Here is a 57671-nt window from a genome sequence, read left to right as displayed (position 1 = left end):
TAATATTAATATTGAAATAAAAAATTTATTAGTTACTAAGTAAGTTAATACTTTACCAAAGTCTTCAAGAGTTGTGCTTTTAAAAGTATAAATATTAGTGGTCCAAAGTATAATCAAAAATCCAAAAAATAATATAAACCCTGTAATTCTATGCATTATAGAGAGTACAGACGTAATTTGAGGTTTATAAATTGTTAAATGAGGTGATAACGGCTTATCTTTTTTTATCATTAATATTTAATAATGCAATTTATATTCTATAACCACATGATAGTGTTATTTTTTGTTAATTCAAGCATTTTTGCCTTTTTTAATTAAGCTTATTAAAAAAATTGAATGACTATGTACTAAAACAACAAGATTAATAAATTATGCTGTAACAGGATTAGATTTACTTTTTGGAAAAAATAGAAAATACTTAATATATAATAGCTAATTCTTATGCCTAATCAAAGAATTGAAAAATATCGCATGCAAAAAGAATTACTGAAAATATCTTATATTAACAAAATTGGTAATAAATAAATTATGTGCAGGATTATTTGTTATAAAGGCGCAAATTCTATTTTAATCAGTGAATTAATTGAAAAACCAGAAAACTCATTAATTAATCAAAGCATTGCTGCAAAGCTAGGTGAACACGGCACTAATGCTGATGGATTTGGCATAGCATGGTATGATCAACAAATAGATGATACACCAGGAATATTTAAATCAATAAGGCCTGCATGGAACGATACTAATCTAAAACATTTATCTAATAAAATACTATCAAATTGTTTTTTAGGACATGTTAGAGCTTCTACAGTAGGAGATGTAACAATCAATAATTGTCATCCTTTTTCTTATAACAAATATTCTTTCATACATAATGGAACTATTCATAATTTTGAAAAAATACGTCGCTCACTATTAAATACTATAAATTCAAAACTTTTTACACAAATTAAAGCTCAAACAGATTCTGAGCATTTATTTTACTTGATTATGCATTTCCTAATTAATAATGAGAATCAAAATTTAGAAATAGCAATGTTAAATGCCTTTAACTGGATAAATGAAAAACAACTTAATAATGATAGCAAATGTTTCTCCAAACTTAATATTATTATAACAGATGGAAATCAAATTGTTGCGACAAGATTTGCTTCAAAAAATAATGAACCTATATCACTCTATTACAATATTAATAAAGATAATAGCATTACTATCGCTTCAGAACCACTTTCAAATACACAAATACCAGAGTGGAATTTATTACCTCCAAATTCTTATTTAATAAATAAAAAAGATTCTTTAAATTTTAAAATAAAATATTTTGACTAACTTTTATGTAATAGCAAATTATAAAATAGTTAAATTACATATAAACTAGAATTAATATTATTATATAAACATAAGCTATCTAAAGTAACAAATAACCTCTTATAATTACTCAATAATATAATAAGGGTTATGAGATACATTGAATCTTAATAAAACTTAATGTCTCTAATTATAAGCCCAATATATTATGAATTTATACACACAATTATAAATAGTACTTTTATACTTTACAATTTCATGATAAGCTCTTATAGGTCCTAGTATACGCATGGTATCGCTTGATTAACACAATATCCATGTATAAAATTATACTGTGAAGGTTAACGTTTATGGATACAGAAAAAAATAATTTTATACTCCAACAAATTCCTGCAAATCGCAAATTAGTTGAAAAATTATATTCACATGGAAAAATTACAAAAAAAACTCGAGAATATGCACTTAATCTGCTATATCCTCATGATCAGTGGATATTATGGATATCACGCTTACTGCTCACTATTGGATCAGCGTTGATACTTTCGGGCATCATCTATTTCGTTGCTTTCAATTGGTCAAAAATAACCCCATCAATAAAGATATATTCGATTCAATTTGGCATTATTAGCTGTTTAATTGGAGCCTATTTTTACTCTTTACAACATATTAATGGGAAAATTTTACTGCTTTTTGGAAGTATATTAATTGGTGCATTTATGGTAACATTCTCGCAAATTTACCAGACTGGAGCAAACTCTTACCAACTGTTTATGATGTGGTCACTGCTTACATTCGGCTGGACATTAATATCAAACTTTGCAGCACAGTGGATCTTCTGGTTAATAATTACTAATATCTTTTTTGTGTTATGGTGGGAACAAGCTGCACAACCTACCAGGGAAATTGAATTTATGATCTTTACCTATATGGCCTTATTAAACGGAATCGCTTTAGCACTGCGCGAATATTGTATTATAACAAAGACTTGTAAATGGCTTGAAGCTAAGTGGATACGCTTGGTACTTACCATAGTTGTTTTACTAATAATGTTGATCCCTATTGTTATTTGGATAATATATCCTAGTATAGCTACGAAATCTATTATATTTAGCAGTATTATAGGCTTTGTTGGACATGGAATAGCATATTATTTCTATCGCTATAAATTGCCTGATATGTGGTCACTAACCGCTACTATAATTTCCAGTTGTTTTATCATCGAATGTTACATCTGTAAAACATTAGTTGCAAAACCCCTTTGGGAATCGTATGCATTTACATATATGATCATGGGGATATTGACATTAGGGATATTTACCGCCTTAATTACTTATCTCCGAAATGTATTAAAAAAGCTGAAGTTCGACCATGCCTAAATATACAATAAAATATAATGCAGCAGAATTGCTTCAGCAGCTTAGAAGCAAAGGCCTAGCTATTAATAATGAGCTTTCTAATTTTATTATATATCAACATAAAAAGAAAGAACTTCCACTTTACTTAATGATCTTGATTGGTATTGGAACATTTATTGCATCACTCTGCTTTATTGGCTTTCTAGAAGTTGTGAATATTATCAATATTTTTAGCTATAACAAAAGTTCGATTATTTTGGGACTGGCTTTCATTACCAGTGCAATAGGATTACAAAGAGCTGCTGGCCAAGATAATACGGTCAAACATAATTTTTTAATACAATCTTCCTTTATTTGTATGTTAATTGGCAAGATATTATTTGTAGTAGGTATAAGCCAAGTACTAAACTATAAATGGAGCATCACATTAGGATTACTGATTATTACCAGTATTACTTATAATATTTACCAAATGTCAATAGATAGATTCCTATCGTTATTTACCATGCTATCTTCTATTTTAATAAATATTATATGGGATTATATATGGGGTTATAATACCAACTACTTAACAAAATTGATACTAAACGCTTGCTTTTTAATACAATTCACTATTACTGCTATTCTACTAACACACGATAAAATTAAACAAGATTATATTCCACTGTCTTATGCATTTACTTTATCACTTTGTATGATCATTTTATTTATAAACTCACAGACACTATTAGGTTATATCAGTAATAAAAAAATGATTGATCCAACCTTTATCAACATTGTTTTGAGTATTGGATTGATTGCTTTATTCATCCAGACCGCAGGTGGTATAGAAAAACTTAAAACCACTCCATTAATATTAGCTTCTGTAGGTGTGGTACTTTTGGGATACATTTCAGCTACAGGCATATTATTAACGATTGGGATTATGGTTCTTGGATATGCTAAACATGAAAATCTGCTGATTATCATAAGCGCTTTATTCATGCCAATTTTTATATTTTTGCACTATTATAATCTTGATATCTCTTTACTACAAAAATCAGTAATTCTTATCATAAGTGGTGCAGTGCTACTGACTGGAAGATTTTACCTTAAGTATAAAATTTGAGATTAATGAGGTATGCCATGCGTATTAAAATAATGATTATATTGTTAGTGATGATCCTAACTGCACTAAACTATAGCATTTACGAAAAAGAGCTTATCAAGGATCATGGTCAAACAATCTTACTAGAATTAGCTCCTGTTGATCCCCGTTCCCTAGTACAAGGAGACTATATGCGCTTAAGTTACACTATAGAACGCAATGCACTAGCTAAACAACTAGCAGACCACCATAAGCGTGGATATATAGTAATTTCCCCAGATAATCATACCGTGGCACACTTCATACGCTTTCATGAAAAAGAGGATTTAGCAGCAAATGAAAAACTACTCCACTTTTATAAAAAATATAACAGGATAAGAATTACACCTAATTCTTTCTTATTTCAAGAAGGCCATGCAAAATATTACGAAAATGCCAAATATGGAGTATTTAAATTCGATAATTCAGGCAATTATCTGCTTATAGGATTAGCTGATAAAAATAGAAAAACAATAATAGCTCCATGAACCATAAAAAATATAAACTTTATTAAATAAACTGAAAGGCAATTGAATAAATTTTAAAAATGATAAGAAAGCAAAGCTTATAAGGTTTATACTTATTCTCTCTTGAATGTAGTAACAATTTATTAATATTATTAAAACCTAATCCATCATATCAATAAATTTCATCTGTACAGTCATTATAACACTATTATCGTTAATAATAACTTTGATACTTCAACACTTCAGGCGTCTCCAGCTCTAATATCTTATTATTGTAATATACTCCATCACCAAAAATGACTCCCGTAACATGAATAATTGTTTACTCTAATAATTTTGGAACTGTAGCAATATATTCATTGAATTATTCATAATTTTGTTCATAATGTTTTCATTGATAAACTCATTCAAGTGCAATGAAAAATTTTAATGCAGATTTAAATGTAATACTAGAAGCAATTAAAAAAGCATCAGTTAAAATTAGTAAAGATTTTTATGAAATTGAAAAATTACAAATTTCTAAAAAAGGAGTTGCAAATTTTGTAACAAACACCGATTTAGCAGCTGAAAAAACATTAATATACCATTTACAAAAAAGTAGACCAGAATACAGCTTTTTAACCGAAGAATGTGGAAAGATAGATAGTTTACAAAACACAAATTCTGATCAAGCAGAATATAAATGGATAATTGACCCAATTGACGGTACATTTAACTTCATGCATGGCATACCATTTTTCTGTATATCTATAGCCCTTGCTAAAATTACTAAAGAAGAATCTTCTATTATTTTAGGAGTAATACATAACCCCATTAATAATGAAACATTTTGGGGTGCAAAAAGACTAGGAGCATTTTTGATAGATAGTTTAGGAATTCAAAGAAAAATTAAAGTAGCTGGACACAATGATTATGAAAGAGTTATTTGTGCAACCCATGATAATTCAAATTCAAGCGATAAATTAAGGCAATACCAAGATTACGTTCATTCAAAACATAGTAAAGCTAGAATTTTGGGAGCCTCTGCATTAGAATTAGCGTATTTAGCTGATGGAAGAATTAATCTATTAATTCAAGGTAAGTTAAACATTTGGGACTATGCAGCAGGATTAATTATTGTGAGAGAAGCAGGTGGAGTTGTTAAAGATCTCAATAAAAAAGACTTAACTCTTACCTTAGTAAATGGAATAATTGCAGGAAACGAAAAGTTAGTAAATGAAATTGAAAACAATTGCTAATTTAAATTTTAACCAATTCATGAATCATGCCTTATCTCAGGCTGAAATAGCATTTAAAAATAATGAAGTGCCAGTTGGCTCAATTCTCACTCATAATAATAAAATTATATCTAGTAATTACAATAAGGTTAAATCTAATGTAGATCCAACTGCGCATGCAGAAATTTTATGTATAAGAGAAACTGCAAAGAAATTAAAAATAACAAATCTAAGTGATTGTGAATTATATACTACACTTGAACCATGTGCTATGTGCGCACAAGCAATTGCATTTAGCAAAATAAAGTGTTTATATTTTGGTGCTTATGATAAAAAATTTGGTGCTATTGAAAATGGTGTAAGATTGTTTCATTCAAAAACACATAATCATACTCCTGAAATATATGGTGGCATTATGGAACAAAAAGCTGTAGATTTAATGCAAAAGTTTTTTATAAGAGCACGACAAAAATAATTAATGCCGATTTAAAAATGATAAATACAAAAACATTTAAACTTAATAACCTAACTGAAAACTCAAAAAATGATGTTGAAGAAAAAGTATTTGTAGAATTAAATATTCCTAAATTTAAGGTTAAACATAATTCAGCAAAATCATATATATTCCATTTCAACAATAAAATTGAAAAAATCCAAGCTGATACTGCATATGAAGCAATTAATAAATATAATTTAAAAAACTTTAACAAAGTAGCTTATATACGCAAAGACTCCGATACAAAAAGCATCTTTGCTAAAGATGAAATAACAAATAATAACTCTATATGACTGTAATTACTAGATTTGCCCCAAGCCCAACAGGATTTTTACATGTTGGAAATTTAAGAACTGCCCTTATTACATGGCTATATGCAAAATCAAATAATGGAAAATTCTTATTAAGAATTGATGATACTGATATTAAAAGATCAAAAAATGAATATATTAGCTCTATTAAGGAAGATTTAAAGTGGGTAGGAATTGATTGGGATGTTTGCTTTCAGCAATCTGATAGAATAGCTAAATATGAAAATGCAAAAAATAACTTAATAAAAGCAGGTAGATTATACCCTTGTTATGAAACTGAGGAAGAACTCGCTTTAAAAAAGAAAAGCTTATTAAGTCGAAATTTACCTCCAATTTATGATAGAGCATCATTAAAATTAACAGCTGATCAAAAAACAGATTTAGAATCCAAAGGAATAAAACCTTATTGGAGATTTTTATTAAATAATGAAAATATATCTTGGGACGATAAGGTTAGAGGAAATTTGCATTTCGATCCAAAAAATTTAAGCGATCCAGTATTAATAAGAACAGATGGAACTCTAACTTATAGTTTAGCATCTGTTGTAGACGATATAGAGTACAGAATTACAGATATTATTAGAGGAGAAGATCATATCTCAAATAGTGCCATACATATACAAATATTTAAAGCTTTATCTTCAGAGCCACCTAACTTTAGTCATATTTCATTAATGACTACAAAAGATAAGAAATTATCTAAAAGAGAGGGTGATTTTAGCATTAAAGAATTAAGAAAAAATGGAATTTTATCATCTACTATTGCAACTTTTTTCGCTAAAATTGGAAGCTCTGAAAATATTAAAATAGGAAAGAATACTAAAAAGCTAATAAATGAGTTCTCCTTTAAAAAATTAAGCAAATCTACAGTGCAATATGACTATAATGAATTAGTAGCTTTTAATATAAAAGTAATACATTCACTAACTTTTGATGAGATTAAAAATTACTTAAATTCAGTAAATTTAAATGATATTGATGAGGAGTTCTGGCTGTCTATAAGACCTAATATTACTGCACTTCAAGATATTGAATTTTGGCATAAAATTTGTAAAAAAGACATCAAAACAAAAATTGTAAATACAGAACTCATTAGTTTAGCAATAAAACTACTACCTAATACAAAATTTGACTCCAATACTTGGAGCATATGGATAAATAATATAAAAAAACACACAAAATTAAGAGGCAAAGAGTTATTTATGCCTATTAGGTTAGCATTAACAGGTAAAGAAACTGGTCCTGAATTGAGAGATTTACTACCACTTATTGGTAGAAATTTAATAATTCGTAGACTTAATGATCTTAATAATGAATAATTATTGTAAAAAAAATATATTAATATATATTATTGATGAAGAAAATGGATAAAGTAACATTAAATTATGTCATACATGAACAAAAATGGTGATCAAATATTAATATCAAGCGCACAAGTTAGAGCAGCTAGGGGATTGTTGAACTGGACTCAATCAGAATTAGCAAATAGGTGCAATCTTACAAAAGCTACAATTGCTAATATTGAAAATGAAAAACACCATTTAACAAGCAAGACAGCAAATAAAATTCACAATGCATTTACAAACGCAAAAATTGAATTTTTAGTTAATGACGGCTTAAGGAACAAAGTAGATATAATTAAAACACTAGATGGAAAAGATGGGCTTTTATATCTTTTAAATGATATTTACGAATCAGTTAAAGAAGTTGGCGGTTGCATAAAAGTTAGTGGCATTGAAAAAAACTCTATTAATAAATTAATAGAAGAAGAATATATATCTATGCATGAAAATCGCATGGAAAAAGTAAATAACCTAAGTTATAAAATTCTTACAAGTAATAAAGATAGTAATATAGATGATAAAAAATATAAAGAATACAGGCAAATACCTGCTGAATATTTTTTTCCGTTACCAATATTTATTTATGATAGAAAAGTAGCTTTTGTTATATTTGATCCACTCAGAGTCTTATTAATTGAAAATTTTCATATTTTTTTAGTAAATTCTAATCAGTTTGATATGATTTGGGACAATTTAAGTAAAGATATATAATTACATTCTTTTTTATCAAATATATTTTTCATTATGATAATTTATTTTACAAGATGACTTTAGCTTGAATTATTATTTTGATTATAGTCCATGTACTTGCTTTGCAAATTATAAATCTCTAATTATTATTGAGCTTCTATATATTTTATTAAATTAATTCTAGCTTCAGGAAATCTTATATAATTTGGTGTAAATATAAATTTTTCAAAAAAATAACCCACTAAATTTAATGCAGTCATTATGTCTTGTTTACAAGCTTCTATATTACTGTTTATTAAAAATTTTGGTAATTTAAATAATTGATCTTGATATTTTGCACCAACCTCAGCTGTTACAGCGTTACCAGTTCTAGGAGATACATATTTTAAATTACTACTAGAATTTGTGATAGCGCATCGACTCCAATCTAAACCATAACCACAATAATTTAATAATTTTTTTTCAAAATTGATATATGCTTTATACACTTCATTAAGTATATCATTAGTACAAATTATCTTTAATAATAAATGTAATTCTCGAAATGCTAATTTATTCACTTCTCTATCTTTTAGCATTACTTTTATCATTGATATTGTTGAATTCAATATCGATATCTTATTTTTATCAAATATTATATCTGAAAACACACAATCTAAAATTTCAATTTTTAAGTATCCTAACTGATCGTTTAATCTAGCTTTCCAATGAAAAAATATAATACTCCCTGGAATATTCTCATTTTTCTTTTTGCTTACTCTAATTAATCCAGAGATAATACCATTATTTTCCGAAAAACATTTTACAATCAAAAATTTTTCCTGAAAGTGCTTAACTGATAATATTACGCCTTTATCTCTAATCTCTATCATATTTGTATTTTTTTAGTATTTCTTAGTTATCACTTTATGGGATTTTTTTTGATATGAGTTAAATAATAACGTCTCTGTTATAAACTTATCTTTTGATTTATAAACACCTTTTACTAGATATCCATCTGTCACTCCTGTTGCAGAAAATATAACATCATTTTTTACTAAATCATCTACTTCATAAACTTTTTCCATATCTTTAATCCCCATCTTATTAGCTCTTGAGATCTGCTCTTTACTCTTAAATACCAGTTTTCCTTGTATTTTTCCTCCAATACATTTTAATGCAGAAGCTGCAAGAACTCCTTCTGGAGCACCACCACTACCAACATATATATCAACATCACTATCGGAACTTGCAGCTGCTATAACAGCTGAAATATCACCATCGGCTATTAACCTTACTTTTGCCCCTATACTCCTTATTTCATCAAGTAGTATTTGATGCCTATCTCTTTCAAGCATCATGACAACTATATCTTTAACATCACAATTTTTATATTCTGCTAAATTACTAATATTTTTTCTGATACTTTTATTTATATCAATAATATCATTTGGAAAATTTTTTCCTATAGCTATTTTCTCCATATACAAATCAGGAGCATATAAAAAAGAATCTTTAGAACTAATTGCAATTACTGCCATAGACCCAAATCCTGCCTTAGCACATATTGTAGTACCTTCAAGAGGGTCAACTGCAATATCAATATCTTCACCTCCTTTACCTAATTTCTCTCCAATATATAACATAGGAGCTTTATCTCTTTCTCCTTCACCTATGGCAATTCTTGCATTCATTGGTAACTTATTTAATTCTTTCCTCATAATATCTACAGCTGCTCTATCTGCAGCAATGTTATCTCCTTTACCGATCCACTCGTAACATGCAATTGCTGTATTTTCCGTAATATTTTGAATAAGGTATAACCATTTATTATCCATAATTTTCTATGCAAAAACAAAAATTGTGCTAATATCCAATCAATATATGACAAAATAATGATAAGTGCAAAATATAATGACAACAAAAAAGCATAAAATATCAGCTTCAATACTTGCTGCAGACTTTTCTATTTTAAAAGAAGAAGTAAAAAATATATCAACTTCTGGAGCTGATTCAATTCATTTAGATATTATGGATGGTCATTTTGTACCAAATTTAACCTTTGGACCTGATATTGTAAAATGCATTAAAAAAGAAAGTTCAATACCACTAAAAACGCATTTGATGATAAAAAACCCTGAAAAATATATTGATGCATATATCGAAGCAGGAAGTGATGCCATTATTTTTCATCAAGAAACCGTTACACATATAGATAGGTTCATAGATTATATTAAATCAAAAAACGTAAAAGCAGGAATTTCAATTGTACCTTCTACACATGAATCTACTTTAAAATATATATGTGATAAACTTGATGAGATATTAATAATGACTGTTAATCCAGGTTTTGGCGGACAAAAATTTTTAAATAGTCAGTTAGAGAAGATTAAGAATATTAGTATTATGACAAGCAATATAGCAAATATTGATATTGGAGTAGATGGTGGCATTAATCCTACTACATTAACTGAATGTGTAAAAAATGGTACTAATTTAGCAATAGCTGGAAGTTATATCTTTAAAAGCACTAACTATAAAGAGAGAGTTATTAAATTAAAAAATTGCTTCAATTAAATTAACCTGAGCTATAAAAATTGTAAATTAATATTAAATCTTATAATCAATCATCATAAGATCAAACAACTTAGTCATTACATCTTTCTTTTGTCTTCAAGGGCCAACAATTTCGCAATTGTCCTCACGAGCCACGTGAGTATTATGATTATCCAGCAACCCTACTTATCTGATTTATTTATAGATTGCCACCAATACCTTTTCACATCCTCACAATAACAACTAGATGCACTGTTCAATATGCAAAATCTCATGTTTATCTAATAATTTAAGCAACTGAGACTTCTTTAAGCTTTTTACAATAAATATTGTAATCTGACAAAACAATATATAAAGAATTAACTAGCTTTTCTACCATCTCCTCAGTATGGAATGGATTTGCAGTTATCCTTAATCTTTCCTCACCTTTAGGTACTGTTGGAAAGTTAATACCTTGAACATATATTGAATGATCCTTTAATAAATTTGTGTATACATCGTTACATAATTTAGCATTATTAATCATAATCGAAATAATATGCGTTTGATTTTCTAAAAAACTAATACCTTTATTTATAAGTTTATTCTTCAATATAGATACTATATTTTTTAATTTCTCTCTTTCAGCATTTGATTTTCTAAGATGTTTTATACTAGCAAATATAGCATTTGCTATTGCAGGAGGAAGTGATGTAGTAAAAATAAATCCTGGAGAATAGCTCCTAATACTATCAACAATTTCATATTTTGAAGCAATATACCCACCTATCACACCATAAGCCTTTGCAAATGTACCTTGAATAATATCAACTTTATCTTGAAACCCTAATTCTTCACATATCCCTGCACCTTCTTTTCCATATATACCAACTGAATGAACTTCATCAACATAAGTTAATGCATTATATTTTTCAGCCAATTCACATAACTTACCAACAGGAGCTACATCACCTGACATAGAATAAACAGCTTCAAACACTATCAATTTAGGACAGTCATAAGGATATTTTTTTAGCATATTCTCTAAATCATCCATATCATTATGCTTAAAAATTACTTTCTCAAGCTTGCTCTCTTTAATACCATAAATAATAGAGGCATGATTATCTTCATCTGAAAATATAACACAATTTGGAATAATTTTAGAAATAGTGGATAATGTAGCTTGATTAGCTATATAACCAGAAGTGAAAACAAGAGCTGATTCCTTATTATGTAGATTACTAATCTCGTTTTCAACTTTAATTACAGAATCACTAGTCCCGGATATATTTCTAGTGCCACCAGATCCAACTCCAAATTCATAAGCACCTTTAGCTAAAGCATCTATAACTATTTCATTTTTACTCATTGAAAGATAATCATTGCTACACCAAATATCAATGTCTCTATTATGCTTTAAACTAAAAGCCTTAACCTTATTAGCAGGATTACCCTTTAATTCAGTAAAAACCCTATACCTTCCTTCACTCTTAATTTTTGAAAGAGCTGAAAGAAAGTATTTTTCCATTTTATAAAAAAGTTAAATTTTTATATGCTTTTTTTTTCTGCCACCTTATTTGACTTATTTGATTTAGCTAATTTAAGGCCAAGCCCTGCTAAAATAGCAGCATATCCAAAGCATAAATAACAAATACTTGAAGTCTCCTCCCCATGATGATGGTGAATACCAAAACCTGAAGCAATACCAATAGAACCTAATAATAAAATAGTTGGAGAAAAATCAAAATTTTTACCAGTTATTTTTTTATTAATTTTCCCACCAATTATTAAACCAAAAATAATAATCAATGGAGCAACGTGTAAGAAGTTAATTAGCTTTTCTATCATAATTTAATTACGTTTAAATGTTATCATTCATATGATTAATATATAATTTATACTTTATAATCAAGCAAAATCTAATTTAAAATTAATTAAATTAATCATTTGCAATAATCTCAGTAAGTGTTAATCCAACTTTTTCATCAATAAGGACTATTTCACCTTTGGCAACTAATTTATCATTGACAAACAAATCAACTGGATCACCAGGTTTTTTATCTAATTCAATCTTATCACCTTTATTTAATTTCAATAAATCACTTACCTTAAAATCCGTTTGTCCTAAAACAACTTTCAACCTCATAGGCACATCATAAATAGCCTTAAGATTTAAGTTGATTCCATTTTTATTCTTAATATTATCTGTTTCTGTAGACATAGTACCTTACCAATATAATTAATTATAAATTATTTTTAAAAATTTCTTCTAAATCTTCTTTAACTTTTTTCGTATCCTTCTTTATCACCCCATTACCCCAATCAATCTTGCAATCATTAATACTTATTGAATTATCTTTAATTAATTTTATTTTTATCATTGAATCTTTATGTATACTATTTAAATAATCCTCAATTTGAATAAAATTATCTGGATTAATCATTATTTTAATTTCACTTATATGAGATAATAATGGTAAATTATTGCTTAAAAATTCTAAAATTGCTTCATTTGGAAATTTTTTGTTTAGTTTTCCTACTAACTTTTCTGCAATTATATAACTTAGTTCAACACAATCATTTGCTAGATTTTCATATTTACTTTCAATCGTCTCATTTATATTAGCTAAATTGGTATCAATTTTTTCTAATATACTATAAGTATTATCTTCCTTTACTTTATCTAAAAGTTTTTTTTGAGCAACTTCGCACTCTGACCACCCCTTATTAAAAGAATCAAGTTTTAAAATTTCAATCTTTTCTTTTGTATAATGATCTTGTTCTACAACAATTTCTTTTTTTGCCAATATATCACTAGTTACTTTTAAATCTTTACCAGTATATTCATCCTTGATATTTTTCTTTGTTGCATTTTCTTCTATACTAATATCATCATTAAAATTATAAAACGTAAATTTTTTTACCTCAAGCTCCTTCATATTAATTTGATTCATTTACAATATCTTTTAAAGTTACTTGTCCTTTATTAATTAATTCCCTTAAAACTACTAAAGTATTTTTTTGAGATAATTCAGCTTCTTCAAATTTAACATTACTAGAACTTTCAATTTCTTCTATTAGAATTTTAGCAGCTCTTGCCGACATATTATTAAAAAAACAATTTTTTATATCATCATCTGCAAATTTTAATGCTTTAGGTAAAATTGATTTATCACAATACCTAATAAGCATCTGCATACCACTTGAATCAACCCTTTTAATATCATCAAAAATAAGCATATGCTTTCTCACCAAACGAGCTTTATTTTCATCATATTTTTCCAAAAGATTAAAAAATGTATTCTCGTTCTTTTTATCAAAATTATTAAAAATATCTGCAACCACTTGGTTATTATCAATTTCCCTAGATGAATCTGATATTTCAATTAAATCTTTACGCAAAGTATTTTCCAAATTCACTACTACATTTTTACTCACTTCTTCAAGATTTAAAATCCTTTTAATTACTTCAAAAGAAAAATTATCAGAAAATTTAGTTATAATACTAGATGCTTTTTGAGATGGAAGCTTAGATAAGATAAATGCAACAGTTTGTGGATATTCATTTTTTAAATATTCAACTAATGATTTATCATTCATATTTGATAGTGATTCCCAAACTTGATTCATAGGACTATCAATATTTCTCATGATATATTCTACTTTTTCTTCGTCAAATACTTTATATAAAAATCTCTTTAATTTTGGTAAATGGCCGCCTAATAAGCTTGCACCACTTATTTTATCAGCAAAACAAGATAATATATCCAAAACTATTTCAGTGTCCATTTCTTTTAAATTTGCTATTTCATTTGATATCTTATAAACATCATCATCTGATAATTGCTTTAATATTTTTGCAGCATTATCTTCACTTAAAGTTAAAAGCAATACAGCTGCACTTATAATGTTCTCTTGATTTAAATTGTTTACTTCCATAATAAAACTAATTATTGATATTTATAAAATTTTTTGATCATTATTGATCCATTTCTTTAGTATTTCTGTTGCTTCCTCAGGGTAATTCTCAACCAACTCATTTATTTTATCTAAGATTTGTTTATGTTTCATTCCTACAGGTATTTTTTTACCTCCAGATTCTGAATAATCATTAAGAGCAGAAGATGAAAAATCTTTATTATCCATGTTATCCTCACCAGAATATTTATTATTAGTTCCAAATTTTTTAAAATCAAAAAATTTGTTGATTTCTCCAAATCCACTTTTATTAGCTTCTAAAATCTTTGCTAAAATTGGTCTAAATATTAACAATATAACAAGAATAACGATAACACCAATCATTCCCATTTGGATTAAATTTTTTAAATTATCATCTAGCCAATTAGCTTTCTGAATATCTTTTTCAAAATTATTATCTATAAATTTTAAATTAACAATTTCTATTGTATCACCTCTATTTTGATCATAACCTATAGCAGATTTCACTAAAGCCCCTAATTGTTCTAGTTCTTCATCACTCCTCTTTTCATAAACATTACTTTTAGATTTTTCATCATAAACATAATAACCATCAATTAAAATCCCCACAGATAGTTTTTCAACTCTACCTTCATCTATAATTTTGTTTGTTACAGTTTTAGATATTTCATAATTTGTAATATCATCTAATTTACTTTTTTTCTTAAGTATTGAATTAGAGTTATTTAATTGCTGATTTGAATTTGGAATATTATTTGCAACAGAAATACCATCACCATCATTTTCATCATCTTCTTTTTCTTCACTAACTTTTTTTGATCTGATCACCTGACCATCAGGATCAAATACTTCAGATACCATAACTTGTCTATTAGTGTTGATTTTAGCCGCAACATTTACTTTAACTTTCCCAATACCAACACGACTTTCTAGTAAATTTTCTATTTTTGATTTAAGCTTTTTCTCTACTAAATTTTGATATTCAAATGATTTAAATTCAGAATTATTATCATTAAATAATCCATTATCTTCAGAACCTGGTGCTTTTAAAGAACTACCTATACTATCAATTATACTTATATTATCAGAAGATAGATCAGGTACGGCCTTTTCCACTAAATTAGTAATTGCTTTAATTTCATTTTTTGAAATAGATTCACCTACTTTTAATTTTAACATAATAGATGCTGATGGCGTAACACTTGATTTAGAAAACAACTCTTTCTTTGGTAAAACCAAATGCACTCTTGAATTTTCTACTTGTGACAAACTGTTTATAGTTCTAGATAACTCACCTTCAAGCGCCCTTAAAGCATTTACATTATTTAAAAACTGTGAGCTACTAAGGCCGTTTTCTTTATCAAAAATTTCATATCCAACTAAATTTCCTGATGTTATTAGACCTTTTTGAGCAAAATACATTCTTAATGACAAAACCTTATCAGCTGGCACTAAAATTTGAGAATTTTTTGCACCAACTTGATAATTAATACCCATACTTTGAAGCTTTAAAGTAACAATATTTTGATCTTGCTGTGTTAAATCATTATATAAAGGGCCGTATATTGGCTTAGATAAACTAACAACAAAGTATACTAAAGCAACCAATACAGCTAAAGTTGATAAAGAGAATAAAACTATTTTATAAATTCCAAGTTTTTTTAAAAAATCCATTTAACACACGCCCCACTACCGTCAAAAATCTAAAGAAAAAACCTACACCTTAGATTCTACAATTACAACTAAAATATGTTAGCAATTTTAAATCTATAAATCCAGAAATTTTTTGTATCATTTTGGATTTATACCTTAGCATAACATCAATTATAGCCTAATATTAAAATTTATTGTATATATAAGTTCTTATAGTAACATTTAATTCAAAGCTTTGCTTAAAAAAGAATATAGGTTTAAAAACTTTTTTAAAAAAATTTTAAATCATAGTTTTTTTCTGTTATCTGTAACAAAAATAATTCAACTCTATTTATTAATTGTATTTATCACTTCAAAAATAAAATTAAATATAGATGATGAATCAATTAAGATCTTGAAGTCAAATAAAGTTTGTTTTTTAAGCTTATGGCATGGAAGAATTTTAATTTTTCCTAAAATTATGAAAAAATTTGGAAAATTTAAAGTATTAACTTCCTTACATAAGGATGGAAAATATGTTGATCAATTTGTAAAGCTTTATAATCATGATATTATAAGAGGATCCAGCTTCAAAGGAAGTTTATCTGCAACAAAAGATATAATAAAATCTATACAACAAAATGAACGAATAGTAATCACACCTGATGGACCTAGAGGCCCTAGGTATAAAGTTAATAGTGCTCTTACAAATTTAGCAATAAAATTTAATATACCTATTATTTGTTTATCATTTGCTGCAACAAGATCTAAAACTCTTAAAAGCTGGGATAATTTTACAATCCCTTTACCTTTTACTAAAATTTTAGTAAATATATCTAAACCATATAAATTTAATAATACACAAAACAATGAATTAGAAAAAATAATGATAAAACAACTAAATGACTTAGATCATCAAGTATCTTTAAAAAACAAAAATGTATAGAACAATATATAACATTATTTCATTAATTGCATCTCCTGTAATTATTTTTTATATGTTTATTAGGTTGATTAGAGGAAAGGAAAACACCACAAGTTTATCTCAAAAACTTACTATTAAATTTGCTAATTATCCAAAAAACAAACAAATAATTTGGTTTCATGCGGCAAGCGTAGGAGAAACTAATATGGCTATTGCACTTATTAAAATTATTTCAGATAAGAGACCTGATTTACATATATTGATGACTACTGCAACACTTACATCTGCTAAAATTTTTAAATTAGAAAAATTGAATAATACAACTCATCAATTTTTACCAATTGATTTAAATTTTATTGTTAAACGATTTATTAACTATTGGAATCCTAAAATTGTAATATTTATTGAATCAGAATTATGGCCAAATTTAATTGATCAAATTAATACAAAAGATATTCCCATACTCCTATTTAATGGTCGATTATCAGATTCCTCATTTGCTATGTGGAGTAAGTATAAAAACTTCACAAGCTCAATATTAAGAAAATTCTCTGTAATATATACAGCAAGTCAATTAGATTATAATAGATTTATAACTTTTACAAAAGATAATGTTGAATATATCGGACATTTCAAGTACTCATCTCCATCTTTATCTTATTCAGATACTTATGTAAAAGAATTAAAATCTAAACTTAAAAACAAAAATGTTTTTGTTGCAGTCAGCACTCATGATGGAGAAGAGAAAATTATCGTTAAAATTCACAAAGAACTTAAAGAAAATATTTCCAATATATTTACTATTATTATTCCCCGCCATCCATCAAGAATAGAAGAAGTAATTTCTTTATCTGAAAATTATAAATTAGATTATATAACTGATATTAAAGATTTTAAGGATGAAAATGATCTTTTATTAATTTCAGCATTTGGAATATTAGGCAACTTTTTTGAAGCCCATGATATAATATTTGTTGGCGGATCTTTTGCTAACATTGGTGGACATAATATTTTAGAACCTGCAAAACAAAATTGTGCAATTATTGTAGGACCTTATACATCAAATTTTAAAGATCTAATAGATGAATTTGTTAAGCATAAAGCAATCATTACTACACAAACTACTCAGCAACTTAAAAATGAATTACAAAAATTATTCAATGATTCTAAATATAAAGAACAACTTATCAAAAATTCAACAAAAATAATCAACAAACAAAAAGATGTTTTTAAAGTTGCACTTAACACTATTTATGAATATCTAAAATAATACTATAATTTTAATCAACATAAAAAGCATTTTAGATTAATTTTTTATATACTGAATAATTTCAAATTCACTTAATTCATTTAGATATTCTTGTAATTTTACCATTCCTATACATGGCCTTGCACCAAATTCACTTAATTCACCTGATAATATTTTTTTAGCTAATATAACTGAAGGTACACATGGAATTTGTATTCCAGAATCATTTTTTGCTATAAGAAACCATTTACGCTCATATACTTGATTAAATTTATCTTTACCTTTTATAATCATATGCATGCCTCCATTATCAGTACCAAAAATGTTAAAAAAATTACTTAATTTTAACAAAAAATCAGCATATTTTTCTAAATTTATTGATAATCCCACTCTTTTTAACCAACTCAATGCCCAGGCACTTAGATGTAAAAAACTACTTTCAATACCAGCAGAAAATTTAATTACTTTTATACCATATTGTTTAGGAAATATATCCAGATCTGGAACATCACAATTTGCCATCCAACGCTTACCTAATTCTGGATATTTTTGCCTGTAAATATCTTGCCAACCATATACTAATTTATTACTGTTGAAAGATGATTTTAATGGCTTTCCAAGATAAGTTAAAATACTTGTTAATGTACTACGACCCCGTGGAGTTCTTTGACCTGGTGTTATTCCGTAAATTAAAGAATCAATTTGAGAAAATTTATTTTTAAATTTTTCTACAACTGTAGATGATAAGCAAGGAACAGTACTAGCACCACTTATAACTATTGTATTAGCTTGTTTTGCTAATTTGTCTAATTCAATAATTCTGCATACAAAATCACGTCCATCAGCAATATCTATATAATGCACTCCTTGTTTAATACAACTCTTTGCAATTGAATAATCAGCTTTTTGAAATGGTCCACAAGTATTTATAACTATTTTTGGCTTTATTATCTTAAGATAGCAATCAAAGCTTGTATTTACATCAAATATTGCTTCCTTCACATTTAATTCTGCTGCAACTTTTTTTGCTTTCTCTTCATTCCTACCAGCAATAGTAATATCTATTCCAGCCCTTACTAATTGTTCAGTAATTATCTTTCCAAAATTACCATAGCCACCAAGAATAAGAATTTTATTCATATTATTTTAAATTTACCATTATAGTCTAAAATCTTTCCAAAACATGAATGAATAATTACTAATGATAATTTAAAATTATTTTCATCAATTGCCCTTTCTTCTGCGTATACTTTACCAATTAATAAACTAAGTGGTATAGGAATAAATTTGCCAAATATATGCCAAACATAACATTTATGCTTTATCTTAACTTTATTTCCATCAAAAATATAATAATAACTCAATCCTATACCAAACCTCACAATTTCAACTATAATATTATCTTTGCTTGCTGTAAATTTTGAACAAAATATATATGGATTATGTTTTGAAAAATTAAAATGTCTTTCTAAAATATAACTCTTTGAATATTCTTTACTTTTTGCATAAACCTTCGTTGGAATATTAGTTCCTTCATAAGGCACAAATACTTTAAATAGTTTTAACAAAGGTACTAATATTTTAAAAAATTTAGAAAATCTAATATTCATATTACCGTCAAACACAAGTATATCTTTTGAATACTGCCTATTAGAATAACGTTTTTTTAATACTACTGGCATATTATTATATGAACCTTTAAAAATTACTTTATATATAGGCTCACTATCATGTTTTATTTTCTTAACGCCAATTATTATTAATAAACAAAGACGAACAAACTTTAAAATAGGATAAATTAATTTCAATAACACTTTTGATTTAAATAATTTGCTGTTTATTTTATTAAATAAGTCAGATTGACTGCTAAACATCGCTAATATACACATTCCATCTTCACCATAATAAAATTGTTCTCGATATTTTACTATCAAACCTTCATTTAAATTATATCCTTGTTTTTTAGCTTCTAAAATTAATGGCTGACTAATTCTAGCATTTATAATAACAAGTTCACCAATAGATTTACGAATTTTTAGCATTTGTGCTATATTTTTACAAATAGGACATTCTCCATCATAAATTAAGTATACCACTTCCTGATTATACTTTACCATGTATGATGCTTTATATTTTATAAATACACTTAAACTAAAACTACCCTATTTACAAATAAAAACAAAATTTTTGTTTCATTTTGATTTGCACTCTAGTCATTGCGAATAAATTGTATATTTGTGTAGCAATCCAAAAATACATCAAAAAAACGTAAGCAATATCACTGGATCACCACACCACTTCCGTAGCTCGTGATGACTGTCGAGAAAAACGTTAATTCATAATTTCAAGATTTGCTATAAATTTATACCTTTTTATCTGCTGTTCAGGTCAACCTATTACTTATTAACCTAAATTATACTAAATAAATGTTACAATTACGTTAAGATTTTTATCTAGTTACTAGTATGAATTTCAATTTTGTAATTACTAATAATTTTAAATAAAATTTCTAGATAAAAAGTTATTTATCTAAAAATTTATTAATTAGTTTGCTAACATCTTCAATGTTACTATTAGCATTAACTGAAATATATCTTGGATTTGTTTTATAAAAATCCATTAATGGTTTTGTTTGATTATTATATTCTTCTAATCTTTTCTTTATTGCATCTTCTTTATCATCTTCTCTAGTATAAAATTTCTTACTACCACATTTGTCACAAACTCCTTTAACACTTGTTGGATTTGTAATTAAATTATATGATTGATTACAATTAGAGCAAAAAACCCTAGCTGATAATCTTTTAAAAATTTCTTTTTCTTCAAGTTTTAAAGATATTATATACGGCATGTCTATTTTATTCTTAACACATACACCATTAAGATTTTCAGCCTGCTTTATAGTTCTTGGAAATCCATCTAAAATATAAGCCTTATTTGAGCTTTTATTAGATAAAAGTTCTTTTTCAACTAAGTCACACACTATATCATCTGAAACTAAGCCACCCTGATTGATTATTTCTTGAACCCTAAGACCTATTTCTGATTTATTATCAATAGCCTTTCTTAAAATCTCACCTGTTGAAAGTTGAGATAAATTATATTTCTTGGATAATAATTTTGCCTGAGTCCCCTTGCCTACACCAGGTGGCCCCAATAAAATTATTATCATTACCTTCTCCTCATCATATTAGCTTTTTTCATTAAGTGCGCATACTTATTACTTAATAGATGTGATTGAATTTGCGAACTTAAATCTAATACAACACTGATAACAATCAAAATACTTGTACCTCCTAAATAAAAAGGCATACTAAACTGATGCGTTAAAACTTCAGGTACTGCACATACTACTGCAATATATGAAGCTCCAATCACTGTAATTCTTGTTAATATATACTGAAAATATTCTTTAGTTTGATTCCCAGGTCTTCTACCAATAATCACTGCGCCGTTCTTTCTTAAATTTTCAGCAGTTTCTTCTGGATTAAATACAATCGTGCTATAAAAAAAGCAGAAAAACATTATAAATAGTATATATAAAATTAAGTATAACGGTTTACCTTGAGATAAATAACTTTCGACAAATTTACGCCACCCTGTTACTTCTCCACCAATACTAAAACCTGCAATTGTTGCAGGAAATAATAACAAAGCATTAGCAAAAATTGGAGGTATAACACCAGAAACGTTTATCTTAATAGGAAGATGCGTAGAATCTCCTGCATATATTTTCTTTCCAACTTGCTTTCTAGGATATTGAACTAGCAACTTTCTTTGTGACTTTTCCATAAATACAACAAAAACAATTATTGCAACAATTGCAATAAAGCATAATATTATAAATTGAGTAGAAACAACATTATTTTTACCCATTTCTAATAATGAAAATACTGCTGGTAACAAACCAGATACTATTCCAGAAAAAATAATCACAGAACTTCCGTTGCCTATCCCCTTCATATTAATTTGATCAGCAAACCAAATAACTACAATAGTACCTCCCATTAAAGTAAACATTGTAACAATTCTAAAATAAATACCAGGATCACTTATTAATGAAATACCTTTATAATTTAAAGATTCTATACCTACAGCTATTCCATAACCTTGAAATAATGCTAAAACAACCGACAAATATTTTGAATATTGGTTTATTTTCTGTCTACCAACTTCACCAGATTTTTTTAACTCACTAAATTCTTTTGATAAAACTGTCATCAATTGCATAATTATTGAAGCAGTAATATAAGGCATAATATTTAATGTAAAAATAGACATTCTTCCTAATGCACCACCTGTTAAAACATTAAACATACCTAATATACCTTTAGCTTGCTCCTTAACAATATTATCCAATATAGATAAGTTGACTCCTGGTAAAGGTATATAAGTTCCTAATCTATAGATTATTAAAATAAATATAACAAAAAAAATCTTTTTACCTAAGTCTCCTTTGCCAGATAATGGATTGCCAAAATTTTGGCTTTGATTTTTTTTCATTTTCAAATATGAATAATTAAATTACTTTAACAGCTGAACCATTTTTAGAAGCGTTTTCAATCATTTTTTTAGAAGCTGAGTTAACTTCTATATTAAATTTATGTTCAAAAACACCCTTACCAAGTAATTTTAATTTTTCTTTTTTAGAATTAAATATCCCCAATTTCTCGATATCTTCTAGCTTTATATCTTTTTTTAACTTCTTCTTTTTAATCAAGTAGTTAATTTGATATAAGTTAATTATTTTAAAACTCTCTTTATTAATAGATGTAAAACCTCTCTTTGGTAATCTTCTATAAAGAGGCATTTGACCTCCTTCAAAACCAGCTAAAGCTACTCCACTTCTTGCTGTTTGACCTTTTCCACCTCTGCCACATGTTTTACCTTTACCAGATGCGATACCCCTTCCTAAGCATTTTTTAGATTTTCTAGAACCTTTATTACCTTTTAACTTATTTAACATAGCTTATACCATTATTAAGTTGTTTCTCTTTGGCTTGCAATCTCTGCCAATTTTTTACCTCTTTTATCTGCGATCATTTTTGGGGTGTTAATATTTCTTAATCCCATAATAGCAGCTTTAACAACATTATGAGGATTATTGGAGCCAACTGATTTTGCTACAATATCCTTAATTCCTAAAACTTCAAAAAGAGGCCTTGTTGGACCACCTGCAATAACTCCTGTACCAGCAGGTGCTGCTCTCATCACTACCTTACCTGAACAAAATTTACCAACAATATCATGATGTAATGTTCTACCTTCCCTTAAAGGTATTTTAAACATATTTTTTCTAGCTTCATCTGAAGCCTTTCTTTTAGCATCCATAACCTCATCAGCTTTACCAAGACCATAACCAACTTTGCCTTTTTTATCACCAACCACAACTATAACAGAAAAACTAAATTTTCTTCCTCCTTTTGTAACTTTAGTACATCTATTTACTTTAACAAGTTTTTCTACAATTTCTATATTATTATTAACCATATTTATAAGCCATTAAAAATTTAAACCGTTTTTTCTTGCGCTTTCAGCAAACGCCTTTGCTTTTCCATGATATTGAAGACCACCTCTATCAAAGTATACATCCTTTATATTTTTATCTACGAGTAATTTAGCTATTTTTTGCCCTAATAATTCAGCTGCCTTGATATTATTTTTATTTTTTAAATCTTTAAAATCCTTACAATGTGTAGCTAAAGAAGTAATGGTAACTTTTTTGTCTTCATCAACAATTTGACCATAAATGTATTTATTTGATTTATAAAAACATAACCTAAGCCTATTAGATTTTGTTTTTTTAACCTTGAACCTTGTTCTATCTTTTCTTCTATTGTATTTTAACCTTTTGCTTAACATTTTTATTTTACCATTTTATTTTTTCTTACCTTCTTTTCTTAGAATAATTTCATCTTCATATTTTATACCCTTACCTTTATATGGCTCAGGCTTTCTTAAACTTCTTATATCTGCACAAACTTGACCAACAAGTTGTTTATCACAACCACTAACTTCAATTATGTTTTTTATGCACTTTATACTAACTCCCTGAGGAATTGGATATATTATATCATGGCTATATCCTAATGTTAATATTAATAAATCTGAATCAATATTAACTTTATAACCAACTCCGTTAATTTCTAATTTCTTAACAAAACCTTCATTAACACCTATAACCATATTATTAATTAGTGATCTAGAAAGTCCCCATAATGATTTAGATTTTTTAGAAATCTCTTTAGGAAAAATACTTATATGTTTTTCATTTAACTCAACATTAATTGAATCAAATATATGCATTCCAAGTTCCCCTAGAGGACCTTTAATATTTAAATAATTTTTATCAAATACCACAGTAACTTTATCAGGTATATTAATTTGTTGCTTTCCTATTTTTGACATAATTTTTATTTAAAATATATTGCATAAAACTTCACCACCAGCTTTAATATCTTTAGCGTCACTATCAGTAATTATACCTTTTGACGTTGATAATATTACCATTCCTAATCCACCATAAAGTTTATTTATTTCTTTATATGATTTAAAAATTCTCTTACCCGGTTTAGAAACTACATTAAATTCTTTAATAACTGGAGTATCATTTTTACCTTCATATTTCAAATATACCTTGATCATAGACACTCCTTTCCTTTGCTCAATTTTTTCTATGCTATCAATATAACCAGCTTTATTTAATAAATTTAATACCATATGTATTAACTTTGAAAAATATACAATGGCATATGATTTTTTAACTAATTGAGCATTTTTAATTCTTGCTATTGTATCTGAAAGTAAATGATTTTGCGACATATATCTCCTCTATTATGACCAACTGGATTTTGTAACACCTGGAAGCTTACATTCAGATGCTAATTTTCTAAACCAAATTCTTGATAATTTAAACTTATTATAAACGCCTCTACCTCTACCACTCAATAAGCATCTATTTCTTATCCTTGTTTTAGAACTATTTCTTGGCAAATTAGAAAGAGAAATTTGAGCTTCAAATCTTTCCTCTAATGTTTTTGTCTTATCATTTCGAATTGATTTAAGCTCTTCTCTTTTCTTTTCATTTTTTTTAAATAAATTCTGTCTTTTTAAATTTCTCTGTACAATACTTACTTTAGCCATATGGTTATATATTTATTTTTAGTTATAAAACGGTAAATTAAAAGTTTTCAATAAAAATTTAGCTTCTTCATTACTATTCGTCGAAGTTACTATTACTATATTCATTCCTCTAATTTTATCAATTTTATTATAATCTATTTCAGGAAAAACTATTTGCTCTTTAATACCTAGACAAAAATTCCCATTTCCATCAAATTGTTTAAAACTTAGTCCTTTAAAATCTCGAACACGTGGTAATGCAATGTTAATTAACCTATCTAGAAATTCATACATCATTGTTTTTCTAAGAGTAACTTTACACCCTATTTTCATACCTTGCCTTAATTTAAATCCTGCAATAGATTTTTTTGCTTTAGTAACCACTGGCTTTTGACCAGAAATCACCATTAATTCTTCATAAATTTTATCTATAATTTTTGAATCATTAACAGCATCCTTAACTGAAATATTAATTGAAATCTTTTTTAGCTTTGGCACTTGCATATCATTTTTAAAATCAAAATGCTTTTTTAGCTGAGGGGTAGAAACTGTATTGTAATGTTTTTCTAATCTTGAACTAACCATAATTAAACTTTTTTATTATCTATCAACTCACCAGATTTTTTATAATATCTAGTATTATTACCATTTTTTATTTTTTTAAAACCTATCTTTGTCACTGAATTTGTTTTTGGATCAATATGCATAATATTAGATATATGAATAGGCATCTCTTTTTGTACAATACCACCTTCTGGATTTAATTTATTAGGCTTGGTATGCCTTTTTACTAAATTTACTCCACCCAATATCACTTTATTATCCTTTGGAAAATAACTTATTATCTCAGCAACTTTACCTTTATCTTTGCCACAGATAACTTTCACCTTATCATTTTTTTTAAACTTGTTTGCCATATTATGTTACCTCTGGAGCTAATGAAATGATTTTCAAATAATTTCTCTCTCTTAATTCTCTAGGTATTATACCAAATATCCTAGTACCAACTAATTCTCCTTGCTTATCTAATAGAACAGCAGCATTATCAAAAAATCTTATAACTACTGCATCCTTTCTTCTTCTTTCTTTTCTAGTTCTCACAACAACTGCATGGAACACTTCACCTTCTTTAACTTTATCAGAAACTGCTGCTTTTTTTATAGAAACTACTATCTTATCACCGATATCTGCAGACATTTTTTTACTACCACCAAGAACTTTGATACACTCAACTTCTTTAGCACCAGTATTATCAGCAACGTTTAATCTTGTACCCATCTGTATCATAATAACCTCAATTTACTTAGATAAAATATGCCATTTTTTTAACTTAGATATAGGTTTACTTTCAATAATTTTAACTTTATCACCTATATTTAAAGAATTATTTTCATCATGAGCTAAATATTTTTTACTTCTCTTGATTATTTTTTTATATTTTTTATGCAATATTTTTCTTTCAACTAAAACAGTAACAGTCTTATCTGCTTTATTGCTTAATACGATACCATCTAATATTTTTTTTGACATAATCTTTATTATTTTTTCACTTTATTTTGATCAACAACTTTATTTTGATCAACATTATTTAATGCAGTAAAAATCCTAGCTATATTTTTTTTAACCTCTCTTATTCTAGAAGTATTACTTAATTCTCCTAAAACTTTTTGAAATCTAAGATTAAAGTATTCCTTTTTATACTTAAGTAATTCACTTTGTAAAGCTTTATTATCTAAATTTTTAACTTCCTGGTATTTCATTTAGATCACCTCTTCAATATTTTTAATTATTTTTGTTTTTATGGGCAACTTAGCAGCTGCTCTAGAAAAAGCACCTATAGCTTGCTCTGCCGTAACAGAATCTAATTCAAATAAAATTCTGCCAGGCTTTACCCTACACGCCCAAAATTCAGGTGAACCTTTTCCTCTTCCCATCCTAACATCAGCAGGTTTTTTACTAACAGGAACATCTGGAAATATTCTGATCCATAATTTTCCAGCTCTTCTTAAATGCCTATTAATAGCCTTTCTAGCAGATTCAATTTGCTTTTCTTGAATCCTCTCAGGCTGCAAAGCTTTTAATGCAAATTTACCAAAAGCAATTTTAAAACCACCTTTTGCTTTACCATGTATTCTACCTTTAAAAGCTTTTCTAAACTTTGTTTTCTTTGGACGTAGTATCATTTTTTTCTATAATATTTTTTTTAAAATTATCCAACTTATCACCTTTATAGACCCATACCTTTACTCCTATAAGTCCATATATAGTATGAGCTTCAGCCATATCATACTTTACTATAGCTCTAAGCGTATGAAGGGGAACTCTTCCTTCTTTATACCACTCAGTTCTAGCTATCTCTGCACCACCTAAACGGCCAGAAACACTAATCTTTATACCTTTTGCACCCATCTTCATAGCGTTAGAAATAGCTCTTTTAACAGCCTTTCTAAAAGAAACTCTTTTCTCAAGTTGCTCTGCAACAGTCTTAGCTACAAGTAAAGGGTCTGTTTCAGCTTTTCTAACTTCAGTTATATTTATAACAACTTCATTTAAAGTAATTTTTGATATAAATTCTTTTATTTTTGCTATATCAGCTCCTTTTTTCCCTATTACTACACCAGGCCTTGAAGAATAAATATTTATAATAATTTTATTTGCGGGGCGCTCTACACAAACTCTACTTACACCAGCATAATTTAGTTTATCAAAAATCAACTTTCTAATCTTTATATCTTCATGCAACTTTTTTGCATAATTTTTAGTGCAATACCATGATGAATCCCAAGTAGAAACAATTCCCAATCTAAAACTATTTGGATTTACTTTTTGTCCCATATTAACCTCTCTCCTCAACAATTATAGTGACTCTACTAAAAGGCTTATTAATCCTATTAATTCTACCTCTAGCTCTCACCATCGAACGCTTTAAAGTTAATGATTTACCAATTTTAACTTCTTTAACATATAATTTATCAATATCCATACCAAAATTATTTTGTGAATTTGCAATAGCTGATTTAAGTATATTTTGCAAATTTTTAGAAGCTTTTCTTTTACAAAATTCAAGCTGCAACATTGCATCATTAACATTTTCTTTTCTAATTAAATCAGCAATAATATTTAATTTCTGAACACTTGACTTAACTAATCTGTCTGTAGCTTTTACCTGCATAAACCTATATAAATTTAATTATTTTACTTTCTATTATTTCCATGGCCACTAAATTTTCTAGTTGGAGCAAATTCACCAAGTTTTTTTCCAACCATTTTTTCATTAACTAACACAGAAATAAAACTTTTTCCATTATGAACTGAAAATGTTAAACCAACAAAATTTGGAAGAATAGTTGACTTTCTTGACCATGTTTTAATGGTCGCAAATTTACCACCTGAAATGACATCGTTAACTTTTTTTAATAACTTTGGCTCAACAAATGGACCTTTCCAAACTGACCTATTACTCATAATTTAATTCTTATTTTTTGTTATTTATTTTTATGTCTACTCTTTACTATATATTTATCTGTTCGTTTATTATTTCTAGTTTTATATCCTTTTGTAGGCTTACCCCAAGCTGTAACAGGATGTCTACCTCCAGAAGTTTTACCTTCACCACCTCCATGAGGATGATCCACTGGATTCTTAGCTACACCTCTAACTTTAGGTCTAAAACCAAGCCATCTTTTTCTACCAGCTTTGCCTAATTTAATATTTTTATTATCAGCATTAGACACAACACCTATTGTTGCCTTACACTCGCTTTCAACAACCCTCACTTCTCCTGAACGAAGCTTTAAAGATATTTTACCAGAATCTTTACTAACTATCGTTGCAAACGATCCTGCAGACCTAGCTAATTGAGCTCCTTTCTTTGGCTTCAACTCCACATTATGAACTAAAATTCCTATTGGAATATTCTTCAAGGGAAGGCAATTACCTACTTCTATATCAGCATTGCTAGATGAAACAACCTTACTTCCAATTTTTAAATTTTCAGGAGCTATTATATAAGAAAATTCACCATCTTCATATTTTAATAATGCTATGTGAGCAGATCTATTAGGATCATATTCCAATCTCTCGACCACAGCATGTAGCTCTTTATCTCTTTTAAAATCAATGATTCTATACTTTTTCTTTACACCTTTAGATTTACCAAATACCGTAGTTCTCCCTAAATTATTTCTACCACCTTTACTATGCTTTCCTTTAACCAATTTTTTTATAGGCTCACCTTTCCAAAGCTTAGATTTATCAACTAATATTAGTTGCCTTTGAGATGGAGTGACAGGATTGTAATTAATTAAAGCCATATTTTAAATACCCTTTGCAAATTCAATTTTCTTCTTATCCTTAGTAGTTATAATAGCTTTTTTATAACTTGATCTTTTACCTTTTCTACCTTTAAAAATCTTAGCTTTACCATCCATATTGATTACATTAACCTTTGCAACTTTAACATTAAAAATCTGCTCTACAGCTTTCTTAACCTGTAACTTGTTACTTTTAGAATTTACTATAAACACATATTTACCTAAATTCTCGAAACTATTACTTTTTTCAGTCAACAACGGTCTTTTTATAATGTCATACCAATCTACTTTATTCACTTGAACCTCGCTAAAATAGTATTAAAAGCTTCTTCAGAAAAACAAATCTTATCATGCTTAACAACATCTAAAACATTTATTCCTATAGAATTTAACACATTAAATTTATGATTATTTCTAATAGACTTTATAAAATTATCATCAAAACTATTATCTATAAACAATACTTTTTTTGATGACATTTCATTTCCATACACCTTAGAAAAATCTTTAAATTTACCAGTGTTCATTTTTAAATGCTCACGTATGATAATAGATTTATCTTTATATTTCAATGCTAAAGCATTTAAAAGCGCTATTTTTTTAACTTTTTTATTAACTTTAGTTTTATATACTTTATTTTTACTTGGTCCAAATATTATACCACCACCTACAAATTGAGCACCTCTAATACTTCCATGCCTAGCTCTACCAGTACCTTTTTGTTTGTAAATTTTCCTTGTTGAACCTTTGACTTCAGATATCTCTTTAGTATGACTTGTAGCAGCTCTCCTATAAGACTGCTGCCATAAAATTAATTGATGTATTAAATCATACCTGATATTTTCAATATCAAATATATTTACATCTACCTTTTTCAACGCCTTATTCTCTAAATCTATTATTTCTAAATACATATTTTACCTCAAATTTAACGTGGCACTGCTTTTTTAATTGCATCCTTAACATAGAGATAACCATTATTGCAACCTGGTACCGCTCCCTTAACTATCAAGAGATTCAACTCACTATCAATATCAATAACTTTGATATTTTGTGTAGTAACCTTTTTATTACCCATCTGTCCAGCCATTTTTTTTCCCTTAAAAACTCTTCCCGGATCTTGACATTGTCCTGTAGAACCAGCAGATCTATGACTAATTGAAACTCCATGAGTAGCTTCCAATCCTTTAAAATTATGCCTCTTCATTGTACCTGCATATCCTTTTCCTATAGATATACCTGTAATATCAACATATTGATCTTTTTTAAAATGATTTACATTAATTTTATCGCCAACTTTTAATAAATTATTTTCATGAACAATAAATTCTTTTAATCTCTTTTTTGGACTAACCTTTGCTTTTTCAAAAGATCCCTTAATACTTTTGGAAAGCCTCTGAGGTTTTTGATCAAACGCAGCCAATTGAACACCATCATAGCCATTTTTTTCTTTTGTTTTAACAGATAATACTATATTTTCATCTATCAATATCATAGTAACTGGAATCACCTTTCCATTTTCTTTAAAGATCTGAGTCATACCTACTTTTTTAGCTATCAAACCCGTTCTATTTACCTTCATTTTCAGCTCCTTTCATTTTAATTTTAATATCAACACCCGCAGCTATATCTAATTTCATTAAAGCATCTACAGTTTGAGGAGAAGCTTCTATGATCAAAAATCTTGTATGATCTCTAATTTCAAATTGCTCTCTAGATTTTTTATCAACATGAGGAGATCTATTTACTGTAAATTTGCTAATTTTTCTTGGCATAGGTATAGGCCCTCTATACCTTGCACCAATTCTAGATATAGTATCAACTATTTCTTTAACAGCTTTATCTAATACCCTTGGTTCAAAAGCTTTTAATTTTAACTCTATTGATTGCTGAAAACTCATATCTTTACCCTACTCAATAATTTCAGCAACTACACCAGCACCGACAGTTTTGCCACCTTCTCTAATCGCAAACTTCAACCCCTTATCCATTGCTATTGGCGCTATTAACTCCACCACTATCTCTGTGTTATCTCCTGGCATTACCATCTCCACATCTTTTTTCAACTCAATAGTTCCTGTCACATCCGTTGTTCTAAAGTAAAATTGCGGCCTATAATTCTTAAAAAACGGAGTGTGCCTCCCTCCTTCTTCCTTCTTTAACACATATACTTCTGCCTTAAACTTTGTATGTGGTGTTATACTTCCTGGTTTTGCTAATACTTGCCCTCTCTCCACTTCTTCTTTCGCTATTCCTCTTAATAACAATCCTGCATTATCTCCTGCCATCCCTTCATCTAATTCCTTTTTAAACATCTCCACTCCTGTGCATGTCGTCTTCTTACTTTCTTTCTTTATCCCCACTATCTCTATCTCTTCTCCTACCTTTACCTTACCTTGCTCTATCCTCCCTGTTACTACAGTACCTCTTCCTGATATCGAAAATACATCCTCTATTGGCATTAAAAACGCTTTTTCTATCTCTCTCTTTGGCATTGGTATTTCTTCATCTACTACTTTCATTAATTCTCTTATCGCCTTCTCTCCTAATTCACTACCCTCTTCCGTCAATGCCTTCAACGCTGATCCTTTTATTACCTTCGCTGCATCTCCATCAAATCCATATTTACTCAATAATTCTCTTACTTCTATTTCTACTAACTCTAATAACTCTTCATCTTCTACCATATCCACTTTGTTTAAAAACACTACTAGCGTCTTGATCCCTACTTGTTTCGCCAACAATATGTGCTCCCTTGTCTGTGGCATAGGACCATCTACCGCACTCACCACCAATATCGCTCCATCCATCTGCGCTGCTCCTGTTATCATGTTCTTTACATAATCCGCATGTCCTGGACAATCTACGTGTGCGTAATGCCTGCTCTCTGTCTCATACTCCACATGTGCCGAGTTAATTGTTATCCCTCTCTCTTTCTCTTCCGGTGCTTTATCTATTTCATCATATTTTACCGCTGATTTCCCAAAATACTTAGTTATCGCTGCTGTCAACGTTGTCTTCCCATGGTCCACATGCCCTATCGTCCCTGTGTTTACATGCGGCTTGTTTCTTTCAAATTTTCCTTCTGCCATTTTTCCTTTCTCCTTTTTTATTTTTCTTGGTTGATAATCTCATCAGCAATATGCTGAGAAACTTTTTCATAATTAGCAAATTGCATACTATATTGAGCCCTACCCTGTGTCATAGATCTCAAAGTATTAACATACCCAAACATTGTCGCCAAAGGCACTTTAGCTTTAATAATTTGAGCATTACCTCTTGGCTCCATTCCCAAAACTTGACCACGTATACTATTTAAATGACCTATTACATCACCAATGTAATCATCAGGAGTAATAACCTCAACATCCATTATTGGCTCCAATAAAATTGGGGAAGCATTCTTCATACCTTCTCTAAAAGCAGCTTTAGCAGCAATTTCAAATGCAAGTGCGCTTGAATCTACATCATGATACGCTCCATCAAGAAGAGTAGCCTTAAAATCTATCAACGGGTAACCAGCAATAACACCAGTTTTACTAATTTGTTCAATACCCTTTTCAATTGCGGGTATATACTCTTTAGGAATATTTCCACCTACAATTTTACTTACAAACTGATATTCTTCTCCTGGCTCTAATTTTTCAAACAATATCTTAACTCTAGCGAATTGGCCAGCACCACCTGATTGCTTTTTATGAGTATAATCAATTTCATGTGAACCATCTATAGTCTCTCTATAAGCAACCTGAGGAGCACCAATATTTGCATCAACCTTAAACTCCCTCTTCATTCTATCAACTATAATTTCTAAATGCAATTCACCCATACCAGCAAGCTTAGTCTGATTTGTTTCAATATCGGTATTAACCCTTAAAGAAGGATCTTCAGCAACCAACCTTGCTATTGCAATAGACATTTTTTCTTGATCTTGAGTAGTTTTAGGCTCTATAGCTACCTCAATAACTGGCTCTGGAAATTCCATTTTCTCTAAAACAATATCGCAACCAATTTCACAAAGCGTATCTCCTGTAGAAGTTGTTTTCAACCCTGCTATTGCAACAATATCACCAGCATAACATTCTTTTACATCTTCTCTATTATTCGCATGCATAAGCAACATCCTACCAACACGCTCCTTTTTTTCTCTAGTAGCATTATAAATAGTAACACCTGATTTTAAAACACCAGAATACACCCTAACAAACGTTAAAGAACCTACAAATGGATCATTCATCACTTTAAAAGCTAAAGCACACAGTTTTCCATCATCAGAAGAGCCAACCTCCACCTCTTCTTGGCTGCTAGATCGAATACCTTTAGCAGGAGGAATATCAATTGGACTTGGAAGATAATCTACCACTGCATCTAACAATGGCTGCACCCCCTTATTTTTAAAAGCTGATCCACAAAATACTGGAACAAACATGCCTTTTAACACGCCATTACGAACACATCTTCTAATCTCCTCTACCGTTAAATCTTCGCCTGCTAGGTATTTTTCCATCACTTCATCATAAGCTTCAACAATAGTCTCAACTAAGTTAGCTCTATATTCAGCAGCCTTATCCTTTAGATCATCAGATATTTCTCTATATTCATATTCAGCACCAAGCTTATCACCTTTCCAAATAATTGACTTATTCAATACTAAATCAACAACCCCTAAAAAATTATCTTCAGAACCTATAGGTAACTGCATAACAGCTGGCTTAGCACCAAGCCTATCGACAATCATATCAACGCATCTATAAAAATCAGCCCCTACTCTATCCATTTTATTAACAAAACACATTCTTGGCACATTATATTTATCAGCTTGCCTCCAAACTGTTTCTGATTGAGGCTCAACACCAGCAACACCATCAAAGACTGCAACAGCGCCATCAAGCACTCTTAAAGCTCTTTCAACTTCAATTGTAAAGTCAACGTGCCCTGGAGTATCAATAATATTAACTCTACACATCTTACCACTTTCGCTCTTCCAAAAACATGTAGTAGCAGCAGAGGTGATTGTAATCCCTCTTTCTTGCTCTTGCTCCATCCAATCCATAGTAGCATTACCCTCATGCACCTCTCCAATTTTATGAGATTTTCCAGTGTAATACAACACTCTCTCTGTAGTGGTAGTTTTTCCAGCATCAATATGAGCCATGATACCTATATTCCTATAATCTTCAATCTTAGTTTCTCTTGCACACATAACTTACCACCTATAATGAGAAAATGCTTTGTTTGCCTCAGCCATCTTATGAGTATCTTCTTTCTTCTTGTAAGCCATCCCTTTCTTATTGTAAGCATCTATTAATTCATTAGATAATCTATCAACCATAGTCTTTTCTGATTTCCTAGACCTAGCAGCATTCACAAGCCACTTTAAAGCCAAGGCCAAAGCTCTAGAAGACCTAACTTCCATTGGCACTTGGTAAGTTGCTCCACCAACTCTCCTTGATTTAACCTCTATTAAAGGCCTCAGATTATCAACAATTTCTTCAAAAGCCTCAACAGGCTCTTTTTTAATTTTACCAGAAAGATTATCTATCGACTCATAAACAATCTTTTCAGCCTTAGCTTTTTTACCATTTTGCATTAAATAGTTAATAAATTTAGCAATCACAATACTTTTGTAATTTGCATCAGGGGTAATATTTTTTATCTCTGCAGCTCTACGTCTTGACATATATATTTACGATTTAGGTTTCTTTGTTCCATATTTAGATCGACACTGCTTTCTATTTTGTACACCCTGTGTATCTAACGCACCTCTTACAGTATGATACCTAACTCCTGGCAAATCCTTAACTCTACCACCTCTAATTAAAATAACTGAGTGCTCTTGAAGATTATGCCCTTCTCCAGGAATATAACTTGTCACCTCATATCCATTAGTAAGCTTAACCCTAGCAACCTTTCTCATAGCCGAGTTAGGCTTTCTTGGAGTCGTTGTATATACCCTTGCACAAATACCTCTTTTTTGAGGGCACCCTTGCAAAGCAGGAACTTTATTTTTAGCCTCCTTAGATTTTCTAGGCCTTTTTACTAATTGACTTATAGTTGGCATTACAAAATAATTTAAAAATTAAAAAACAATGTGGTCTGGAGATAATATTTATAACTCATCAGCTAGTCAAGTGATTTTTGCAAAAAACTAACTCACTATAACATTCATCTTTTACTAATATTATTTATCAAAGCAAATATCATAATTGACATAGAACTTATTAGAGCCCCCAAATAAAAGTTTTCAATTACAGTAAATCCAAAAAAATCATTAATTAACATTGACATACAAGCTAGTAATATAGAATAAATAAATTGCTTCTCACTTAAAATCTTTTTAAAAAAAATAGTGCACATCATTGGTATAGCTAATGTAATTCCACAATAACTTCTTAACAATTTATAAAAATAATCAATATCATCAACAAAATGCCCTGCTAATAAAAAAGTTATTATACCTGTAATAACTAAGCTTCCAATTTTATATACATTGTTTTGAGAAAATTTTCTACCAAGCAAATCATAAATCAATGTACTACTACAAATAAATAAAAAAGAATCAAGTGTTGATAAAATTGTTGCTGCAATACCTGCAAGAAACAAACCTTTTAAACCTATAGGCAATATACTCATAGCATAATTAAAATAAGCTTCATGTGGCATAGAATCAGGAAAGACAGCTTTGGCATACATAGAGCTACTAACTGTACAAAAATCACAAATCATCCAAAATATTACTGAAATAAGAATGCCCTTCTTAGCAATTGCTGAATTTTTTGCAGAAAAACACCTTTGATAAAATACTGGACTCATAAAAGTAGTAATAATTGAAATAAAAAACCATACAAATAATCCAGATAGCGTCTCACCACTATTAATGGAAAAATATTCCTCACCTAAATTTGCATTTAAAAAATCATAACCACCATATTCAAGATATGAAAATATTACAACCATAACAATAGATGCATACATTAATATAAATTGAATGGCATCTGAATATATTATCCCACTAAAACCCCTGATTCCTATATATGCTATTACAAATATTATACCTAATAGCATAGAAGAATTTAAACTCAATCCAAATAATTTTTGAATCAACAAACCAATTCCTATTAAATAGGAAATAGGCAAAGCTTTTATTAAAATCATAAAAGATGTTAATTTATAAGAAGTTTTTCCATATTTTACTTTAATTATCTCAGGCAATGTAAAAACATTCATTTTCCTTGCTTTTTCGACAAAAAATAACATAAAAAAAATAGCCGCTAAATAAAAGCCAATTCCATATACAGCAATAGTGCTTATACCTCTTTTAAATGCAATTTGCGTTACTCCAAATATATCACCATACCAAGTTGAAACTAATGTTGTAACAAATAACGGCAAAGTTAGTTTACGACCAAAAATTAAATAATTAGCAACACTGCTTTCATTATTTTTCCTAGATAAGATTACTGTGTAGAGCAAAGTAAATAATGTCAGAATAATAAAAATGCTTAAATCAAAATATCCCATCCTTACCCGACAACTATCTGTAATAATTTATTACACAATTATTAAAACAGTAAATTTACAACTTCTATGGCAATTATTACTATTCCAAAAAACATAGTTATAATAACTGCCAATCTACTTTTTATACCAATCTTAAATGCAATAGCTGTAGGAAAAATAATTGCAAGTAAACTTAAACTTATAGCTGCACAAGCTAAAGCACTTATAAATATATTTTCCCCGAAAATAGCCATAACAAAAGGTATAAAAAAAGTCAATAAAAGAGCTAAAAGTTGATCTTTTAGTATATTTTTTTTAAACTTAAATTTCTCAAAAAAATAATCATATAATCCTATTCCCACACCTAAAAACGAAGTAACTATAGCTAACCAACTAAACATAGATATCACTGAATGCAAGGCACTATTATCAGCAATGTTAGTTAACATATTTATAAAACAACCCAATTTATTATTAGCATGTTCAATAGACTCAAAGCTAGTCAATCCATATTTTGGTAATACTCCTAAAGAAAAAAACATCCATAGCAAATATATAAAAAAACTTATTAAGCTTCCCAAAAAAAATGACTTTTTAATATTTATGGCATCGTTATCTAAGTATTTCATTATAAAGGGAATACCACCATGAAACCCAAAAGATGTAAAAAATATTGGAATAGCTTTAAATATTTGACTATTAATCTCAATATAGCTAACAAAGTGATTAATGTTAGCAAATTTGATCTTTAAAGATAAAAAATATAATAAAATCAAAAAAAGAGTAAATTTCAAAATAAATACCAATCTATTACTTATATCTAAAATTTTATTATTATAAACAACACAAAATATAAGCACTCCCACAATCAAATAACCTAAATAATTCGATTTATAATTAGTCAATATAAATTTATTAATTGCTGCTATATCAATAATACCTGAAATATAAGCAGCTAACAAAGAATAAAACAAGCTCACAATAGAAAAATCTGCCAATAACCAGATCTTCGAATTAAAACTTTTTTTACATAATTCTGAAATGGAATATGCGCCCTTATAAAAATGATTGATCTCTAAAGCTAAAGTTGCTGTATAATAACCTAAAAACCATATAAAAATCAAAAGCGCTAATGTGCTAAGAGCACCTAAAGAAGAAGCCATCATTGGCAAAGCCAGCATACTAGCTCCAATGCTAGTTCCTGCAACAATAAATACTGCTCCAACTAATTTATTTTTAATAAACATCTAATTTTGTAGAATTTAAAATTTGCACAAAAAATAAAACTAAAAATACCAGCTGTAAAGATGTTTCTTTTTTAAAATTAACTTAAAAAGTTTATAAATTAATAAAATTAGGACAATCTTTTATTTATAATTTTTGCAAGATATAATAATAAATTTGGAGCCTCATTGTCTGTTAGAATTTCATTTATTTTATGCGATTTAGAGTTATAATTACCTTTATTTAAAAGTAATATTGATTCCCCTAAGACTGCAATATTTTTAAAATATTTAGAATCTTTATAAAAATCCTCATACAATTTTATTCCATCATCTAAACTAATTTTTCCCGTATGCACCCTTATTTTTATAGCCATTAATTTAGCATAATCCCTATAAATTTCACTGGAACTATTAGATTTATAAATTAACTCATAATTATGAATTGACTTATTAAAATCTTTATCGTCGTAATAGTATGCTGCCAACTGAAGCTTAGCTAAATCTCCATATACACTGTTTTTTTGCTTAATTTTCTCTAATTTCGAAATTCTAATTTGCTCCTTGGAATTTATTGCATCATTATATTCACTAGAATCCTCAAATAATAAATTGCTTTTATAATTGCTCCACCAAAAATATAAAATTGTAAAAATAAAACATGCTAAAATAGCAGCTACTAAATATTTACCATAATTCTGAAAAAAGCTGAGTAATTTTTCTTTCTTAACTTCTTCTTGAATTTCGTCTAAAATGTCCATAATTGCAAATTAATAATTGTGATTTAGAATTTTTAATCTATATTAAACAAAAGTTATTTAAATAAACATTGTTGAAATAAATGTTTGTAGAATTTTTTGAAGAAATATTCAAGCTAATTTTAAATTTCGTTCAAACCTTTGGTTATATTGGAATTTTTATAATGACATTTATAGAAAGTACATTTATACCCATACCAAGTGAATTTACATTAATACCAGCAGGATACTTAATTGCTAAGGGAGACATGCATCTAGCACCTGTACTTATATCTAGTATAGCAGGAACACTATCAGGATCATTTGTTAACTATTTTATAGCTTATCATTTTGGTAGAAAATTATTTATAAATTATGGCAAGTACTTTTTTTTAAAATCTGGACAACTACTAAAGATTGAACTTTTTTTTAATAAATACGGCGTTATATCAACATTTTTTGGAAGAATGTTGCCAGGAATTAAACATTTTATATCTTTCCCAGCTGGACTTGCAAAGATGAACTTAAAATTATTTACACTTTATACATTTTTAGGAAGCTTGATTTGGCTGTCATTCCTACTTTACCTTGGGCATGTGATTGGAACAAATGAAGAGTTAATATCTACTTATATAAAAAGATTTAACATAACTATAATTATTATTGTTATTTTTATTTTTTTACTACTATATGTTATAAAAAAGTTAAAAAAAAATAATTAAAAATGGTCGACTTATTAGTAATAGATGATGAACAAGATATAGGTGAATTAATAAAAGATATTATTGAAGACGAATTAAATTTACAAACTGAATATACGTTGAACTCCTCATCAGCTATAAAATTATTAGAAAAATTCACCCCTAAAATAGTCATTCTCGATGTTTGGCTTGAAGGCAGCGATATGGATGGATTAGGATTGCTTAAAATTATTAAAGAAAAATATAAAAACACAGCTGTAATTATAATTAGTGGACATGGTAATATTGAAACTGCTATTAAAGCAATAAAATTAGGAGCTTATAGTTTTATAGACAAGCCTTTCAAATCAGAAAAACTAATACTAACAGTGAAGAGAACTTTAGAAAACATTGAACTTCAACAATATAACACACAACTAAAACAACAGAATGATTTAGCTGCTATTATTGGCAAAAGCAAAAAGATAAATGATATAAAAAACACAATCGCAAATAAAATAGGTACAAACACTAGAACCATGATAATTGGTGAAATAGGCACTGGAAAAGAAAAAATCGCTAGATTAGTACATGATTGTCAAAATTCAGGAAATAAGCCTTTTTACAAAATAAATATTGAAAATTATACTGAGCAGGAGTTAGACAAGATATTGTTTGGTTATAAAAATGATACACCTATTTTTGAAAAAGCTAAAAGATCTACATTATATTTAAATCAGGTCACAAAGTTAACATCTAATTTACAGAAGAAATTATTAAATTATTTAAACAAAAGTCAAAATTCAATACAATTTTGTAGAATTATAAGCTCCTCTTCTTTAACCAAAGATAAATTAAAAAAAATATTTAATTATGATTTGCTACAAAGGTTATCATCAATTACAATTGAAATACCACCACTTAGAGAACGCAAACAAGATATCCAATCAATTGTTGAATATTATGTAAATAATTTCAAAAGTAATTATAATATAAACAATATAAATATAGATGATGATTTTTTTTCACAATTTTTAAACTACGATTGGCCAGGAAATATTTTAGAACTAAAAGCATCTATAGAAAATATATTAATTAAATTACTTTTAAAATCACATACTTCATTAAATATTCGAAATTCTTTAAATAAAAGTACTGAAAATTTTGATACAGAATTTTATTGCAACCAATCTTTTAAAATTGCTAAACAATTTTTTGAAAAAAAATACATAGAAATAAATCTACAAAAAAATTATAAAAACGTAACAAAAACAGCAAAAAAGATTGGGATCGAAAGAACAGCTTTACATAAAAAAATCAAAGACCTAGGAATAAATTTCCACAATTAATGGTTGCAATTACAATTTCTGAAATGTAGCATGATTATTAAGTGTGATACATGTGTGTAAAAGCCACCCTATGTTATAGGGCTTAAGCAATCATAGGTATAGTAGCAAAATAAAAACAAATATCAAGGAGGAAAATTATGAGGAGGAAAAAAATTTTATGTACAAGCTCGATAGCTTTAGGACTAATATTAGCTAACTTAAAAAACCCTACTACTACAAATGCATATTGGTATGAACATCCATTTGCAAAACTAAATATAGGTTATGGGCTTCCTGAAAAATTAAAAAATAAAGAAACAACAAAAATAGAATATAAAAAACCATCTAATGCAATGTTATATAGCTTAGGTTTTGGATATAAAGCTAATGATAAACTCTCTACGTATTTAGATTACACCAACTTTAGAAATATGGATAATAAATTTACTCATGAAACAGATACCTATCAAAATAAAGTGCGTGCAGACTTATTTAAGTTAAATTTCCAATATAATTTCAATGATAACAATAACCTTTCACCATATTTAACAGCTGGAGCAGGCATGTCACTTAACAATTTTGGAAAACATACAATAACAAATACCGCTGGTGTTATAACTGATGAAGTACTTCCACATAAAAATAGTCAATTTGCATGGAATGTTGGTGCAGGCATTAATTACAAAATAAATAAAAAAGTAAGCTTAGACACTAATTATAAATATGTAAATCTTGGAAATATAGAAGCAAAGTATCATGTTGATGAAAATTCAATATTAAGAGAGCAGAACTTAAGCGGCAAATTTCAATTACATACTGTAAATGTAGGATTAACTTATCATTTTAATTAATTAGGAGAAAGAAATGCATAGATCAAAAGAAGAACTTAGAGAAACAGCGCCTTACAAGGGAAAGCCACAGTTAAATAGTACTATAATATATAGAAGTGTCCCTTCTGATTTAACAACTGAATTAAATAAAGCTAAATCAGAAAAAAATGAGTTAGAAAACAAACATAAAGAATTAAAAGTAAAACACGAGTATTTAACCAAAGAAAATACCCAACTTAATAATGAAAAAGTTAAATTAGAAAAAGAAGTACAAAGTTTAAAATTAAATGATCGTTGTGAAGAAGAAATTGATAAAGCTATAAAAGAAAATTGTCACGATAGAGAAACTAATACACCAAAAAACATAAAAATATCAACACCAGTTTTCGATAAATTAGCCCCTAAAATTGACAGCATTAAATCTGAACATAAAGTTGAAGATGATAATATTATTCATAAAGATTCAAACACAACTTGTTATGGTAAAGTAGACAATAAATTAGAAAAAAAAGTAAATGATAAATGCCATAAAATTCACCATCTTCATAAATTAATGGATTCACTTGGCGTGGATAAAGATGAAAAAGGCCAAGTAGATGAAGGTCATAAAGAATTTTCAGATTTTATAGATAGCAGTAATTTAGATATAAAGCATAGATTAAGTTTTAATAAATTATATGATGATTATGATTATACTTGTAAAAAAGGAAATAAAGTACCGATTGAAAAAGCTACTGCAATAAAATACAAATATGCCAATAATTCTGCAAATGATAAAGAATGCTTTAAAATAAGCGACAAAAAAATTACTACTTATGGTGACAATTCTTTTTCAGATGAATGTGCGCCCATAATTGCTGCCTATAAAGCATTACAGGATAGAAACATCCCTCATTACAGTGGCTGTGATCTTAAAGACTATGATGATGAAAATATTCACGAACTATTAAAGCCTAATGATGCGGAAGACAATATAGACAGTAATATCTAAGCAAAATGCAAGCACTGAATATTATGGATCACCAAAGTCGGGATTGGCGTCCCTCCCTCGTGATGATTGTTGCAAATGTTGTCATTGCGAGGATGCCATAAGCATCCGTGGCAACCCAGTAAAGTCTCAACAAAATGCAAATGTGACAACAATTCTGGATCACCACGCCCCTGGGGAGCTCGTGATGACTGTTGTAAACGTTGTCATTGCGAGGATGCTATAAGCATCCGTGGCAATCAATAAATAAAACACCTTTGTATTTATGTTAAATTAATATTCTTCTCCTTAAAATAAACATCTTTATCAAATATTTTTAACAAAATTTCTAACTCTTCCACTACTATCTCATTTGAATTAACAATAGAGCTTGCATATTCATCTGCAATTGGCACTAAAGATGAATGTGATAGTGAATCAAAAAATCTAAATCCAGTTTCACCACTCTGTCTGAACCCTAAATAATCACCACTACCTCTAAATTCTAAATCTTTTTCTGCTATCTTAAATCCATCAGCAATACTACATAAAATACTTAACCTTTTTTTTGACTCTAAACTTAATTTATTTCCATATAATAATATACAATAAGACTTTAAAACTCCTCTTCCTACCCTACCTCTTAACTGATGAAGTTGTGATAAACCAAATCTCTCAGCATTTTCAATAACCATAACTGTTGCTTCAGGAACATCAACTCCAACTTCAATTACTGTTGTTGAAACTAACACTAAAATTTCCCCACTTTTAAATTTTTGCATCACTTCATCACGCTCTTCTATTTTCATTTTTCCATGAATCATAGCAACCTTATCACATAATTTTTCATCAAGTAATTTAAAACTTTTTTCAACATAAGATAATTGTAATTTTTCAGATTCCTCGATAAGTGGACATACCCAATATACCCTCTCATCTTTTTCAATTACTAATTTCAGCCTCTCTACTAGCTCTATTATTTTTGATTTTGATAACATACTAGTCGCAATTTCCATATTTGATCTTGGCTTTTGCTTTATAATGCTTACATCCATATCACCATAATTTAACATATTAATTGTCCTTGGGATTGGAGTAGCAGAAAGCATCAACAAATCCACATTATCACCTTTTTGTAATAAGTTTAACCTTTGCTTTACACCAAATCTATGTTGCTCATCAATAATTACTAAGCCTAAATCTTTGAATAATACTTTTTCTTGAAATAAAGCATGAGTACCAACTACTAGATCAACTTCTCCTAAACTTAAATTTTCTAATACTTTTTTCTTCTCAGAACTTTTTAAACTTCCAACTAATAAATCAACTTTTACACCCAAGCTTTGAGTATAACATATAATATTTTTCCAGTGCTGTTGAGCTAATATTTCTGTTGGAACCATTAATGCAACTTGTTTCTTAGCCTCAATAGCATTTAATGCAGCGCATATCGCTACAACAGTTTTACCACATCCAACATCACCCATAAGTAATCTCAACATCTTCTTATTATCTAATTGATCCTGAGAAATCGCATCTATAGCTATTTTCTGCTCTTTAGTTAGACTAAATTTCAGCTCAGCTAAAAAATTTGAGGCTAAGTTACCAATAAATTTAATTGATTTACTTGATTTGTTTTGTAAATTTTTTCTCAATACCTTAAGACATAACTGATTTGCTAGTAATTCGTCAAATGCAATTCTTGATCTCGCTACCTTAATATTTTCTAAATTTATTTTTAATGGAAAATGTAATTCTCTAATAGATTCAGAAAATGTTTTCCACTTATATTTTTTTAGTAAATCTTGAGGCAACCAATCTTTACAATATGGTAATGTCTGTGTAATTTTTTTTACCAAATATGAAATCAATTTCGAAGTTATGCCTTGCACCTTTGGATATACTGCCTCCATATTAGGAACTTTAAATTTCTCGTCTGATCGAACAACTATATCTGGATGAATTATACAATAAACTCCATTTTGAATAACAATCTTACCACTAATAATAAGATGGGCCCCTGCAATAAAATATTGCCTTATATATAAAGGTATTTTATTGAAATATATCAACTCAATAGAGCCTGTTTGATTTTTACACAATATTTTGCTTGGAATTTTTGAATAATATTTATCTCTAATATCAACTTCTATAACTTCTAAAGATAAAGTAACTAAATCACCATTATTAATATCATAAATTTTTGGTGAATAACTCCTATCTATGTAATCATTTGGAATATGTAGCAATAAATCTCTATAATTTTTAATTCCTAATTTTATAAAAAGTTTTGCTCTTTTATCTCCAACATTTAAAATGCTAGAAATATCTTTTTTGAGAAAACTTATAAAATCATTATGCACTTTACTCACTCAATATTAAATCCTGTTGCAGCTTGTTTATTGTATCTCTTAATTTAGCAGCTTTTTCAAATTCTAAATTTTTTGCAGCTTCAAGCATTTCTTTTTTTAACTTAGATATCTCATTCTCTGCAGTTTCAAAATTTATTGTTTTATCATTATTAGTTAATGGTTGATCTAAATCCATTTTTACTGAGCCAAGTAAATTATTGGTACTTTTCTTAATAGTAGTTGGCACAATATTGTTGTTTTTATTATATTGCTCTTGAATTTTTCTCCTTCTAGAAGTTTCATCTAAAGCCTTTTTTATAGAATTAGTAATTTTATCAGCATATAAAATTACTCGTCCTTCATCATTCCTTGCAGCACGTCCAATAGTTTGAATTAAAGAAGTTTCTGAACGTAAAAAACCTTCTTTATCTGCATCTAGTATACATACTAAAGAACATTCTGGAATATCAAGCCCTTCTCTTAGCAAATTTACTCCAACCAAAACGTCATATTTTCCTTCTCTCAATTCTTGAATAATCTGAACTCTTTCTAGGGTTTTTATATCTGAATGCATATAGACAGCTTTCACATTAACTTCATTGAGATAATCTGTTAAATCTTCTGCCATTCTTTTCGTTAATGTAGTAACCAACACTCTTTTATCATTTTTAGCTAAAATTTTGCATTCCCCAATTAAATCATCAACTTGTGTCTCGCAACTCCTTACTTCGCATATTGGATCTAAAAGACCAGTTGGCCTTATAATCTGTTCTACAAATTTTCCAGATGTATATCCTAATTCTTTAGATCCAGGAGTAGCTGAAACAAAAATTGATTGCGGCCGCATCAGGTCCCATTCTTCATACTTAAGTGGCCTATTATCCAGTGCAGATGGCAATCTAAATCCATGCTCAACAAGCGTTTTCTTTCTTCCTCTATCTCCATTATACATACCTCCAATTTGTGGAACTGTTACGTGACTTTCATCTACAAATAAAAGTGCATCTTTAGGTAAATATTCAAATAATGTAGGTGGTGGCTCACCTTTTTTGCGACCAGATAAATATCTTGAATAATTCTCAATACCTTTGCAAGAACTTGTTTCCATTATCATTTCTATATCAAAATTTGTTCTTTGAGCAATTCGCTGTGATTCAACAACCATATTACTTAACTTAAATTCTTCTACACGTTCAGAAAGCTCATCTTGAATCAAATTTACTGCTTGTTCAAGAGTTGGCCTAGGTGTAACATAATGACTATTTGCAAATATAATAATATCATTTAAATTTTTAGTTTTTTCTCCTGTTAAATAATCAAATTCGTAAATTTTTTCAACTTCATCATCCCAAAATGAAATTCTCCAAGCTCTATCTTGATAATGTGATGGAAAAATATCTATATTTTCACCTCTAACTCTAAATCCACCTCTGGAAAAATCCAAATCCATTCTTTGATATTGCAATTCAACTAGTTTTTGCATTACATCCCTTCTAGAATAGGTCTTACCTTTTTCTAATTTAAACGACATTTGCAAATATAGTTCTGGAGCTCCTAACCCATAAATACAAGAAACAGATGCGACTACAATTACATCTCTTCTTTCAAGCAAAGCTCTGGTCGCAGAGTGCCTAAGCAAATCAATTTGCTCATTAATTTGAGCATCTTTCTCAATATAACTATCTGATTGCGGAATATATGCCTCAGGTTGATAGTAATCATAATATGACACAAAATATTCAACAGCATTATTTGGGAAAAAATTTTTCATCTCATTATATAATTGAGCAGCCAAAGTTTTATTATGCGCTATAATAAGCGCAGGTCTTTGACATTTTTCAATAATATTAGCCATAGTAAAAGTTTTCCCAGAACCCGTCACACCTAACAACACTTGATTTCTTTTACCTTGATGAATGCCTGTTAAAAGCTCTTTAACAGCTTTAATTTGGTCACCTTCTAAATTATATTCACTACTTATATTAAATTTTGTCATTATAAATAAATTTTGGTATAATTATTGCTGTAATTTTAAAAAACACTAAAAGTTATAATTATGTCTAGTATGGTAAATGCTATCAATAATGTTGTTAATCCACAAGAGAATAGTTATGAAGCCAAAGCACTTGAACAAGCTCAAAAGCCAGTTAAAAAAGTAGAAGACGAATTAATACTGTCTAGCAAAACAATTTCTGGATTAGGACAATGGAAAACTCTTCTTGAAAATTTGAAAGATACTGTAAGTGAATTTAGTACTGCTAGATTTGGTTCTAATAACATATTTGATAGAAAAAAGGTAGTAGGAGATTATGACAAGTATGCCACTATTAGAGTAACACCTGGAACAAAAAATCAACAGATTTCTTTTGAAATAATTTCCCTTGCAGAAGGTCAAATAATTCAAACTAACGATGCGTTTAAACCTGATGACAAGATAGCTGAGAAATTAAATCCAAATGCGGATGACAAAAAAGAAATTACATTTACAATTTTAGACAACGGATTAAAAAGCGAAAGTGTAGAAGCAGATTTTAAAGTCGCAGAAGGGAGAATGTTTTCCCCAGGAAAATTTACTATTGGTAACAGCGATGAAATAGAAATTAAAGCTGGAGATACACTTCAAGATATTGTTAAAAAAATCAATAACATCACAAGAGAATATGGTGAGGAACAAAATCCCCATATAATTACAACAATGGGAAAAGATAGTGATGGTAAAAAGTACATTTGGATACGCTCTGATGAAAAGCATCATGGAATTCAAAATAAATTTGAAATTTCTGGAGATGCTATTAAAGGCATTTTTGAACAAAAAAACAATGAAATTAAAGTTGATTTTGACGAAAATACTCAAGTTAGAAACTTTGTATCACAGCTTAGACAAAGTGCAAAAAAAGCAAATATTGAAGTCTCTTATAACCCTCAATCAAATTCATCCGGTCAAACAAAAGAAACAATATCATTAAAATCAATCCTAACTGGAAAAGGAAATGAAATTCAAATGAGTTCTAACTTTAAAAGCCTTTTTAATACAGATTCACCTTTGCAGAAGCCAAAAGATGCTGAAATAAAAGTAGACAAAGAAATAATCAATTCAAAAACAAATGAAATTAAAACAGAACGCCTAACTATTGAATTAAAAAATGACCCAACTAGAAAAGAATTAGCTAATGCTAAAGAAGAATTAGCTCAAGCTGAAGAAGAATTAGCTAATGCTAAAGAAGAATCAGCTAAAGCTGAAGAACCAACTAAAACTAAAATAGCTGAAGCTGAAACTAAAATAGCTCAAGCTAAAACTAAAATAGCTCAAGCTGATTCAAAAATAACTAAAGCCGAAGCTGCAAATCAAATCTTTCATCTTTCTATTGAGAATAATACTGAGGGTTTAGTTGAAAAATTTGAAAAACTTGCTAAAGTATATAATGAATTTTCTACATTTGTATTAACCCACTCATTAGAAGTAGCAGATCCTGAGACATTTGCTAAACCTGCAGACATATATTCACTATATAATTTTAAAGGAGAATTAAACTCTATTAACGAACAAATATCTAAGTTATTTAACAAATTTGATAAACTTGCAGGATATAGAAGTCAAGAAGCAATATCTGATTTAGGAATTGAAATTAAATTTAGAGAAGACTACACTCACTCTCCCACTGAAACAAAAAATGGAGAAGAACAAATTTACAAACCTGCTGATTACTATGAAATGGTTATTGATAAAGAGAAATTGAAAAATGCTTTTGAAGAAAATTTTGAAGAGTTTGTAGGCATTTTATCACAAACATTTGATTCTAAAAATATGGATTTTAAACCATATAACAATTATAAAAATTATGATTTTGAAACAAATGAAGTCAAAAATTTAGAATATGAAATTGTTTATTCAGAAATCAAATATTTTAATAATCTTAGTAAAAACTCTCCTTCTGCAAATACTAAAATAAATGAAGATTTAAGCGAAAAAAGCTTTTTTTTAATTAAAGATTCTAAAATTTTTATTGATAAAGATACAACTTATTCATCTCTAGTAGATAAAATAAATAAATATTCTAGAGAAACAGGTATAAAAGCTTATCTTCTTTCAGATAACAAAATATCATCCACTAAAAATCCTAGTGGCTCAGAATTCAAAATTGCCTTAAGTTTGTTTGATGATAAAGAAATAAAAGATGAAAATGCACTTGAATATCAAAATGATTTAAGAAATAGTTTAGAACTATTCGACCCTAATAATGCACTTAAAGGACTATTTTCTAGTACAGCTAGTTCATTAGATATTGAGACAAAAAAAGATTTAGTTGATGGTAAAATTCCACAAATTACTATATATGACACATCAGATATAACAGCAATTCAAGCAAATTTAAATGATGATTCAATAGAAGAATTACCATCTTATCTAAAACTTTTAGATAAGAGTAAATTAGAATCAGGAGGCATAATAAGAATTCTTCCTAAAACTTTTAATGGTAATAAAAAAATAGATCTTGAAAATTTCGAAGTGGCTTATCTTTCAAGTAATTCAGGAAAAAGTATAATATCAGCTAAGCAAGGCATAGTGGATACCATTTCTAATTTAATTAATGAATATACAAAATTTGGTGGAGCAATTGACCGCTATACAAAACTTGAAGAACAAGATAAGTTTTATAAAGAACATACACTAACCTATGAAAAACAAGCTTATCAATATAAAAAAGCACAAATTGAAAGAGATTCTCATAAAATAAAAGCACAAGAAATAAAAACTAGAACTCACCAAGAGCTTCTTAAACAACTCAATAAACGTAACGATGAATTATGAGCAATTTACTATATTTATTAAATGAAAAAGATAACAAACAATTAAAAAAATCTTATATTTCATCAATTTCTAATATAACTAATGATAAACCTGTTAAAGAATATCAAAATGATATAGATATAAAAACATCCTATAAGATATATGTTCAATCAATTGAAAAAACAGTTGAACTACTTAAAGATATTATTAACATTCTTGAAGACCAAAATTATGCAGAAAATTCAGAAATACTATCTGACTCTATTCATAAAAAAATTAGCATTATTGATTCTATTATTGCTGAATTTATAAAGCTTTTTAGTGTAATAAAAGATCATGATTTAAAAGAAATCTATAACCATCTCTACATGAAGTTCAATGGAATCGAAATCCAATTAAAACTTTGCTTTATAAAACAAGAGGCAAAATATGCAAAAAATTGCTTAAAATTATGCGAATATTTACTTAAAATATTTAAAACACTAGAACAACAAGCAATTAATCTCGTTAAATGATATAATAAGGTTAATAAATCTTAGAATTATATTAAGCACATTGATAATGAAATATATTATTGGTATTGGCACTAACCTAGGAAATAAAATTGAAAATATTAACCAAGCTTTAAATTATATAAAAGATAAAGTAGACATAATAAGAATTTCTAGCATATATAAATCTAAAGCTTTACTTAAACCTAATAGCCCTAAAAACTGGGACACGCCGTATTTTAACCTTGCAATTTTGATAATATATAACAATACTCCCTTAACTTTACTAAAATTACTTCAATCAATCGAATCAAATATGGGAAAAAGTAGAAGTCATTTAACATGGTCTCCAAGAATTATTGATTTAGATATATTGATAGCAGAAAACTTTACTTACCAAGATTCAAAATTACATATTCCCCATCCAGAATTTTTAAATAGAGACTTTGCTTTGATACCCGCAACAGAAATTGCCCCTGATATAACCTATAAAAAAACATCTCAAACCCTAACCAGTATTAGCAATAAATTTAAAAATTCAAAATTAGAACTAGTAAAAAGTAGATAAATTTACTTCAATGCTTGACTTAAAGTTTAAATTATATAGAATCCATAGCATTAAACTACAAACTATTTGATAAGAGGTTTTTTGTGGCACGTATAGCAGGTGTTAATATTCCAACAGCTAAAAAGGTCGGCATAGCTTTGACGTACATATATGGCATAGGTAAACATAGGTCAAATGAAATATGTAAAAAAGCTAAAATTAATGAAGATTTAAGAGTTTCAAAGCTGACTGATGAAGAAATTAGAAAAATCAGAGAAACGATCGATTCTTCATATTCTGTAGAAGGCGATTTAAAAATGGAGGTTTCTCTCAATATAAAAAACCTTATTGATATAAAATCTTATAGAGGTATAAGGCATATTAGAAAATTACCTACTAGAGGTCAAAGAACTCATACAAATGCACGAACTCGAAAAGGTAAAGCTGTTGCGATAGCTGGAAAGAAAAAAGTCACTAAGTAAACAATAAAAAGCAAATAGCTAGTAATAAAACAAAAGTTATGAAAAAAAGTATTAATAAAAAAAAGAAAAATATTGCTGCTGGAGTAGCTCATATATCAGCAACGTTTAATAATACGATAGTAACTATAACTGATACTCAAGGTGCAGTTGTTGCTTGGTCTTCAGCAGGCAGCAATGGATTTAAAGGATCTAGAAAATCAACTCCATATGCCGCTCAAGTTACTGCCGAAAATGTTGCAAAAAAAGTAATTGAGTTCGGAATGAAAACTATTTCTGTAAAAATTCAAGGTCCAGGTACTGGTAGAGATTCTGCTGTAAGAGGATTAATCTCTTCTGGCCTTAATGTCACAACCATTAAAGACATTACACCAATTCCTCATAATGGCTGTAGGCCACCTAAAAGAAGAAGGGTTTAATAAAAAATTAATTAGGTATTATATAAATGCAAGAAGAAATACAAGAAGCTAATATATCACTAAATTGGGTAAGTTTAATAAAACCAGCTAATTATAAAACTGAAGAAATAGATAAAAATTCTGCTGTATTCCATATTGAACCTCTTGAAAAAGGATTTGGAGTAACTTTAGGAAACTCTTTAAGAAGAATATTACTATCTTCTCTACAGGGAACGGCAATTTGTGCTGTAAAAATTTTAGGAGTAGAACATGAATATTCAACTATTGATAACGTAAAAGAAGACGTTGTTGAAATTATATTAAATTTAAAATCTATAATTATTAAGGGTAATACTGGCTTTAATAATAAAAAATTTACCTTAAATACATCTAAAAAAGGAGCTATAACAGCAGGTATGATTAATACAGTTGACGGTTTAGAGATAGTAAATCCAGACTTAGTTATTTGTACCACTACCAAAGATATAAAATTAGAAATGGAATTTATTATAACTTCCGGAAAAGGATATAAAGTTGCTAATGAGCACGATGAATTAGATTATGGCAATGACTTTATATCTATAGATTCGATATTCTCACCAATTAATAAATGTTCATTCAAAATTTCAAATAGTAGAGTGGGATCTAAAACAGAATATGATAAACTATCTTTAAAAATAGAAACTAATGGTTCAATTGAACCTGATTTAGCTCTTGCGCTTGCTGCAAAAATATTTCAAGAACAACTGCAAGTATTTATAAGCTTCAAAGAAGTTAAGGAAATTGAAAAACCAAAAAAGAAAAAAATACCTTTTGATCCTAATTTACTTAAAAAAGTAAGTGATTTAGAGTTATCAGTTCGTTCACATAATTGTTTAAAGAATGATAATATAAATTATATAGGAGATTTAGTTGTAAGATCTGAATCACAAATGCTAAAAACACCTAATTTTGGTAGAAAATCTTTAAATGAAATTAAAGAATTACTTGATCAAATGGGATTAAAATTTGGTATGGATATTGAAAATTGGCCACCTGAAAACATTCAGGAGCTTATTGAAGATTGTCTTGATGAAAATAAATAATATTTTTTGATATGATACATAAAAGAAACAAAAGAAAATTCTCTAGAAGAAGTGCTCATAGAACAAGTTTATTGAGAAACTTATCAAAATCTTTAATAAATTGTGAACAAATAACAACCACTTTACCTAAAGCAAAAAGTCTTAGAAGCGTTGTAGAGAAATTAATTACAATTGGTAAAAATAATTCTCTACATTCTAGAAGGCAATTAATATCAAAGTTAGGTGGAAGTTTAAAAGAAACTGATAAAATCCTTAATGTCTTATCACTTAGATATAAAGAAAGAAAAGGTGGTTATACTAGAGTTGTAAAAGCTGGCTATAGAAAAGGAGATTGCGCTCCTATGGCTATCATACAATTTGTATAGTACTTAAATTCCTAATCATTATTTTATTTGATAATTTTAGGGGTGAAAATCTTGTAAAATTTTTAATATAGAACTAAAAATATGCTACCATCTTATAATGGTATACTTAAACCATTAGCTTTTATATTTTTACATAAATATATGTAAGAATAATATAGAGTTAATTTACTTTATATATACTAAAAGTGTTATGCTAGCTTAAAAGCCTTATTATATAGTATCTACTAAAATAATCTATATACTTGCATTTATGATATGGTAAATTATTTATCCATATATTATTTTAGCTTTTTCTTTAAAAATTAAATATTATATAATATCTAATAATAATTTTATATATTGTTAATTTTTATTAATTTAAATACACTTGTTATTAGTAAAATTTATATCTACTAAATAATGAAAATCTTTATTACTGGTGCATGTGGGTTTATAGGCTCTCATATAACATCATCACTAATTAATGATGGACATAATATTATATGTGCTGTTCGAGATATTATGAAAGCAAAATTAATGTTTCCTTCATCTACAATATATTACTGTAATTTTAATACAGATAGTGATAAGTCAATTTGGATTAATAGACTTAAAGGAGTAGATTTAGTAATAAATGTTGTAGGAATTTTACAAACAAATAAAAAGGATAATGCCAAAATAATTCATGAATTATCTACAATATCTCTTTTTGATGCTTGTATTGAACAAAAAATAAAAAAAATAATACATATTTCTGCTTTAGGAATTGATAAAACCAATACAGAATATTCCAAAACTAAACTAGCTGCAGATAAATATTTACAAAAACTAAATATTGATTGGATAATATTACGACCCTCTTTAATTTATGCATCAAATAGTTTTGGCGGTACATCTTTACTTAGAGTATTATTTGTATTGCCAATCATTCCACTGATTGGTAATGGCTTTCAAAAATTCCAACCTATCCATATAACTGATTTAGTAAAAACAATTTCTTTTTTTATAAATAAAAAAAACTCAACAAAACAAGTTTTAGATATTATTGGCCCAGAAACTTTAATTTTAAGAGATATATTAATAAAATTACGTAGCTGGCTTAATTTAAAACCAACAAAAACAATATCTATACCAAAAATTATAATAAAGTTCTTTTGTAAATTAGGAGATTTATTTAATGCTTCCACTATAAATAGCACTGCATTCAAAATGTTAAGCACTGATAACATATCTAAATCAAATAAATTTTTTAGATATACAAAAATAAAACCTAAAAAATTTGATTTTGCTCTTGAAATTTACCCATCATCTATTCAATCAGTATGGCATGCTAAACTTTACTTATTTAAATCAATAGCAAAGTACATATTAGCTTTTTTTTGGCTATATTCTGGCATTTTACCATTTTTTCAGCATGAACAAACTATTATAATAATTAAACAAATTTTGAGGAGCAACTATTTATCTTCTATTGTTTTTTATAGCTCATGTTTCGTAGATATAATAATTGGTATTACACTTTTATTTAGATATAAAACACATATAATATATATAGGCCAAATTATTATTATAAGTATATACACTTGTATTTTAACAATTTTTTTACCAAAGCTTTGGCTTGAACCATTAGGTCCTATAATAAAAAATATTCCTATTATTTTATTATTATCAATTCTATTATCAGTGGAACGTGATAAATGATCGATTTATATCCTATTTTGAAATTAATTCATATAGTAAACGCAACTATATTATTTGGTACTGGAATTGGGATTGCATTATTTTCATTATGGTCACATTTATCAAATGATATTAAAATCATAGCGCATACCTTTAAAAAAACTGTAATTGCTGATTTAATTTTCACAACTCCAGCAGTAATTATTCAACCAATATCAGGACTCCTACTTATATATTATCAAAACTATGATCTATTTGAAACCTGGTTAAGTATAACTTATATATTATATATGATTGCTGGACTATGTTGGTTACCTGTAGTTTGGCTACAAATAAAAATAAGAAATATTGCTAATCAGGCATTAAACATGAAATTAAAAAAACTACCTGATCAATATTATAAATATTTTTATATTTGGTTCATGCTAGGATGGCCTGCATTTTTAGGACTTATTATAATATTTATGCTTATGATATACAAACCCATTTTCTAAACTCTATTTACTATATACGCAATTATAGAAGTATATTTATTAAACAACCTCTATAGGCAATTGCAAAGAAGAGTGCTTATGGTTAAAACCCATTTGCTTCATTATATTAATTTCTAATTCCTCCATAATTTCTGCATCCTTATCTTGAATATGATCATATCCAAGTAAATGCAATAAACCATGAATTAAAATATAGGAAAAATATTCTAAAAAGACTTTTTCTTGTTCTAAGCTTTCATTAATAATTCTTTCAAAACTAATTGCAATATCACCTAAAAATAAATGGTTATTTTTTTTATAATTTATCTTAATCTCTTCTAAACTATTTTTATGAAAAGGAAATGATAAAACATTTGTTGCTTTATCCTTGTTTCGATATTCTTTATTTAAATCATTTAATATTTTATCATCAGCTAGCAACAGCGATACTTCAATTTTATTATCGTCCTTTAATTCACATAGAACATTGGATATCACCATTTCCATAATTTTATTACAATGCTTATGTATATTAAAATTAACCGAACTCCAACTATGTGATTTTACTAATATATCCACAATTACTTTATCGGAAGAAGTCTTGGGTATGGGGTCTGGATCTGACATGTTTTAATTAATTCAATGTTATATATTTTAACAATAAGTAATCAATATTTCAATATTTTTAGCTATATATTTTTCTTTCTAATTTAATACATTTACCCTCTATAAATAATATTAAATAATATATTATAAACATAAAACATGTAGAAATCACAACATCACTTAAAAAGTGCTTACCTTGCATTACTCGAGTCAATGCAAATAACACAACTAATAAGTACGAAAAAATTATCATTAATTTTCTTTTACTACCTGTTTGATAAAAAGAATATATTAAAAATAAAACTCCTATAGAAGTATGAAAAGATACGAATGAACAATTGAAAGTACATTGATTTGATACAGTGAAGGCAGCAGTAAATTCTTTATTTCCATTAAATTCAATTATTTTATAAGGCCTAGCCCTACCAAAATAATGTTTTGAAAAGGTCTGTACTAATAGCACCGAACCAATAAAAAACACTAATAATATTATGATCTGTGGTCTATAATTGATAAATCTATATGATTTAGTTTTAATGAAAGTTAATAGAATTACTATAGAGCTATAAGCTAATAATAAAAAAGCTAAATAATATGCTAAGTAACTTATAAACTTTAATATATAGTTATTTTTTAAATAAAATTTATGACTATTCTCTGAATAAAATAAACTAGATACAAATATATCAATTTTAGGGTAACTTATAAAAATATACGAGATTATTATAGTTATAATACATGTGTATATAAGTCTTTTCATAAAGTTTATTTTTAAAGTTTCAGAATTTTAAGGCCTATAGTTTTCATCATGCTTAGCTAATAATTCTTTAGCATCAAACATATTATTATCACTTAATTTTCCATATACAATAACATTTTGCCCTTCTTTAAAAAGACTTGGAATGACTCCCTTATAAATTGTTTTTATCTCAGCATCATTGTCATAAATTGTAAATATAACATATTCCCCTTTATATTTAACACTACCGTTTTTTACAATACCCCCTAGCCTAATATAGTTTAAATTATTATTGTCATATTTATTATTTAATAATACTGAAGGAGTTTTATAAAGAACAATATTTTCGTTAAAAATATATAAGATAATAAATAATCCAATAAATGCAAAAAAAATAGTAATAATAATAATAAATAA

Annotated in this window: 70 protein-coding genes (2 of these 70 only partly in view); 25 read left to right on the top strand and 45 right to left on the bottom strand. The window is 27.9% G+C overall.

The features are described 5' to 3' along the window. On the bottom strand, positions 1-231 hold the 5' portion of the coding sequence (gene sdhC, locus h2es_RS00950) for a succinate dehydrogenase, cytochrome b556 subunit (RefSeq protein WP_126044356.1). The gene continues 165 nt to the left of window position 1, outside the view; the window shows 231 of its 396 coding nt (coding positions 1-231); it begins with the start codon at positions 229-231; the stop codon falls past the left edge of the window. Positions 232-528: 297 nt separating this feature from the next. On the opposite strand from sdhC, the gene h2es_RS00945 reads away from it, so the two are divergent. The 9 genes from h2es_RS00945 (at position 529) to h2es_RS00905 (ending at position 8331) form a co-directional block, all read left to right on the top strand. Next, the gene (locus h2es_RS00945) at positions 529-1326 is read left to right on the top strand and encodes a class II glutamine amidotransferase (RefSeq protein WP_154510564.1); all 798 of its coding nucleotides are present in this window, start codon (positions 529-531) and stop codon (positions 1324-1326) included. Between the two features lie 329 nt (positions 1327-1655). Continuing rightward, positions 1656-2681, top strand: coding sequence for a DUF2157 domain-containing protein (locus tag h2es_RS00940; RefSeq protein ID WP_154510562.1), 1026 nt, complete (start codon positions 1656-1658; stop codon positions 2679-2681). Further along, positions 2674-3768, top strand: a complete 1095-nt coding sequence (locus h2es_RS00935; RefSeq protein WP_154510560.1) for a DUF4401 domain-containing protein — start codon at positions 2674-2676, stop codon at positions 3766-3768. Before h2es_RS00940 ends, h2es_RS00935 begins: the two co-directional genes overlap by 8 nt. 17 nt (positions 3769-3785) lie before the next feature. Then, the gene (locus tag h2es_RS00930; protein ID WP_195909940.1) at positions 3786-4274 is read left to right on the top strand and encodes a GDYXXLXY domain-containing protein; all 489 of its coding nucleotides are present in this window, start codon (positions 3786-3788) and stop codon (positions 4272-4274) included. Between the two features lie 395 nt (positions 4275-4669). Next, positions 4670-5491: an inositol monophosphatase family protein gene (locus h2es_RS00925; RefSeq protein ID WP_154510556.1), complete on the top strand. Its 822-nt coding sequence runs from the start codon at positions 4670-4672 to the stop codon at positions 5489-5491. Further along, a complete protein-coding gene (locus h2es_RS00920; RefSeq protein WP_230204222.1) occupies positions 5469-5945 on the top strand; it encodes a nucleoside deaminase in 477 nt (158 codons plus the stop codon). Before h2es_RS00925 ends, h2es_RS00920 begins: the two co-directional genes overlap by 23 nt. Positions 5946-5962: 17 nt before the next feature. Then, positions 5963-6259: a hypothetical protein gene (locus tag h2es_RS00915; RefSeq protein ID WP_154510554.1), complete on the top strand. Its 297-nt coding sequence runs from the start codon at positions 5963-5965 to the stop codon at positions 6257-6259. After that, positions 6256-7596, top strand: a complete 1341-nt coding sequence (gene gltX / locus h2es_RS00910; RefSeq protein WP_154510552.1) for a glutamate--tRNA ligase — start codon at positions 6256-6258, stop codon at positions 7594-7596. The genes h2es_RS00915 and gltX overlap by 4 nt, the downstream gene beginning before the upstream one ends. A 75-nt stretch (positions 7597-7671) precedes the next feature. Continuing rightward, on the top strand, positions 7672-8331 hold the full coding sequence (locus h2es_RS00905) for a helix-turn-helix domain-containing protein (RefSeq protein ID WP_230204221.1): 660 nt from the start codon (positions 7672-7674) through the stop codon (positions 8329-8331). 125 nt (positions 8332-8456) lie between these two features. Here h2es_RS00905 and recO read toward each other — a convergent pair whose 3' ends face one another. Both recO and glpX read right to left on the bottom strand, forming a co-directional pair. Then, positions 8457-9182 carry a DNA repair protein RecO gene (gene recO / locus h2es_RS00900; RefSeq protein ID WP_154510548.1) on the bottom strand — a complete coding sequence of 242 codons (726 nt, stop codon included), beginning with the start codon at positions 9180-9182 and terminating at the stop codon, positions 8457-8459. A gap of 12 nt (positions 9183-9194) precedes the next feature. Continuing rightward, positions 9195-10127: a class II fructose-bisphosphatase gene (gene glpX, locus h2es_RS00895; protein WP_154510546.1), complete on the bottom strand. Its 933-nt coding sequence runs from the start codon at positions 10125-10127 to the stop codon at positions 9195-9197. Positions 10128-10203: 76 nt separating this feature from the next. Here glpX and rpe point away from each other — a divergent pair, with 76 nt between their 5' ends. After that, a complete protein-coding gene (gene rpe, locus h2es_RS00890) occupies positions 10204-10866 on the top strand; it encodes a ribulose-phosphate 3-epimerase (RefSeq protein WP_154510544.1) in 663 nt (220 codons plus the stop codon). A gap of 268 nt (positions 10867-11134) precedes the next feature. Here the strand turns inward: rpe and hemA are convergent, their stop codons facing one another. The 6 genes from hemA to fliF all read right to left on the bottom strand — a co-directional run bounded on the left by hemA (position 11135) and on the right by fliF (position 16440). Next, positions 11135-12355, bottom strand: coding sequence for a 5-aminolevulinate synthase (gene hemA / locus h2es_RS00885; RefSeq protein WP_154510542.1), 1221 nt, complete (start codon positions 12353-12355; stop codon positions 11135-11137). A gap of 20 nt (positions 12356-12375) precedes the next feature. Further along, complete coding sequence (locus h2es_RS00880) at positions 12376-12675, bottom strand: hypothetical protein (RefSeq protein ID WP_154510540.1); 300 nt, start codon at positions 12673-12675, stop codon at positions 12376-12378. Between the two features lie 91 nt (positions 12676-12766). Continuing rightward, entirely contained in the window at positions 12767-13048 is a 282-nt protein-coding gene (gene fliN / locus h2es_RS00875) for a flagellar motor switch protein FliN (protein ID WP_126044743.1), read from the bottom strand. Positions 13049-13070: 22 nt separating this feature from the next. Continuing rightward, complete coding sequence (locus h2es_RS00870; protein WP_154510538.1) at positions 13071-13781, bottom strand: FliH/SctL family protein; 711 nt, start codon at positions 13779-13781, stop codon at positions 13071-13073. Continuing rightward, positions 13768-14766, bottom strand: coding sequence for a flagellar motor switch protein FliG (locus tag h2es_RS00865; RefSeq protein ID WP_154510536.1), 999 nt, complete (start codon positions 14764-14766; stop codon positions 13768-13770). Before h2es_RS00865 ends, h2es_RS00870 begins: the two co-directional genes overlap by 14 nt. A 21-nt stretch (positions 14767-14787) precedes the next feature. Continuing rightward, positions 14788-16440: a flagellar basal-body MS-ring/collar protein FliF gene (fliF, locus tag h2es_RS00860; RefSeq protein WP_154510534.1), complete on the bottom strand. Its 1653-nt coding sequence runs from the start codon at positions 16438-16440 to the stop codon at positions 14788-14790. A gap of 214 nt (positions 16441-16654) precedes the next feature. On the opposite strand from fliF, the gene h2es_RS00855 reads away from it, so the two are divergent. Beyond that, the gene (locus tag h2es_RS00855) at positions 16655-17344 is read left to right on the top strand and encodes a lysophospholipid acyltransferase family protein (protein WP_154510532.1); all 690 of its coding nucleotides are present in this window, start codon (positions 16655-16657) and stop codon (positions 17342-17344) included. Continuing rightward, a complete protein-coding gene (locus h2es_RS00850; protein WP_154510530.1) occupies positions 17337-18593 on the top strand; it encodes a 3-deoxy-D-manno-octulosonic acid transferase in 1257 nt (418 codons plus the stop codon). The genes h2es_RS00855 and h2es_RS00850 overlap by 8 nt, the downstream gene beginning before the upstream one ends. A 36-nt stretch (positions 18594-18629) precedes the next feature. On the opposite strand, the gene h2es_RS00845 is transcribed toward h2es_RS00850, so the two are convergent. The 31 genes from h2es_RS00845 to h2es_RS00695 all read right to left on the bottom strand — a co-directional run bounded on the left by h2es_RS00845 (position 18630) and on the right by h2es_RS00695 (position 39491). Beyond that, the gene (locus h2es_RS00845; protein ID WP_154510528.1) at positions 18630-19712 is read right to left on the bottom strand and encodes a saccharopine dehydrogenase NADP-binding domain-containing protein; all 1083 of its coding nucleotides are present in this window, start codon (positions 19710-19712) and stop codon (positions 18630-18632) included. Continuing rightward, the gene (locus tag h2es_RS00840; protein WP_154510526.1) at positions 19709-20689 is read right to left on the bottom strand and encodes a DUF4166 domain-containing protein; all 981 of its coding nucleotides are present in this window, start codon (positions 20687-20689) and stop codon (positions 19709-19711) included. The genes h2es_RS00845 and h2es_RS00840 overlap by 4 nt, the downstream gene beginning before the upstream one ends. A gap of 404 nt (positions 20690-21093) precedes the next feature. Then, positions 21094-21744: an adenylate kinase gene (locus h2es_RS00835; RefSeq protein ID WP_154510524.1), complete on the bottom strand. Its 651-nt coding sequence runs from the start codon at positions 21742-21744 to the stop codon at positions 21094-21096. Then, positions 21744-23075: a preprotein translocase subunit SecY gene (gene secY, locus h2es_RS00830; protein WP_154510522.1), complete on the bottom strand. Its 1332-nt coding sequence runs from the start codon at positions 23073-23075 to the stop codon at positions 21744-21746. The genes h2es_RS00835 and secY overlap by 1 nt, the downstream gene beginning before the upstream one ends. Positions 23076-23091: 16 nt before the next feature. Further along, positions 23092-23538, bottom strand: a complete 447-nt coding sequence (gene rplO, locus h2es_RS00825; protein WP_154510520.1) for a 50S ribosomal protein L15 — start codon at positions 23536-23538, stop codon at positions 23092-23094. A gap of 14 nt (positions 23539-23552) precedes the next feature. Next, complete coding sequence (rpsE, locus tag h2es_RS00820) at positions 23553-24062, bottom strand: 30S ribosomal protein S5 (protein WP_154510518.1); 510 nt, start codon at positions 24060-24062, stop codon at positions 23553-23555. A gap of 12 nt (positions 24063-24074) precedes the next feature. Beyond that, positions 24075-24434, bottom strand: a complete 360-nt coding sequence (gene rplR / locus h2es_RS00815) for a 50S ribosomal protein L18 (protein WP_126044641.1) — start codon at positions 24432-24434, stop codon at positions 24075-24077. Positions 24435-24449: 15 nt separating this feature from the next. Further along, on the bottom strand, positions 24450-24980 hold the full coding sequence (gene rplF / locus h2es_RS00810) for a 50S ribosomal protein L6 (protein ID WP_154510516.1): 531 nt from the start codon (positions 24978-24980) through the stop codon (positions 24450-24452). Positions 24981-24989: 9 nt separating this feature from the next. Further along, positions 24990-25394, bottom strand: a complete 405-nt coding sequence (gene rpsH, locus h2es_RS00805) for a 30S ribosomal protein S8 (RefSeq protein WP_126044639.1) — start codon at positions 25392-25394, stop codon at positions 24990-24992. Positions 25395-25406: 12 nt separating this feature from the next. Next, the gene (rpsN, locus tag h2es_RS00800; protein ID WP_154510514.1) at positions 25407-25715 is read right to left on the bottom strand and encodes a 30S ribosomal protein S14; all 309 of its coding nucleotides are present in this window, start codon (positions 25713-25715) and stop codon (positions 25407-25409) included. Between the two features lie 18 nt (positions 25716-25733). Beyond that, positions 25734-26279 carry a 50S ribosomal protein L5 gene (gene rplE, locus h2es_RS00795; RefSeq protein WP_126044637.1) on the bottom strand — a complete coding sequence of 182 codons (546 nt, stop codon included), beginning with the start codon at positions 26277-26279 and terminating at the stop codon, positions 25734-25736. Positions 26280-26281: 2 nt separating this feature from the next. Next, positions 26282-26611, bottom strand: a complete 330-nt coding sequence (gene rplX / locus h2es_RS00790; protein WP_126044636.1) for a 50S ribosomal protein L24 — start codon at positions 26609-26611, stop codon at positions 26282-26284. A 1-nt stretch (position 26612) separates the two neighbouring features. Then, a complete protein-coding gene (gene rplN / locus h2es_RS00785; RefSeq protein ID WP_154510512.1) occupies positions 26613-26981 on the bottom strand; it encodes a 50S ribosomal protein L14 in 369 nt (122 codons plus the stop codon). Between the two features lie 12 nt (positions 26982-26993). Beyond that, the gene (rpsQ, locus tag h2es_RS00780; RefSeq protein WP_126044634.1) at positions 26994-27224 is read right to left on the bottom strand and encodes a 30S ribosomal protein S17; all 231 of its coding nucleotides are present in this window, start codon (positions 27222-27224) and stop codon (positions 26994-26996) included. A gap of 8 nt (positions 27225-27232) precedes the next feature. Further along, entirely contained in the window at positions 27233-27454 is a 222-nt protein-coding gene (rpmC, locus tag h2es_RS00775; protein ID WP_154510510.1) for a 50S ribosomal protein L29, read from the bottom strand. After that, entirely contained in the window at positions 27455-27874 is a 420-nt protein-coding gene (gene rplP / locus h2es_RS00770; RefSeq protein ID WP_326844991.1) for a 50S ribosomal protein L16, read from the bottom strand. Next, positions 27846-28529 (bottom strand): 30S ribosomal protein S3, encoded by a 684-nt coding sequence (gene rpsC / locus h2es_RS00765; protein WP_126044632.1) that lies wholly within the window; start codon positions 28527-28529, stop codon positions 27846-27848. The genes rplP and rpsC overlap by 29 nt, the downstream gene beginning before the upstream one ends. 1 nt (position 28530) lies before the next feature. Next, the gene (gene rplV, locus h2es_RS00760; RefSeq protein ID WP_126044631.1) at positions 28531-28866 is read right to left on the bottom strand and encodes a 50S ribosomal protein L22; all 336 of its coding nucleotides are present in this window, start codon (positions 28864-28866) and stop codon (positions 28531-28533) included. Positions 28867-28889: 23 nt separating this feature from the next. Further along, positions 28890-29159, bottom strand: a complete 270-nt coding sequence (rpsS, locus tag h2es_RS00755) for a 30S ribosomal protein S19 (RefSeq protein ID WP_126044630.1) — start codon at positions 29157-29159, stop codon at positions 28890-28892. 20 nt (positions 29160-29179) lie between these two features. Next, positions 29180-30007, bottom strand: coding sequence for a 50S ribosomal protein L2 (gene rplB / locus h2es_RS00750; protein ID WP_154510506.1), 828 nt, complete (start codon positions 30005-30007; stop codon positions 29180-29182). Positions 30008-30010: 3 nt separating this feature from the next. Next, a complete protein-coding gene (rplW, locus tag h2es_RS00745; RefSeq protein ID WP_126044628.1) occupies positions 30011-30304 on the bottom strand; it encodes a 50S ribosomal protein L23 in 294 nt (97 codons plus the stop codon). Then, positions 30301-30921, bottom strand: a complete 621-nt coding sequence (rplD, locus tag h2es_RS00740) for a 50S ribosomal protein L4 (RefSeq protein WP_154510504.1) — start codon at positions 30919-30921, stop codon at positions 30301-30303. The genes rplW and rplD overlap by 4 nt, the downstream gene beginning before the upstream one ends. Before the next feature lie 14 nt (positions 30922-30935). Next, complete coding sequence (rplC, locus tag h2es_RS00735; protein ID WP_154510502.1) at positions 30936-31589, bottom strand: 50S ribosomal protein L3; 654 nt, start codon at positions 31587-31589, stop codon at positions 30936-30938. Then, positions 31576-31908 carry a 30S ribosomal protein S10 gene (rpsJ, locus tag h2es_RS00730; RefSeq protein WP_126044625.1) on the bottom strand — a complete coding sequence of 111 codons (333 nt, stop codon included), beginning with the start codon at positions 31906-31908 and terminating at the stop codon, positions 31576-31578. The genes rplC and rpsJ overlap by 14 nt, the downstream gene beginning before the upstream one ends. A gap of 9 nt (positions 31909-31917) precedes the next feature. Beyond that, on the bottom strand, positions 31918-33099 hold the full coding sequence (gene tuf, locus h2es_RS00725; protein WP_154510500.1) for an elongation factor Tu: 1182 nt from the start codon (positions 33097-33099) through the stop codon (positions 31918-31920). 17 nt (positions 33100-33116) lie between these two features. Continuing rightward, on the bottom strand, positions 33117-35210 hold the full coding sequence (fusA, locus tag h2es_RS00720) for an elongation factor G (RefSeq protein ID WP_154510498.1): 2094 nt from the start codon (positions 35208-35210) through the stop codon (positions 33117-33119). A 3-nt stretch (positions 35211-35213) separates the two neighbouring features. Next, a complete protein-coding gene (rpsG, locus tag h2es_RS00715) occupies positions 35214-35687 on the bottom strand; it encodes a 30S ribosomal protein S7 (protein WP_154510496.1) in 474 nt (157 codons plus the stop codon). Positions 35688-35693: 6 nt separating this feature from the next. After that, positions 35694-36068, bottom strand: coding sequence for a 30S ribosomal protein S12 (gene rpsL, locus h2es_RS00710; protein ID WP_154510494.1), 375 nt, complete (start codon positions 36066-36068; stop codon positions 35694-35696). 104 nt (positions 36069-36172) lie between these two features. Continuing rightward, the gene (locus h2es_RS00705; protein WP_154510492.1) at positions 36173-37528 is read right to left on the bottom strand and encodes a sodium:solute symporter family protein; all 1356 of its coding nucleotides are present in this window, start codon (positions 37526-37528) and stop codon (positions 36173-36175) included. Between the two features lie 41 nt (positions 37529-37569). Next, positions 37570-38754, bottom strand: coding sequence for an aromatic amino acid transport family protein (locus h2es_RS00700; protein ID WP_154510490.1), 1185 nt, complete (start codon positions 38752-38754; stop codon positions 37570-37572). 107 nt (positions 38755-38861) lie between these two features. Continuing rightward, a complete protein-coding gene (locus tag h2es_RS00695) occupies positions 38862-39491 on the bottom strand; it encodes a tetratricopeptide repeat protein (protein ID WP_154510488.1) in 630 nt (209 codons plus the stop codon). An 80-nt stretch (positions 39492-39571) separates the two neighbouring features. On the opposite strand from h2es_RS00695, the gene h2es_RS00690 reads away from it, so the two are divergent. From h2es_RS00690 to h2es_RS00675, 4 genes are all read left to right on the top strand, one after another. Beyond that, on the top strand, positions 39572-40189 hold the full coding sequence (locus h2es_RS00690) for a DedA family protein (protein ID WP_126044876.1): 618 nt from the start codon (positions 39572-39574) through the stop codon (positions 40187-40189). 2 nt (positions 40190-40191) lie between these two features. Beyond that, positions 40192-41496, top strand: a complete 1305-nt coding sequence (locus tag h2es_RS00685; RefSeq protein ID WP_154510486.1) for a sigma-54-dependent transcriptional regulator — start codon at positions 40192-40194, stop codon at positions 41494-41496. Between the two features lie 137 nt (positions 41497-41633). Continuing rightward, positions 41634-42326: an outer membrane protein gene (locus tag h2es_RS00680; protein ID WP_154510484.1), complete on the top strand. Its 693-nt coding sequence runs from the start codon at positions 41634-41636 to the stop codon at positions 42324-42326. A gap of 13 nt (positions 42327-42339) precedes the next feature. Further along, a complete protein-coding gene (locus h2es_RS00675) occupies positions 42340-43296 on the top strand; it encodes a hypothetical protein (RefSeq protein ID WP_154510482.1) in 957 nt (318 codons plus the stop codon). 260 nt (positions 43297-43556) lie between these two features. On the opposite strand, the gene recG is transcribed toward h2es_RS00675, so the two are convergent. Together recG and uvrB are read right to left on the bottom strand one after the other, a co-directional pair. Beyond that, positions 43557-45635 carry an ATP-dependent DNA helicase RecG gene (gene recG / locus h2es_RS00670; protein WP_154510481.1) on the bottom strand — a complete coding sequence of 693 codons (2079 nt, stop codon included), beginning with the start codon at positions 45633-45635 and terminating at the stop codon, positions 43557-43559. Between the two features lies 1 nt (position 45636). Then, positions 45637-47619, bottom strand: a complete 1983-nt coding sequence (gene uvrB / locus h2es_RS00665) for an excinuclease ABC subunit UvrB (protein WP_154510480.1) — start codon at positions 47617-47619, stop codon at positions 45637-45639. A gap of 60 nt (positions 47620-47679) precedes the next feature. Between uvrB and h2es_RS00660 the strand changes: the two genes are divergently transcribed. The 9 genes from h2es_RS00660 (at position 47680) to h2es_RS00620 (ending at position 55930) form a co-directional block, all read left to right on the top strand. Then, on the top strand, positions 47680-50433 hold the full coding sequence (locus h2es_RS00660) for a hypothetical protein (RefSeq protein WP_154510479.1): 2754 nt from the start codon (positions 47680-47682) through the stop codon (positions 50431-50433). Continuing rightward, the gene (locus tag h2es_RS00655; RefSeq protein ID WP_154510478.1) at positions 50430-50927 is read left to right on the top strand and encodes a hypothetical protein; all 498 of its coding nucleotides are present in this window, start codon (positions 50430-50432) and stop codon (positions 50925-50927) included. The genes h2es_RS00660 and h2es_RS00655 overlap by 4 nt, the downstream gene beginning before the upstream one ends. A 46-nt stretch (positions 50928-50973) precedes the next feature. After that, on the top strand, positions 50974-51471 hold the full coding sequence (gene folK / locus h2es_RS00650; RefSeq protein WP_154510477.1) for a 2-amino-4-hydroxy-6-hydroxymethyldihydropteridine diphosphokinase: 498 nt from the start codon (positions 50974-50976) through the stop codon (positions 51469-51471). 83 nt (positions 51472-51554) lie between these two features. Then, positions 51555-51932 carry a 30S ribosomal protein S13 gene (gene rpsM / locus h2es_RS00645; RefSeq protein ID WP_126044888.1) on the top strand — a complete coding sequence of 126 codons (378 nt, stop codon included), beginning with the start codon at positions 51555-51557 and terminating at the stop codon, positions 51930-51932. Between the two features lie 38 nt (positions 51933-51970). Next, positions 51971-52348 (top strand): 30S ribosomal protein S11, encoded by a 378-nt coding sequence (rpsK, locus tag h2es_RS00640; RefSeq protein WP_154510476.1) that lies wholly within the window; start codon positions 51971-51973, stop codon positions 52346-52348. Positions 52349-52374: 26 nt separating this feature from the next. Further along, on the top strand, positions 52375-53412 hold the full coding sequence (locus tag h2es_RS00635; protein WP_154510475.1) for a DNA-directed RNA polymerase subunit alpha: 1038 nt from the start codon (positions 52375-52377) through the stop codon (positions 53410-53412). Between the two features lie 11 nt (positions 53413-53423). After that, a complete protein-coding gene (gene rplQ, locus h2es_RS00630) occupies positions 53424-53777 on the top strand; it encodes a 50S ribosomal protein L17 (RefSeq protein WP_126044891.1) in 354 nt (117 codons plus the stop codon). A gap of 399 nt (positions 53778-54176) precedes the next feature. Beyond that, positions 54177-55457, top strand: a complete 1281-nt coding sequence (locus h2es_RS00625; protein ID WP_154510473.1) for an SDR family oxidoreductase — start codon at positions 54177-54179, stop codon at positions 55455-55457. After that, positions 55454-55930 carry a DUF2269 family protein gene (locus h2es_RS00620; protein ID WP_154510471.1) on the top strand — a complete coding sequence of 159 codons (477 nt, stop codon included), beginning with the start codon at positions 55454-55456 and terminating at the stop codon, positions 55928-55930. The genes h2es_RS00625 and h2es_RS00620 overlap by 4 nt, the downstream gene beginning before the upstream one ends. Before the next feature lie 39 nt (positions 55931-55969). Here the strand turns inward: h2es_RS00620 and ybeY are convergent, their stop codons facing one another. The 3 genes in view from ybeY to ccmE are tightly spaced (at most 58 nt apart) and all read right to left on the bottom strand, a layout consistent with a single transcriptional unit that may run on beyond the window. Then, positions 55970-56536: an rRNA maturation RNase YbeY gene (gene ybeY, locus h2es_RS00615; protein ID WP_154510469.1), complete on the bottom strand. Its 567-nt coding sequence runs from the start codon at positions 56534-56536 to the stop codon at positions 55970-55972. A gap of 58 nt (positions 56537-56594) precedes the next feature. Continuing rightward, positions 56595-57275, bottom strand: a complete 681-nt coding sequence (locus h2es_RS00610) for a phosphatase PAP2 family protein (RefSeq protein ID WP_154510459.1) — start codon at positions 57273-57275, stop codon at positions 56595-56597. A 27-nt stretch (positions 57276-57302) separates the two neighbouring features. Continuing rightward, a protein-coding gene (gene ccmE, locus h2es_RS00605; protein WP_154510457.1) for a cytochrome c maturation protein CcmE crosses the window boundary here: on the bottom strand, positions 57303-57671 show its 3' portion. It continues 33 nt past the right edge of the window; 369 of the gene's 402 nt are visible here — the last part of the coding sequence; its start codon lies off the right edge, out of view — the gene reads right to left on this strand; the stop codon is at positions 57303-57305.

This window comes from Rickettsiales endosymbiont of Trichoplax sp. H2, from assembly GCF_009690945.1.
GTDB lineage: Bacteria > Pseudomonadota > Alphaproteobacteria > Rickettsiales > Midichloriaceae > Aquirickettsia > Aquirickettsia rohweri.
This window is presented reverse-complemented; position numbering and strand designations above follow the sequence as displayed.

Coding starts and splice junctions, on each gene's coding strand:
- h2es_RS00945 (WP_154510564.1), top strand. CDS start 529: ATGTGCAGGATTATTTGTTATAAAGGCGCAAATTCTATTTTAATCAGT.
- h2es_RS00940 (WP_154510562.1), top strand. CDS start 1,656: ATGGATACAGAAAAAAATAATTTTATACTCCAACAAATTCCTGCAAAT.
- h2es_RS00935 (WP_154510560.1), top strand. CDS start 2,674: ATGCCTAAATATACAATAAAATATAATGCAGCAGAATTGCTTCAGCAG.
- h2es_RS00930 (WP_195909940.1), top strand. CDS start 3,786: ATGCGTATTAAAATAATGATTATATTGTTAGTGATGATCCTAACTGCA.
- h2es_RS00925 (WP_154510556.1), top strand. CDS start 4,670: ATGAAAAATTTTAATGCAGATTTAAATGTAATACTAGAAGCAATTAAA.
- h2es_RS00920 (WP_230204222.1), top strand. CDS start 5,469: ATGAAATTGAAAACAATTGCTAATTTAAATTTTAACCAATTCATGAAT.
- h2es_RS00915 (WP_154510554.1), top strand. CDS start 5,963: ATGATAAATACAAAAACATTTAAACTTAATAACCTAACTGAAAACTCA.
- gltX (WP_154510552.1), top strand. CDS start 6,256: ATGACTGTAATTACTAGATTTGCCCCAAGCCCAACAGGATTTTTACAT.
- h2es_RS00905 (WP_230204221.1), top strand. CDS start 7,672: ATGAACAAAAATGGTGATCAAATATTAATATCAAGCGCACAAGTTAGA.
- recO (WP_154510548.1), bottom strand. CDS start 9,182: ATGATAGAGATTAGAGATAAAGGCGTAATATTATCAGTTAAGCACTTT.
- glpX (WP_154510546.1), bottom strand. CDS start 10,127: ATGGATAATAAATGGTTATACCTTATTCAAAATATTACGGAAAATACA.
- rpe (WP_154510544.1), top strand. CDS start 10,204: ATGACAACAAAAAAGCATAAAATATCAGCTTCAATACTTGCTGCAGAC.
- hemA (WP_154510542.1), bottom strand. CDS start 12,355: ATGGAAAAATACTTTCTTTCAGCTCTTTCAAAAATTAAGAGTGAAGGA.
- h2es_RS00880 (WP_154510540.1), bottom strand. CDS start 12,675: ATGATAGAAAAGCTAATTAACTTCTTACACGTTGCTCCATTGATTATT.
- fliN (WP_126044743.1), bottom strand. CDS start 13,048: ATGTCTACAGAAACAGATAATATTAAGAATAAAAATGGAATCAACTTA.
- h2es_RS00870 (WP_154510538.1), bottom strand. CDS start 13,781: ATGAATCAAATTAATATGAAGGAGCTTGAGGTAAAAAAATTTACGTTT.
- h2es_RS00865 (WP_154510536.1), bottom strand. CDS start 14,766: ATGGAAGTAAACAATTTAAATCAAGAGAACATTATAAGTGCAGCTGTA.
- fliF (WP_154510534.1), bottom strand. CDS start 16,440: ATGGATTTTTTAAAAAAACTTGGAATTTATAAAATAGTTTTATTCTCT.
- h2es_RS00850 (WP_154510530.1), top strand. CDS start 17,337: ATGTATAGAACAATATATAACATTATTTCATTAATTGCATCTCCTGTA.
- h2es_RS00845 (WP_154510528.1), bottom strand. CDS start 19,712: ATGAATAAAATTCTTATTCTTGGTGGCTATGGTAATTTTGGAAAGATA.
- h2es_RS00840 (WP_154510526.1), bottom strand. CDS start 20,689: ATGGTAAAGTATAATCAGGAAGTGGTATACTTAATTTATGATGGAGAA.
- h2es_RS00835 (WP_154510524.1), bottom strand. CDS start 21,744: ATGATAATAATTTTATTGGGGCCACCTGGTGTAGGCAAGGGGACTCAG.
- secY (WP_154510522.1), bottom strand. CDS start 23,075: ATGAAAAAAAATCAAAGCCAAAATTTTGGCAATCCATTATCTGGCAAA.
- rplO (WP_154510520.1), bottom strand. CDS start 23,538: ATGTTAAATAAGTTAAAAGGTAATAAAGGTTCTAGAAAATCTAAAAAA.
- rpsE (WP_154510518.1), bottom strand. CDS start 24,062: ATGGTTAATAATAATATAGAAATTGTAGAAAAACTTGTTAAAGTAAAT.
- rplR (WP_126044641.1), bottom strand. CDS start 24,434: ATGTTAAGCAAAAGGTTAAAATACAATAGAAGAAAAGATAGAACAAGG.
- rplF (WP_154510516.1), bottom strand. CDS start 24,980: ATGTCAAAAATAGGAAAGCAACAAATTAATATACCTGATAAAGTTACT.
- rpsH (WP_126044639.1), bottom strand. CDS start 25,394: ATGTCGCAAAATCATTTACTTTCAGATACAATAGCAAGAATTAAAAAT.
- rpsN (WP_154510514.1), bottom strand. CDS start 25,715: ATGGCTAAAGTAAGTATTGTACAGAGAAATTTAAAAAGACAGAATTTA.
- rplE (WP_126044637.1), bottom strand. CDS start 26,279: ATGGTTAGTTCAAGATTAGAAAAACATTACAATACAGTTTCTACCCCT.
- rplX (WP_126044636.1), bottom strand. CDS start 26,611: ATGGCAAACAAGTTTAAAAAAAATGATAAGGTGAAAGTTATCTGTGGC.
- rplN (WP_154510512.1), bottom strand. CDS start 26,981: ATGATACAGATGGGTACAAGATTAAACGTTGCTGATAATACTGGTGCT.
- rpsQ (WP_126044634.1), bottom strand. CDS start 27,224: ATGTCAAAAAAAATATTAGATGGTATCGTATTAAGCAATAAAGCAGAT.
- rpmC (WP_154510510.1), bottom strand. CDS start 27,454: ATGAAATACCAGGAAGTTAAAAATTTAGATAATAAAGCTTTACAAAGT.
- rpsC (WP_126044632.1), bottom strand. CDS start 28,529: ATGGGACAAAAAGTAAATCCAAATAGTTTTAGATTGGGAATTGTTTCT.
- rplV (WP_126044631.1), bottom strand. CDS start 28,866: ATGCAGGTAAAAGCTACAGACAGATTAGTTAAGTCAAGTGTTCAGAAA.
- rpsS (WP_126044630.1), bottom strand. CDS start 29,159: ATGAGTAATAGGTCAGTTTGGAAAGGTCCATTTGTTGAGCCAAAGTTA.
- rplB (WP_154510506.1), bottom strand. CDS start 30,007: ATGGCTTTAATTAATTACAATCCTGTCACTCCATCTCAAAGGCAACTA.
- rplD (WP_154510504.1), bottom strand. CDS start 30,921: ATGTATTTAGAAATAATAGATTTAGAGAATAAGGCGTTGAAAAAGGTA.
- rplC (WP_154510502.1), bottom strand. CDS start 31,589: ATGAAGGTAAATAGAACGGGTTTGATAGCTAAAAAAGTAGGTATGACT.
- rpsJ (WP_126044625.1), bottom strand. CDS start 31,908: ATGAGTTTTCAGCAATCAATAGAGTTAAAATTAAAAGCTTTTGAACCA.
- tuf (WP_154510500.1), bottom strand. CDS start 33,099: ATGGCAGAAGGAAAATTTGAAAGAAACAAGCCGCATGTAAACACAGGG.
- fusA (WP_154510498.1), bottom strand. CDS start 35,210: ATGTGTGCAAGAGAAACTAAGATTGAAGATTATAGGAATATAGGTATC.
- rpsG (WP_154510496.1), bottom strand. CDS start 35,687: ATGTCAAGACGTAGAGCTGCAGAGATAAAAAATATTACCCCTGATGCA.
- rpsL (WP_154510494.1), bottom strand. CDS start 36,068: ATGCCAACTATAAGTCAATTAGTAAAAAGGCCTAGAAAATCTAAGGAG.
- h2es_RS00705 (WP_154510492.1), bottom strand. CDS start 37,528: ATGGGATATTTTGATTTAAGCATTTTTATTATTCTGACATTATTTACT.
- h2es_RS00700 (WP_154510490.1), bottom strand. CDS start 38,754: ATGTTTATTAAAAATAAATTAGTTGGAGCAGTATTTATTGTTGCAGGA.
- h2es_RS00695 (WP_154510488.1), bottom strand. CDS start 39,491: ATGGACATTTTAGACGAAATTCAAGAAGAAGTTAAGAAAGAAAAATTA.
- h2es_RS00690 (WP_126044876.1), top strand. CDS start 39,572: ATGTTTGTAGAATTTTTTGAAGAAATATTCAAGCTAATTTTAAATTTC.
- h2es_RS00685 (WP_154510486.1), top strand. CDS start 40,192: ATGGTCGACTTATTAGTAATAGATGATGAACAAGATATAGGTGAATTA.
- h2es_RS00680 (WP_154510484.1), top strand. CDS start 41,634: ATGAGGAGGAAAAAAATTTTATGTACAAGCTCGATAGCTTTAGGACTA.
- h2es_RS00675 (WP_154510482.1), top strand. CDS start 42,340: ATGCATAGATCAAAAGAAGAACTTAGAGAAACAGCGCCTTACAAGGGA.
- uvrB (WP_154510480.1), bottom strand. CDS start 47,619: ATGACAAAATTTAATATAAGTAGTGAATATAATTTAGAAGGTGACCAA.
- h2es_RS00660 (WP_154510479.1), top strand. CDS start 47,680: ATGTCTAGTATGGTAAATGCTATCAATAATGTTGTTAATCCACAAGAG.
- h2es_RS00655 (WP_154510478.1), top strand. CDS start 50,430: ATGAGCAATTTACTATATTTATTAAATGAAAAAGATAACAAACAATTA.
- folK (WP_154510477.1), top strand. CDS start 50,974: ATGAAATATATTATTGGTATTGGCACTAACCTAGGAAATAAAATTGAA.
- rpsK (WP_154510476.1), top strand. CDS start 51,971: ATGAAAAAAAGTATTAATAAAAAAAAGAAAAATATTGCTGCTGGAGTA.
- h2es_RS00635 (WP_154510475.1), top strand. CDS start 52,375: ATGCAAGAAGAAATACAAGAAGCTAATATATCACTAAATTGGGTAAGT.
- rplQ (WP_126044891.1), top strand. CDS start 53,424: ATGATACATAAAAGAAACAAAAGAAAATTCTCTAGAAGAAGTGCTCAT.
- h2es_RS00625 (WP_154510473.1), top strand. CDS start 54,177: ATGAAAATCTTTATTACTGGTGCATGTGGGTTTATAGGCTCTCATATA.
- h2es_RS00620 (WP_154510471.1), top strand. CDS start 55,454: ATGATCGATTTATATCCTATTTTGAAATTAATTCATATAGTAAACGCA.
- ybeY (WP_154510469.1), bottom strand. CDS start 56,536: ATGTCAGATCCAGACCCCATACCCAAGACTTCTTCCGATAAAGTAATT.
- h2es_RS00610 (WP_154510459.1), bottom strand. CDS start 57,275: ATGAAAAGACTTATATACACATGTATTATAACTATAATAATCTCGTAT.